This window comes from Nonomuraea sp. NPDC048881 (genome assembly GCF_040649795.1).
In the GTDB taxonomy this organism is placed as follows: Bacteria; Actinomycetota; Actinomycetes; order Streptosporangiales; family Streptosporangiaceae; genus Nonomuraea.
This window is the reverse complement of sequence record NZ_JBEZGC010000003.1, coordinates 56490-111882: the sequence shown is the minus strand read 5'-3', so window position 1 is coordinate 111882 and position 55393 is coordinate 56490. Positions and strand designations below refer to the sequence as shown.

At 73.5% G+C, this 55393-nt stretch carries 53 protein-coding genes and 1 pseudogene (2 of these 54 only partly in view); 23 read left to right on the top strand and 31 right to left on the bottom strand.

Annotation, left to right across the window (positions count from 1 at the left end; translation table 11 throughout):
* The 6 genes in view from AB0C33_RS11395 to AB0C33_RS11370 are tightly spaced (at most 28 nt apart) and all read right to left on the bottom strand, a layout consistent with a single transcriptional unit that may run on beyond the window.
* A protein-coding gene (locus AB0C33_RS11395) for a M20 family metallopeptidase (RefSeq protein ID WP_358286198.1) crosses the window boundary here: on the bottom strand, positions 1-854 show its 5' portion. The gene continues 328 nt to the left of window position 1, outside the view; the window shows 854 of its 1182 coding nt (coding positions 1-854); its start codon is at positions 852-854; the stop codon falls past the left edge of the window.
* The gene (locus AB0C33_RS11390; RefSeq protein ID WP_358286196.1) at positions 851-1627 is read right to left on the bottom strand and encodes an ATP-binding cassette domain-containing protein; all 777 of its coding nucleotides are present in this window, start codon (positions 1625-1627) and stop codon (positions 851-853) included. Before AB0C33_RS11390 ends, AB0C33_RS11395 begins: the two co-directional genes overlap by 4 nt.
* Before the next feature lie 28 nt (positions 1628-1655).
* Positions 1656-2570: an ABC transporter ATP-binding protein gene (locus tag AB0C33_RS11385; RefSeq protein WP_358286194.1), complete on the bottom strand. Its 915-nt coding sequence runs from the start codon at positions 2568-2570 to the stop codon at positions 1656-1658.
* Positions 2557-3390 (bottom strand): ABC transporter permease, encoded by an 834-nt coding sequence (locus AB0C33_RS11380; protein ID WP_358286192.1) that lies wholly within the window; start codon positions 3388-3390, stop codon positions 2557-2559. Before AB0C33_RS11380 ends, AB0C33_RS11385 begins: the two co-directional genes overlap by 14 nt.
* The gene (locus AB0C33_RS11375; RefSeq protein WP_358286190.1) at positions 3387-4325 is read right to left on the bottom strand and encodes an ABC transporter permease; all 939 of its coding nucleotides are present in this window, start codon (positions 4323-4325) and stop codon (positions 3387-3389) included. The genes AB0C33_RS11380 and AB0C33_RS11375 overlap by 4 nt, the downstream gene beginning before the upstream one ends.
* On the bottom strand, positions 4322-5821 hold the full coding sequence (locus AB0C33_RS11370) for an ABC transporter substrate-binding protein (protein WP_358286188.1): 1500 nt from the start codon (positions 5819-5821) through the stop codon (positions 4322-4324). Before AB0C33_RS11370 ends, AB0C33_RS11375 begins: the two co-directional genes overlap by 4 nt.
* Positions 5822-5910: 89 nt before the next feature.
* On the opposite strand from AB0C33_RS11370, the gene AB0C33_RS11365 reads away from it, so the two are divergent.
* The 6 genes from AB0C33_RS11365 to AB0C33_RS11340 all read left to right on the top strand — a co-directional run bounded on the left by AB0C33_RS11365 (position 5911) and on the right by AB0C33_RS11340 (position 13364).
* Positions 5911-6720: a GntR family transcriptional regulator gene (locus AB0C33_RS11365; RefSeq protein WP_358286186.1), complete on the top strand. Its 810-nt coding sequence runs from the start codon at positions 5911-5913 to the stop codon at positions 6718-6720.
* A 29-nt stretch (positions 6721-6749) separates the two neighbouring features.
* Positions 6750-7733, top strand: coding sequence for an adenylate/guanylate cyclase domain-containing protein (locus AB0C33_RS11360; protein ID WP_358286184.1), 984 nt, complete (start codon positions 6750-6752; stop codon positions 7731-7733).
* Positions 7730-8488, top strand: coding sequence for an aminotransferase class IV (locus AB0C33_RS11355; RefSeq protein ID WP_358286182.1), 759 nt, complete (start codon positions 7730-7732; stop codon positions 8486-8488). Before AB0C33_RS11360 ends, AB0C33_RS11355 begins: the two co-directional genes overlap by 4 nt.
* Positions 8489-8517: 29 nt before the next feature.
* Positions 8518-9489, top strand: coding sequence for an LLM class flavin-dependent oxidoreductase (locus AB0C33_RS11350; protein ID WP_358286180.1), 972 nt, complete (start codon positions 8518-8520; stop codon positions 9487-9489).
* A gap of 119 nt (positions 9490-9608) precedes the next feature.
* The gene (locus AB0C33_RS11345) at positions 9609-11765 is read left to right on the top strand and encodes a choice-of-anchor J domain-containing protein (RefSeq protein ID WP_358286178.1); all 2157 of its coding nucleotides are present in this window, start codon (positions 9609-9611) and stop codon (positions 11763-11765) included.
* Between the two features lie 87 nt (positions 11766-11852).
* Positions 11853-13364, top strand: a complete 1512-nt coding sequence (locus tag AB0C33_RS11340) for an acyl-CoA synthetase (RefSeq protein ID WP_358286176.1) — start codon at positions 11853-11855, stop codon at positions 13362-13364.
* 13 nt (positions 13365-13377) lie between these two features.
* Here the strand turns inward: AB0C33_RS11340 and AB0C33_RS11335 are convergent, their stop codons facing one another.
* A complete protein-coding gene (locus AB0C33_RS11335; RefSeq protein ID WP_358286174.1) occupies positions 13378-14991 on the bottom strand; it encodes a benzoate-CoA ligase family protein in 1614 nt (537 codons plus the stop codon).
* A gap of 65 nt (positions 14992-15056) precedes the next feature.
* Positions 15057-16016 (bottom strand): LysR substrate-binding domain-containing protein, encoded by a 960-nt coding sequence (locus tag AB0C33_RS11330; RefSeq protein WP_358286172.1) that lies wholly within the window; start codon positions 16014-16016, stop codon positions 15057-15059.
* A gap of 64 nt (positions 16017-16080) precedes the next feature.
* Here AB0C33_RS11330 and AB0C33_RS11325 point away from each other — a divergent pair, with 64 nt between their 5' ends.
* On the top strand, positions 16081-17277 hold the full coding sequence (locus AB0C33_RS11325; RefSeq protein WP_358286170.1) for an MFS transporter: 1197 nt from the start codon (positions 16081-16083) through the stop codon (positions 17275-17277).
* A 37-nt stretch (positions 17278-17314) separates the two neighbouring features.
* A complete protein-coding gene (locus AB0C33_RS11320; RefSeq protein ID WP_358286168.1) occupies positions 17315-18508 on the top strand; it encodes a S8 family serine peptidase in 1194 nt (397 codons plus the stop codon).
* Between the two features lie 59 nt (positions 18509-18567).
* Here the strand turns inward: AB0C33_RS11320 and AB0C33_RS11315 are convergent, their stop codons facing one another.
* Genes AB0C33_RS11315 through AB0C33_RS11295 form a run of 5 tightly spaced genes read right to left on the bottom strand, consistent with a single transcriptional unit; the run spans position 18568 to position 24008 of the window.
* Positions 18568-19527, bottom strand: coding sequence for an aldo/keto reductase (locus AB0C33_RS11315; RefSeq protein ID WP_358286166.1), 960 nt, complete (start codon positions 19525-19527; stop codon positions 18568-18570).
* On the bottom strand, positions 19524-20396 hold the full coding sequence (locus AB0C33_RS11310) for a branched-chain amino acid ABC transporter permease (RefSeq protein ID WP_357707625.1): 873 nt from the start codon (positions 20394-20396) through the stop codon (positions 19524-19526). Before AB0C33_RS11310 ends, AB0C33_RS11315 begins: the two co-directional genes overlap by 4 nt.
* The gene (locus tag AB0C33_RS11305) at positions 20396-21547 is read right to left on the bottom strand and encodes an ABC transporter substrate-binding protein (RefSeq protein ID WP_358286164.1); all 1152 of its coding nucleotides are present in this window, start codon (positions 21545-21547) and stop codon (positions 20396-20398) included. The genes AB0C33_RS11310 and AB0C33_RS11305 overlap by 1 nt, the downstream gene beginning before the upstream one ends.
* Complete coding sequence (locus AB0C33_RS11300) at positions 21544-23262, bottom strand: ATP-binding cassette domain-containing protein (RefSeq protein ID WP_358286162.1); 1719 nt, start codon at positions 23260-23262, stop codon at positions 21544-21546. Before AB0C33_RS11300 ends, AB0C33_RS11305 begins: the two co-directional genes overlap by 4 nt.
* Positions 23262-24008, bottom strand: a complete 747-nt coding sequence (locus AB0C33_RS11295; RefSeq protein WP_358286160.1) for an ABC transporter ATP-binding protein — start codon at positions 24006-24008, stop codon at positions 23262-23264. The genes AB0C33_RS11300 and AB0C33_RS11295 overlap by 1 nt, the downstream gene beginning before the upstream one ends.
* A gap of 185 nt (positions 24009-24193) precedes the next feature.
* Here AB0C33_RS11295 and AB0C33_RS11290 point away from each other — a divergent pair, with 185 nt between their 5' ends.
* Positions 24194-25543, top strand: a complete 1350-nt coding sequence (locus tag AB0C33_RS11290) for an amidohydrolase family protein (RefSeq protein ID WP_358286158.1) — start codon at positions 24194-24196, stop codon at positions 25541-25543.
* Between the two features lie 19 nt (positions 25544-25562).
* Here the strand turns inward: AB0C33_RS11290 and AB0C33_RS11285 are convergent, their stop codons facing one another.
* The gene (locus AB0C33_RS11285; RefSeq protein WP_358286156.1) at positions 25563-26399 is read right to left on the bottom strand and encodes an aldo/keto reductase; all 837 of its coding nucleotides are present in this window, start codon (positions 26397-26399) and stop codon (positions 25563-25565) included.
* A gap of 115 nt (positions 26400-26514) precedes the next feature.
* Between AB0C33_RS11285 and AB0C33_RS11280 the strand changes: the two genes are divergently transcribed.
* On the top strand, positions 26515-27342 hold the full coding sequence (locus AB0C33_RS11280; RefSeq protein WP_358287545.1) for a metallophosphoesterase: 828 nt from the start codon (positions 26515-26517) through the stop codon (positions 27340-27342).
* Positions 27343-27362: 20 nt separating this feature from the next.
* Here AB0C33_RS11280 and AB0C33_RS11275 read toward each other — a convergent pair whose 3' ends face one another.
* Genes AB0C33_RS11275 through AB0C33_RS11260 form a run of 4 tightly spaced genes read right to left on the bottom strand, consistent with a single transcriptional unit; the run spans position 27363 to position 30914 of the window.
* Positions 27363-28007: a response regulator transcription factor gene (locus AB0C33_RS11275; RefSeq protein WP_358286154.1), complete on the bottom strand. Its 645-nt coding sequence runs from the start codon at positions 28005-28007 to the stop codon at positions 27363-27365.
* Entirely contained in the window at positions 27998-29185 is a 1188-nt protein-coding gene (locus AB0C33_RS11270) for a histidine kinase (protein ID WP_358286152.1), read from the bottom strand. Before AB0C33_RS11270 ends, AB0C33_RS11275 begins: the two co-directional genes overlap by 10 nt.
* An 11-nt stretch (positions 29186-29196) precedes the next feature.
* Complete coding sequence (locus AB0C33_RS11265; protein WP_358286150.1) at positions 29197-30003, bottom strand: ABC transporter permease; 807 nt, start codon at positions 30001-30003, stop codon at positions 29197-29199.
* The gene (locus tag AB0C33_RS11260; RefSeq protein ID WP_358286148.1) at positions 30000-30914 is read right to left on the bottom strand and encodes an ATP-binding cassette domain-containing protein; all 915 of its coding nucleotides are present in this window, start codon (positions 30912-30914) and stop codon (positions 30000-30002) included. The genes AB0C33_RS11265 and AB0C33_RS11260 overlap by 4 nt, the downstream gene beginning before the upstream one ends.
* A gap of 174 nt (positions 30915-31088) precedes the next feature.
* Here AB0C33_RS11260 and AB0C33_RS11255 point away from each other — a divergent pair, with 174 nt between their 5' ends.
* From AB0C33_RS11255 to AB0C33_RS11240, 4 genes are all read left to right on the top strand, one after another.
* Positions 31089-31265, top strand: coding sequence for a hypothetical protein (locus tag AB0C33_RS11255; protein WP_358286146.1), 177 nt, complete (start codon positions 31089-31091; stop codon positions 31263-31265).
* A 100-nt stretch (positions 31266-31365) separates the two neighbouring features.
* Positions 31366-31821 (top strand): hypothetical protein, encoded by a 456-nt coding sequence (locus tag AB0C33_RS11250; protein WP_358286144.1) that lies wholly within the window; start codon positions 31366-31368, stop codon positions 31819-31821.
* A gap of 10 nt (positions 31822-31831) precedes the next feature.
* The gene (locus AB0C33_RS11245; protein WP_358286142.1) at positions 31832-32494 is read left to right on the top strand and encodes a hypothetical protein; all 663 of its coding nucleotides are present in this window, start codon (positions 31832-31834) and stop codon (positions 32492-32494) included.
* A gap of 6 nt (positions 32495-32500) precedes the next feature.
* On the top strand, positions 32501-33100 hold the full coding sequence (locus AB0C33_RS11240; protein WP_358286140.1) for a class I SAM-dependent methyltransferase: 600 nt from the start codon (positions 32501-32503) through the stop codon (positions 33098-33100).
* On the opposite strand, the gene AB0C33_RS11235 is transcribed toward AB0C33_RS11240, so the two are convergent.
* A complete protein-coding gene (locus AB0C33_RS11235) occupies positions 33092-34207 on the bottom strand; it encodes a cupin domain-containing protein (protein WP_358286138.1) in 1116 nt (371 codons plus the stop codon). The genes AB0C33_RS11240 and AB0C33_RS11235 overlap by 9 nt on opposite strands.
* Positions 34208-34295: 88 nt before the next feature.
* Positions 34296-35744: an argininosuccinate synthase gene (gene argG / locus AB0C33_RS11230; protein WP_358286136.1), complete on the bottom strand. Its 1449-nt coding sequence runs from the start codon at positions 35742-35744 to the stop codon at positions 34296-34298.
* A gap of 153 nt (positions 35745-35897) precedes the next feature.
* Between argG and AB0C33_RS11225 the strand changes: the two are divergent.
* Together AB0C33_RS11225 and AB0C33_RS11220 are read left to right on the top strand one after the other, a co-directional pair.
* Positions 35898-36161 (top strand): annotated as a pseudogene (locus AB0C33_RS11225) (acyl-CoA dehydrogenase family protein); the annotation flags it as partial.
* Between the two features lie 124 nt (positions 36162-36285).
* Positions 36286-37065, top strand: a complete 780-nt coding sequence (locus AB0C33_RS11220; protein WP_358286134.1) for an acyl-CoA dehydrogenase family protein — start codon at positions 36286-36288, stop codon at positions 37063-37065.
* A 134-nt stretch (positions 37066-37199) separates the two neighbouring features.
* Here the strand turns inward: AB0C33_RS11220 and AB0C33_RS11215 are convergent, their stop codons facing one another.
* The 8 genes from AB0C33_RS11215 to AB0C33_RS11180 form a co-directional block, all read right to left on the bottom strand.
* Complete coding sequence (locus tag AB0C33_RS11215; RefSeq protein ID WP_352351279.1) at positions 37200-37892, bottom strand: GntR family transcriptional regulator; 693 nt, start codon at positions 37890-37892, stop codon at positions 37200-37202.
* Between the two features lie 139 nt (positions 37893-38031).
* On the bottom strand, positions 38032-38892 hold the full coding sequence (gene hpaD / locus AB0C33_RS11210) for a 3,4-dihydroxyphenylacetate 2,3-dioxygenase (protein WP_352351281.1): 861 nt from the start codon (positions 38890-38892) through the stop codon (positions 38032-38034).
* Entirely contained in the window at positions 38892-40328 is a 1437-nt protein-coding gene (locus AB0C33_RS11205; RefSeq protein ID WP_358286131.1) for an aldehyde dehydrogenase family protein, read from the bottom strand. The genes hpaD and AB0C33_RS11205 overlap by 1 nt, the downstream gene beginning before the upstream one ends.
* Positions 40325-41812 carry a GMC family oxidoreductase N-terminal domain-containing protein gene (locus AB0C33_RS11200; protein WP_358286129.1) on the bottom strand — a complete coding sequence of 496 codons (1488 nt, stop codon included), beginning with the start codon at positions 41810-41812 and terminating at the stop codon, positions 40325-40327. The genes AB0C33_RS11205 and AB0C33_RS11200 overlap by 4 nt, the downstream gene beginning before the upstream one ends.
* Positions 41799-42485, bottom strand: a complete 687-nt coding sequence (locus tag AB0C33_RS11195; RefSeq protein WP_358286127.1) for an ATP-binding cassette domain-containing protein — start codon at positions 42483-42485, stop codon at positions 41799-41801. Before AB0C33_RS11195 ends, AB0C33_RS11200 begins: the two co-directional genes overlap by 14 nt.
* Entirely contained in the window at positions 42482-43171 is a 690-nt protein-coding gene (locus AB0C33_RS11190) for an ATP-binding cassette domain-containing protein (protein WP_358286125.1), read from the bottom strand. The genes AB0C33_RS11195 and AB0C33_RS11190 overlap by 4 nt, the downstream gene beginning before the upstream one ends.
* Complete coding sequence (locus tag AB0C33_RS11185) at positions 43168-45054, bottom strand: ABC transporter permease (protein WP_358286124.1); 1887 nt, start codon at positions 45052-45054, stop codon at positions 43168-43170. Before AB0C33_RS11185 ends, AB0C33_RS11190 begins: the two co-directional genes overlap by 4 nt.
* Positions 45054-46313, bottom strand: coding sequence for an ABC transporter substrate-binding protein (locus AB0C33_RS11180; RefSeq protein WP_358286122.1), 1260 nt, complete (start codon positions 46311-46313; stop codon positions 45054-45056). The genes AB0C33_RS11185 and AB0C33_RS11180 overlap by 1 nt, the downstream gene beginning before the upstream one ends.
* 277 nt (positions 46314-46590) lie before the next feature.
* Here AB0C33_RS11180 and hpaE point away from each other — a divergent pair, with 277 nt between their 5' ends.
* The gene (gene hpaE / locus AB0C33_RS11175) at positions 46591-48057 is read left to right on the top strand and encodes a 5-carboxymethyl-2-hydroxymuconate semialdehyde dehydrogenase (protein WP_358286120.1); all 1467 of its coding nucleotides are present in this window, start codon (positions 46591-46593) and stop codon (positions 48055-48057) included.
* An 84-nt stretch (positions 48058-48141) separates the two neighbouring features.
* Positions 48142-49236, top strand: coding sequence for a glycerophosphodiester phosphodiesterase (locus AB0C33_RS11170; protein ID WP_358286118.1), 1095 nt, complete (start codon positions 48142-48144; stop codon positions 49234-49236).
* Positions 49237-49305: 69 nt separating this feature from the next.
* Here AB0C33_RS11170 and AB0C33_RS11165 read toward each other — a convergent pair whose 3' ends face one another.
* Positions 49306-50145: a DUF1206 domain-containing protein gene (locus AB0C33_RS11165; RefSeq protein ID WP_358286116.1), complete on the bottom strand. Its 840-nt coding sequence runs from the start codon at positions 50143-50145 to the stop codon at positions 49306-49308.
* Positions 50146-50212: 67 nt separating this feature from the next.
* Entirely contained in the window at positions 50213-51001 is a 789-nt protein-coding gene (locus AB0C33_RS11160; RefSeq protein WP_352351301.1) for an SDR family NAD(P)-dependent oxidoreductase, read from the bottom strand.
* Positions 51002-51067: 66 nt separating this feature from the next.
* Here AB0C33_RS11160 and AB0C33_RS11155 point away from each other — a divergent pair, with 66 nt between their 5' ends.
* The gene (locus AB0C33_RS11155; RefSeq protein ID WP_358286114.1) at positions 51068-51838 is read left to right on the top strand and encodes a MoaF C-terminal domain-containing protein; all 771 of its coding nucleotides are present in this window, start codon (positions 51068-51070) and stop codon (positions 51836-51838) included.
* A 12-nt stretch (positions 51839-51850) separates the two neighbouring features.
* Positions 51851-52243 carry a nuclear transport factor 2 family protein gene (locus AB0C33_RS11150; protein ID WP_358286112.1) on the top strand — a complete coding sequence of 131 codons (393 nt, stop codon included), beginning with the start codon at positions 51851-51853 and terminating at the stop codon, positions 52241-52243.
* 41 nt (positions 52244-52284) lie between these two features.
* Here the strand turns inward: AB0C33_RS11150 and AB0C33_RS11145 are convergent, their stop codons facing one another.
* A complete protein-coding gene (locus tag AB0C33_RS11145) occupies positions 52285-53220 on the bottom strand; it encodes a TIGR03619 family F420-dependent LLM class oxidoreductase (RefSeq protein WP_358286110.1) in 936 nt (311 codons plus the stop codon).
* A 96-nt stretch (positions 53221-53316) separates the two neighbouring features.
* On the opposite strand from AB0C33_RS11145, the gene AB0C33_RS11140 reads away from it, so the two are divergent.
* The 3 genes in view from AB0C33_RS11140 to AB0C33_RS11130 are tightly spaced (each overlapping or abutting the next) and all read left to right on the top strand, a layout consistent with a single transcriptional unit that may run on beyond the window.
* On the top strand, positions 53317-54510 hold the full coding sequence (locus AB0C33_RS11140; RefSeq protein WP_358286108.1) for an ABC transporter substrate-binding protein: 1194 nt from the start codon (positions 53317-53319) through the stop codon (positions 54508-54510).
* Positions 54510-55367: a branched-chain amino acid ABC transporter permease gene (locus AB0C33_RS11135; protein ID WP_358286106.1), complete on the top strand. Its 858-nt coding sequence runs from the start codon at positions 54510-54512 to the stop codon at positions 55365-55367. The genes AB0C33_RS11140 and AB0C33_RS11135 overlap by 1 nt, the downstream gene beginning before the upstream one ends.
* Positions 55354-55393: the beginning of an ATP-binding cassette domain-containing protein gene (locus AB0C33_RS11130; RefSeq protein ID WP_358286104.1), read on the top strand. 1718 nt of this gene lie beyond the right edge of the window; 40 of the gene's 1758 nt are visible here — the first part of the coding sequence; its start codon is at positions 55354-55356; its stop codon lies off the right edge, out of view. The genes AB0C33_RS11135 and AB0C33_RS11130 overlap by 14 nt, the downstream gene beginning before the upstream one ends.

Genomic DNA, 55393 nt, shown 5'->3' with positions numbered 1-55393 from the left:
AGGGCGGCCACCCGGTCGGCCACGACCTTGTGCTCCAGCCCGGGGATCGTGCGCACGTCGACGAAGACGGACGCCGTGGCGGGGATGACGTTGACCTGCTCCTCGCTGCCCGCCCGGACCACGGTCGGGGTGACGTACACCTCGCCGAGGTGCTCGTGGGCCGGATGCCGTTCCTGGAGCTCCCGCTGGAGGCCGCTCAGGGCGACCAGCAGCGTGCCGACCGCCTGGACGGGGTTGCGGCCGTGCTGCGGCATCGCGCCGTGGGCCATCTTGCCGGTGAGGTCGACGCGCAGCCGCAGCGCGCCCTTGGCCACCGCGCAGATCTCCCCGGCCTCGGGCTCGGCGACGATCGCGCCGTCCACGCCGTCGGCCAGGCCGGAGGCGACGAAGTGGTGGGCGCCGATCATCAGGCCCTCCTCGTCGGCCAGCGCGCACACCTTGATCCGGCCGGGGAACGGGCCGGCGAGCTGGAGTGCGCGGGTGGCGTAGAGGGTGGCGGCCAGGCCGGACTTCATGTCGGCGCTGCCCCGGCCCCACAGCCGCCCGTCGCGGATCTCGCCGCCGAACGGGTCGACGGTCCAGGTGGACAGGTCGCCCTCGGTCACGACGTCGGTGTGGCCCTCGAACATCAGCGTCGGCCCGTCGCCGCCGCCGCCCTCGACCACCGCGACGACGTTGGGCCGCCCGGCGGCGGCCTCGCTCACGACCGGGTCCCAGCCCCACTCCCGCATCCTGGCCTCGACCAGCTCGGCGGCGGGCCGCTCGGTGCGCCCGCGCGCGGGGTCGTTGGTGCTGGGGATGCGCACCAGGGCCTGCGTGAACTCCACGACTCCCCGCTCGTCGACCTCGATCACAACAATCCCTCCAGGGTCGGTACGGCCTGCAGCAGGTCACGCGTGTACGGGTGGCGCGGCGCGGCCCAGACGTCGTCCACCGGGCCGGTCTCGACGATCTCGCCGCCGCTCATGACGGCCACGGTCTCGCACACGTGCCGGACCACCGACAGGTCGTGCGAGACGAACACGAGCGTGAGGCCCAGCTCGTCCACCAGGTCGGCGAGCAGGTTGAGGATCTGGCCGCGGACGGACACGTCGAGGGCGCTGACGGGCTCGTCGGCGACCAGCACCTTCGGCCGGGGCGCGAGCGCGCGGGCGATGGCGATGCGCTGCCGCTGGCCGCCGGAGAACTGGTGAGGGTAGCGGTCGGCGGCCGAGGCGGGCAGGCCGACCTCCTCCAGCAGCTCGGCCACCCGGCCGCCGACCGGCAGGCCGAGCGCGACCAGCGGCTCGGCCACCAGGTCCCGCACGCGCATGCGCGGGTCGAGCGAGCTCATCGGGTCCTGGAAGACGATCTGCAGGTTCTCCCGCAGGAAGCGCAGCCGCCGCTCCGGCAGGCCGGTGATCTCCCGCCCGTCGAAGACGACGGACCCGCCGGTGGGCCGGTCCAGGCCGCACAGCAGGCGCAGCAGCGTGGACTTGCCGGAGCCGGACTCGCCGACGATGCCGAACCGCTCGCCGCGGCGGACGGTCAGCGACACCTCCCGCAGGGCGTGGACGGGCGCGCCCGGCCTGGTGAGCGAGGTGCGCGGGCGGTGGTAGACGCGGCTGAGCCGGCGCGCCTCGATCAACGGCCCACCCGGTGGGTCACCCAGTGGCTCATTCTGCGGGGTGCCAGCATGCGTGGGCATGGCCGTCTCCTGTCAGCGCCGGCGGGGTCTCGCACCGCGGGGTGGCGTGCGGGCAGCGGTTGCGGAACACGCAGCCCTCGGGGAAGGCGCCCGCGGGCGGCACGCTGCCCTTGATGGTCGGGAGCCTGGTGCCGCGCGGCGTGAGCCGGGAGGCGGCCAGCAGGCCCTCGGTGTATCGGTGGCGGGGGCGGGTGAAGACCTCGCGGACGGTCCCGGTCTCGACGACGCGGCCGCCGTACATGACGATCACCCGCTCGCAGACGGAGGCCACCACCGCCAGGTCGTGGGTGATGAACAGCAGCGCGGGGGCGACCTCGGCGATCAGCTCCAGCATCTGCTTCTGCACGGTGACGTCGAGCGCGGTGGTCGGCTCGTCGCAGACGAGCAGCCCCGGCTCGTTGGCCAGGGCGATGGCGAGCATGACGCGCTGCCGCTGGCCGCCGGAGAGCTGATGGGGGTAGGCGCGGGCGATCTGCCCGGGTTCGGGGAGCCGGACGCGGTCCAGCAGCGCGAGCGCGCGCCGCCCGGCCTCGGCGCGGGGGACGCCGTGCAGGGTCAGGGCCTCGGCGACCTGCGCGCCGACGCGCATGAGCGGGTTGAGCGCGGTCATCGGCTCCTGGAAGACCATGGACAACTCGCGCCCGCGCAGGTCCTTCAGCCGCTTCTCGGGCACGCCGAGCAGGTCGCGCTCCCCCAGCCTGGCCGTGCCGGACGCGGTGACGCCCTCGGGCAGCAGGCCCATGAGCGACAGCGCGGTCAGCGACTTGCCGGACCCGGACTCGCCGATCAGCCCGACCCGCTCGCCGGGCCCGATCGCGAACGACACGTCGTGCACGAGCCCCACCGCGCCGGCCCGTACGGAAAGCCCCTCAACCGTCAGCACGGACCCTCCTGAGCTTCGGATCGAGGTGGTCGCGCAGCCCGTCGCCGAGCAGGTTGAACCCGAGGACGGCGAGCGCGATCGCCAGGCCCGGCCACAGCGCCAGGCGCGGGGTGGAGAACAGCAGCTCCTGCGACTCCTGCAACATCCGCCCCCAGGACGGGGTCGGCGGCCGGGTGCCGAACCCGAGGAACGACAGCGCCGCCTCGGCCAGGATCGCGATCGCGAACGACACCGACGCCTGCACGATCAGCACGGACCCGATGTTCGGCAGCACGTGCCGCACGGCGATCGCGCCCCGGCGGCGGCCGGCGGCGCGCGCGGCCAGGATGTAGTCGGTCACCATGACCTGGAGCGTCGCGGCGCGGGCCACCCGCGCGAACGCGGGCACGGTGGCCACGCCGATCGCGATCATCGCGGTGAGCGTGCCGGCTCCGTAGACCGCGCCCAGCATGACGGCCAGCAGCAGCGCGGGGAAGGCGAACACCAGGTCGTTGACCCGCATGATCAGCTCCGACAGCCAGCCGCGCGGCGTCATCCCGGCGACCACGCCGAGCGGCACGCCGAGGACGGCGGCGATCCCGACGGCCACCACGCCGACGTAGAGGGTGGTGCGCGCGCCGACCATGAGCTGGCTGAGGGTGTCGCGGCCGAACTTGTCGGCGCCGAGCAGGTAGCCGCCGCCGGGGTCGCGCAGCTTGCGGGCGGCGTCGACGAGGGTCGGGTCGTGCGGCGTCCAGACGAACGAGAGCAGCGCGGCCAGCGTCACCAGCCCGACCAGCGCGCCGCCGGTCAGCAGCGCGGCGTTCGCGCGGCCCTTCATCGCAGCCTCGGGTCGAGCAGGCGGTAGGCGACGTCCACCACGAAGTTGATCAGCAGGACCGCGGCCACCAGCACCATCACCACACCCTGGACGAGCAGCAGGTCGCGCCCGGCGACGCCGTTGAGCAGCAGGTCGCCGAGCCCGGGCAGCACGAAGACCCGCTCGACCACGACCGCCCCGACCAGCAGGGTGGCCAGTTGCAGGCCGAGCACGGTGACCACGGGGATCGAGGCGTTGCGCAGGCCGTGCCGCCACAGGGCGCCGGCGCTGCCGCGGCCCTTGGCGCGGGCGGTGCGCAGGTAGTCCTCGCGCATGACGTCGAGGACGGCGCTGCGCACGTAGCGGGTGAGCACGGCGCCCTGGACGAGCCCGAGCGACAACCACGGCAGCAGCATCGAGCGCAGCCACTCCTGCGGGCTGTCGGCGATCGGGACGTACCCGCCGGAGGGCAGGGCCTGGGCCTTCACCGCGAACACGAACACCAGCAGGATGCCCGCCAGGAAGGCGGGGACGGCGATGCCGAGCTGGCCGGCCGCGCTGATCGCCGCGCCGAGCGGGTTGCGGTGGTGCACGGCGGCGAACGTGCCGAGCGGCACCGCGACGGCCAGCGCCAGCACCATGCCGCCCAGCACCAGCACGGCCGTCACGCCGAGCCGCTCGCCGATCTGCGGGCCGATGGGCGAGCTGGTGACGTAGGAGACGCCGAAGTCGCCGTGGGCCAGCCCGCCGATCCAGTCGAGGAACTGCACGGCCGGCGGGCGGTCGGTGCCGAACTGGCGGCGCAGCGCGGCGACCGCGTCGGGGGTGGCGTTGACGCCGAGCGCGATCTCGGCCGGGTCGCCGGGCAGCAGCGCCATGAACGCGAACACCGCGACGGCGGCGACGGCGGCGCTCACGATCAGCACCGCCAGCCGTTTGAGCAGGTAGAGCGTCACTGCTTGGCGAGACCGGTGAAGTCGAAGGACTCCGCGATGGCGTTCTTCGGCAGCCCGGTGACGCCCTTCTTCGCCACGATCAGGTTGGGGAACAGGAACAGCCAGTCGGCGGCGGCGTCGTCGGAGAGCAGCTTGGCGGCCTTCTTCAGGTCGTCGGTCTGCTGCTGCTCGGTGCCGGCGTCGGCGGAGGCGAGGAGTTTGCCGAACTCGGGGTTGTCATAGTGGAAGTAATACGATTTATCGGCAAAAATCCCCATGTCGCGGGGCTCGACGTGGTTGATGATGGACAGGTCGTAGTCGCCCTGCTTGAACACCACGTCCAGCCAGCGGGCCGGGAACTCCAGCGGCTCGATGTCGGCCGTGATGCCCACCTGGGCCAGCTGCGACTTCACGACCTGCGCGCTCGCCACCGCGTACGGCAGGTTGGGGATGCGCATCTTGACCGTCAGCGTCCTGCCGCCCAGCAGTTCCTTGGCCTTGGCCGGGTCGTGGGGGTAGTCGCCGGTGCGGTCTTCGTACCAGGGGTCGGTGGGCGGCACCATCGAGCCGATGAGCTGGCCGCGCCCGGCCCACGCGGTGTCCAGCAGCGCCTTGTGGTCGATGGCGTACCGGACGGCCTGGCGGGCCTTGACGTCGTCGAACGGCGGCCGGGCGTTGTTCATGGACAGCACGACCTCGCCGTTGGTGGTGCCCTCGACCGTCTGGAACCGGTTCGGATCGGCGAACTGCTGCAGCGACTCGGGGGCCTGCACGGCGGAGATGACGTCGATGCCGCCGGTCAGCAGCGCGTTGTTCATCGCCGTGGCGTCCTTGAAGTACTTCAGCGTGATCGCCGACAGCGCCGGCTTGGCGCCCCAGTAGGAGGGGTTGGCGGCGAGCTGGATCGACTCGCCGCGCTTCCACGCCCCGAGCGTGTACGGCCCGGTGCCGACGGGCTTGTTGGCCAGGTCGGCCACGCCGGTGCGGCTGAACATGGCGCCGAGGCGGGTGGCCAGGGCGTAGAGGAAGCCGTTGCTCGGCCGCTTGAGGGTGACGACGGCGGTGGCGTCGTCGGTCTTGGTCACCTTGTCGATGACGTCGAGCTGGGCCTTGATCTTGAGCTTCCAGTCGCTTCTGACCCGGTCGAGCGAGAACACCACGTCGTCGGCCGTGAACGGCGCCCCGCTGCTGAACGTGACGCCCTTGCGCAGGGTGAAGGTGTAGGTCTTCCGGTCGTCGGAGACCGACCACTTCTCGGCCAGCAGCGGCTTGATCGAGCCGTCCTGGTCGAGCTTGACCAGGCCCTCGTAGACGTTGACCAGCAACGCCTGCGGGATGGCCGCGCCCTCGGTGGCGGTGAAGTCGAGGTTGGCCGGCTCGGCCACGAACCCTACGGACAGGGACTGGGCCTTGGGGGTGCCCGCGGTGCCGGAACCGCCCGAGCCGGAACCGCCGCCACAGGCGGCTGTGACCAGCAGGAGACCGCCCACGGCGATCCAGATTCCGATTCGCCTCATGTCTTACAGCCTCCTGGCTAGTGCACTGGTCTGACCAGTAGGCTACGCACATTGCCAGTCCGTGACGGCTCGGGTCAAGGGGGCTTCCGATGGGTGCACGGTTCGAGCCGGTGCGGGCCGTACGCGCTTACGAGCGGGTCGTGGAACAGGTCGAGGAGGCCATCGAGAGCGGGGCCCTCGGGCCGGGGGCTCGGTTGCCGAGCGAGCGCGAGCTGATGGTGCAGTTCTCGGTCGGGCGCTCCACGGTGCGGGAGGCGCTGCGCGTGCTCCAGGCGCGCGGCCTGGTGCGGTCCCGGCCGGGCGATCCCAACGGCGCGGAGGTGCTGCCGTTCTCCCCCGCCGCCTTACACAAGTCGATGACCACGCTGGCGCGGGTGGCCGAGCTGTCGCTGGCCGAGCTGGTGCAGTTCAGGATGGTGCTCGACTCCTCGGCCGTGCTGCTGGCCGCGCGGCTGCGCACCGAGGAGCAGCTCGCCGCGATGGAGGCGGCCATCGCCGACATGCGCGCCGCCATGCGCGCCGCCGCGCCCGCCGCCACCGCCACCGCCACCGCCTCCCCCTCCGCGTCCGCGTCCACGTCCGACCACGACGCCTTCAGCGCCGCCGACGTGGCCTTCCACGACGTCGTCGTGGCGGCCAGCGGCAACACGCTGATCCAGGTCTGCACCGACGTGGTCCGCTCGGTCGTGCTGGGGCTGATCGCCGGGAAGATCGCCGACGCGCCCGACCGCGAGTCGCTGATGCGGCGCAGCATCCGGCACCACGAGGAGGTGCTGGCCGCCGTGCGCGCCGGCGACGGGGCCTCGGCCGCGCGCCTGCTGCGCCGGTCCATGTACGACTACTACGCCGTCCACCTGCCCGACGCCGAGCGGCCCGCCCTGCGCGCCCTCCTGGAGTGACGCCCGCCACAGGGTGTTATGTTGCACGCGTGTCACGCGAGGACGGGGACGGGGTGGCGGAGGCGTTCCTGCGCGCGCCGCGCCGCTACACCAGCCACCAGGTGGCCCACATGGCCGGGGTCCCGGTCTACCGGGCGCGCCGGTTGTGGCGGGCGCTGGGGTTCGCCAACGTGGCCGACGACGCGGTCGAGTTCACCGACTCCGACGTCGAGGCGCTGCGCACCATGCTCTCGATGGTCAGCTCCGGCGCCTACGACGAGGAGCACATGCTGCTGATGGCCCGCTCGATCGGGCGGGCGACGGCCCGGCTCGCCGAGTCGCAGGCCGAGCTGGGCGCCGAGGCGCTCGACCAGGCGGGCGTGCCGCTGGCAGAACGCCCGCGGGCCTGGCGGCGGCGGGCCGAGCGGGTGGTGCCCGACCTGGCGCGGCTGCTGGTCTACGCCTGGCAGCGGCAGCTCGCCGCCGCCGCCGGCCGGCTGGCCGACCAGGACATGAGCGCCGTGCGCATGGCGGTGGGGTTCGCCGACCTGGTGGCCTTCACCCGGCTCAGCCGGCAGATCACGGCGACCGAGCTGGCCCGGCTGGTCGACAGGTTCGAGGGCCGCTCGGCCGACGTGGTCACGTCCTCGGGCGGGCGGGTGGTCAAGACGCTCGGCGACTCGGTGCTGTTCGTGGCCGACAAGTCGCACGTGGCGGCCGAGATCGCGCTGCGCCTGGTGGAGACCCACCGCGGCAGGGACATGCCCGAGCTGCGGGTGGGCCTGGCCGCCGGGCCGGTGATCTGGCGCATGGGCGACGTGTTCGGCACCACCGTCAACCTGGCCAGCCGGCTCACCGCGCTCTCCCTGCCGGGAACGATCCTGGCCGACCCCGAGATGGCCGAGGAGCTGGAGGGCGACCGGGCCTTCCTGCTGCGCGCGGTCGACCGGCTGTCGGTGCGCGGGCTCGGCGAGCTGGCGCCCTTCACGATCATGCGCGCGGGGGCCGGCGGACAGGACATGCTGGACGCATGATCGTACGAGCGGTGGTCGAGGGCAGGCCGGTGGACGCCGACGCGCGCTTCGCGCTGGAGGCCCGCTACGGGCACTTCACCGCCATGCAGGTCAGAGACCGGCGCACCCGCGGCCTGGCCCTGCATCTGGAACGGCTGGCGGCGGCCAACCTGGAGCTGTTCGGCGCCCGGCTCGACCCGGCGGCGGTGCTCGGCGCGATCCGGGCCGTGCTCGGCGACGACCTGCGCGACGCGGGCGTGCGGGTCTACGTCGTCGAGCACGACGGCCGCCCGCGCGTCGTGGCCACCGCCGCCCCGCCCACCGAGGTCGCCACCCGCCCGCAGCGCGTCACGGCGGTCGTCTACCAGCGTTACCTGCCGCACATCAAGAAGGCGGCCGGCTTCGCCCAGGCGCACCTGCGGCGGACCGTCGCGCCCCTGGGCTTCGACGAGGCGCTGCTGACCACGGCCGACGGCCTGATCAGCGAGGGCGCGATCACGAACGTCGGCTGCTGGTCCGGCGGGCGCCTGGTGTGGCCGGACGCGCCGATGCTGCGCGGCACCGCCATGGGCCTGCTGGAAGGCATCGACGTGCCCCAGGAGCGCCGCCCGCTGCGGGTCGCCGACCTGCCGGGCTTCGACCTGGTGTTCCTGTGCAACTCCCACGGCGTGGTCCCGGTCGGCGAGGTCGACGGCGTCCCGCTGCGGCAGGACGGCCCGACGCTGGCCCGGCTCCTCTCCTGCTACGACGCCGTCCCGTGGGACCCGCTGGATTGATCCCAGGGCGTGCGGCGTTGCACGCAGGCGTGACGCTTTACTCGATTCTCGACCGTTCGCTCCTGCGCCGGGGCTCCGACGCGGCCACCGCGCTGCGGGACACCGTCGCGTTCGCCCGGCAGGCCGAGGAGCTGGGCTACCACCGGTTCTGGGTGGCCGAGCACCACAGCGTGCCCGGCGTGGCGGGGGCGGCGCCGACCGTGCTGGCCGCGGCCGTCGCGGCGGCGACCGGGCGGATCCGGGTGGGCACCGGCGGCGTGATGCTGCCCAACCACCGGCCGCTGGTGGTGGCCGAGCAGTTCGGCGTGCTGGAGTCGCTGCACCCGGGGCGGATCGACATGGGGCTCGGGCGCTCGGTGGGGTTCACGGGCGGCGTCCGGCGGGCGCTCGGCCACGGCAAGGAGGCCGCGGACGGGTTCGGCGACCAGGTCGGCGAGTTGCTGGGGTACTTCACCGGCGGGCAGCGGGCGCATCCGGGTGTGCACGCCGTTCCGGCCGAGGGGCTGCGTCCGCAGGTGTTCGTGCTGGCCATGGGGTCGGGGGCGGATCTGGCGGCGGAGCTCGGGCTGCCCATGGTGATCGGGGCCGGGCCGCGGGCGGTGGAGGCGGCGGCGCGCTACCGGGCGGGGTTCCGGCCCTCGGAGTGGGCGGCGCGGCCGTACGTGATGGCGGCGGTCAGCGTCGCGGTCGGGGCGACCCGCGAGGAGGCGGCGCAGCTCCAGCTGCCGGAGGCGTGGTCCACGGCGCGCTCGCGCACCAGCGGCGCGTTCCCGCCCCTGGTGCCGGCCGAGGAGATCGCCCGGCTGGAGCTGACCGGGCGGGAGCGGGCGCTGCTGGCGGAGGCGCTGAAGGGGCAGATCCACGGCACCGCGCCGGAGGTGGCGGTCGCGCTGGGCTCACTGGTGGCGGCCACCGGCGCCGACGAGGTGCTGGTCACGATGAACACCTACGACCTGGAGCGGCGGCTAAATTCGTACCGGCGGCTGGCCGTTCTGGTTTGATCGCCAATTCCACCGCATTTTGTTGGCAAATGCCCCCATTGCGCGCGCCAATTCGGTTCCGGTAATTACCGGATGTCACCCCTGTTCCATCCGGGCAACACCCATACCTAGGGGGTTCAATGGCGCGCACCCGAATCATCGGAATCGCTGCCGCACTTCTCTTACTGCCCACGCTGACCGCGATACCCGCGTCGGCCGAGTCCCCGCAGGCGGCCGCCACGGCCGCGCCGCCGAGCGACGTCAAGGAGCTCACCCGCAAGGACTTCACCCTCGACGGCAAGCCCGTCAAGGTCCCGGCGAAGTACGAGGCCCGCGCCAAGGCCAAGGCCGCCGCCGAGACGCCGCCGGTCGGCACCGTACGGCAGTGGCTGGCCACGGACGACTACAACGGCCGCCTGTACCGCAAGGACTACACGCTGCGCGGCGTCGGCGACAAGATCGAGGTCTGGGTCGCCAACGACCTGGCCTTCCCGGCCGGCGACTGCCGGATGCAGGTGCCCGGGACGACGGAGATCACCGACGCCCAGGTCACGAACCTGGTGCAGCAGTTCGACACGAACATGTACCCGAAGGAGACCGCGACCTTCAGCACGCCGCCGGACCGGGACGGCACGAACGCCGTGCTCGGCCCCGACGCCAACGGCAACGGTGGCGTCTACACCGGTGCCGGCGACCGCACGGTGACGCTGATCGACAACGTCCGGGACGACAACTACTACACCTTCCCGGCCGCGACCACGTACATCGCGGGCTTCTTCTCCTCCCAGTACAACGAGCTGCTCGACCGCAACGTGATGACGATCGACGCGTTCGACTGGCTGCACAGGACCGGCGCGAACCCGCCGGACAACCCGACCTCCGACGTGTGCACCTCGCGCTCGGCCCGGCCCTTCCAGTACGAGGGCGTCTTCGCCCACGAGTGGCAGCACCTGCTGCACTACTACACCGACCCGCTTGAGACCACCTGGATGAACGAGGGCCTGTCGGACTTCGCGATCTCGGTGACGGGTTACGGCAACCCCAAGGCGACGGTGTTCGAGAAGGGCTTCGACAACCACATCAACTGCTTCCAGGGCTTCGGCATCGTCCAGACGCCGTACAACCCGAACCCGCGCAACTGCGGCGGCCCGCAGAACTCGCTCAACCTGTGGGGCGACGGCGGCAACCCGGACGCGGTGCTGGCCGACTACGGCAACGCGTACTCGTTCATGCTGTTCCTGTACGACCGGTACGGCGCGGACTTCCTGTCCAAGCTGCACCGTGACGGCTCCCTGCAGGGCCTGGCCAGCGTCAAGGCGGCGCTCGGCAGCACGGACCTGTACCAGGTGCTGCACGACTACCAGACGATGGTGCTGGTGGACAAGGTCGTGGGCAGCCGCGGCGTGGTGCTGGGCGTGCCGAAGAAGCGGGTGACGACCGCGAGCCTGAACTCCACGGTCAACCTCGCCAACCCGGCCGCGTACAACACTCCGGGGGCGGCCCCGAACGGCGCCGACTACGTGCAGATCCGCAAGCCGGGCGGCGCGGCGCCGACCTCGCTGTCCTTCCAGGGCGCCAAGACGCTGCCGCCGATCCCGCTGGCCTGGACCGTCGTCTCCGACGACCCCGACCGCGCGGGCAACCCGGTGCTGTGGTCGGGCAACGCCAGCAACCTCAACGTCGCCGCGGTGACCAAGGTGACGGTCCCGGCCGCCGACCCGACGCTGCGCTTCCTCGCCAAGTACGGCGCGGAGTCCGGCTTCGACTACGGCTACGTGATCGTCTCCGCGGACGGCGGCAAGACCTACACCGCGATCCCCGGTGACAAGACGGTGGCCGGCCCGCTCGGCCCGGCCGTCAACGGCACCACCACCGGGTTCCAGCCGCACAGCTACAGCCTGTCCGCCTACGCGGGCAAGGAGATCCTCGTCGGCTTCCAGTACGTCAGCGACGGCGGGGTCAACGAGGGCGGCTGGAAGATCGACGACGTCACGGTGGGCGCGACGGCGGTGAGCGACGGGGCCGGCCTGGAGCCGTTCGACTCCCCGACCGAGATCTCGCCGACGCCGGTCAGCAACTGGAACGTGCGTCTGGTCGGCCTGGACGAGCGGCACTCGGTGGTGCTGCAGGCCCAGTTCGACGGCAAGGGCTCGATCAGCCTCAACCGGCTGCAGCTCGCGCCGTTCGCGGTCTTCCCGTCGGTGGTCGCGATCGTGGCCTATGACGAGCCGACCGAGCAGGTCCAGCAGTACGCGCCGTACACGCTGAAGGTCAACGGCGTCACCCAGCCAGGGTGAGCCCGAGGAGGCGTCCGCCGGGGGTCGGCGGGCGCCTCCTTCGTCGGGTACGATCGCCGAACATCATTCGGCATGGGGGTGCCCAGCATGACCACGCGCCAGCACACGATCGGCGACCTCCTGCGGCGCTCGGCCGCCAGGTTCCCCGCCAAGACCGCCGTGATCTACGGCAACGTCCGCCAGAGCTACGCCGATCTCGACCTTGAGGTCAACCGCACGGCCAACGCGCTGGCGGCGCGGGGCGTGGCCAAGGGCGACCGGTTCGCCCTGTTCAGCCATAACAACCATGCCTTCGTGGTGGCCTACTTCGCGCTGGCCCGGCTGGGCGCGATCTCCGTGCCGATCAACTTCATGCTCGGGCCGCGCGAGGTGGCCTACATCCTGGAGCACTCCGGCGCGACGGGGATGCTGGCGGAGGAGGCGCTGCTGCCGGTGGCCGAGGCCGCGGCCGGGCCCGCCGTGCGGGTGCGCGGCGTGATCGGCGCGGCCGAGGGCTGGGAGTCCTTCTCCACCTGGCGCGGCGACGACGCCGAGCCGCAGGTGGAGATCGCCGCCGACGACCCGATCCAGCTCATGTACACCAGCGGCACCGAGTCCCGGCCCAAGGGCGCCACGCTGTCCAGCGGGAGCCTGCTGGCCCAGTACGTGAGCTGCGTCGTCGACGGCGAGATGAGCTCCGACGACGTCGAGGTGCACGCGCTGCCCCTCTACCACTGCGCCCAGCTCCACTGTTTCCTGACGCCCGGCATCTACCTGGGCGCCACCAACCTCATCCTGCCGGGCGCCGACCCGGCCTCGATCCTGGCCACCATCGAGGGCGAGCGCGCGACCAAGCTGTTCTGCCCGCCCACGGTGTGGATCGCCCTGCTGCGCCACCCCGACTTCGACCGCCGTGACCTGTCCTCGCTGCGCAAGGGCTACTACGGCGCCTCGATCATGCCGGTCGAGGTGCTGAAGGAGATCTCGGCCCGGCTGCCGGACGTGCGCCTGTTCAACTTCTACGGCCAGACCGAGATGGCGCCGCTGGCCACCATCCTGCGGCCCGAAGAGCAGCTGACCCGGCTGGGCTCGGCCGGGCGGCCCGCGCTCAACGTCGAGACCAGGATCGTCGACGACGAGGACCGGCCGGTGGCGCCGGGCGTGGTCGGCGAGATCGTCCACCGCAGCCCGCACGCCATGCTCGGCTACTGGAACGACCCCGACAAGACGGCAGAGGCGTTCCGCGGCGGCTGGTTCCACAGCGGCGACCTCGGCGTCATGGACGCCGACGGCTACCTGTCGGTGGTCGACCGGAAGAAGGACATGATCAAGTCCGGCGGCGAGAACGTGGCGAGCCGCGAGGTGGAAGAGGTCATCTACCAGCATCCGGCGGTCGCCGAGGCGGCCGTGTTCGGCGTCCCGGACGAGCGGTGGATCGAGGCGGTGACGGCCGCCGTGGTGCTGCGCGAGGGCGCGGGGCTGACCGCGGCCGAGCTGAACGCGTTCCTGCGCGAGCGGCTGGCCTCCTTCAAGACGCCCAAGAACGTGGTGTTCGTGGACGCGCTGCCGAAGAACGCCTCCGGCAAGGTGCTCAAACGCGAACTGCGCGACGCCTTCTGAGAGCCCGCGCCGGTCACTTGCCGAGCAGGTCGGCGGCCAGTTGCCGGAGCACCGCGCGCTGGACCGCGCCCGTCGCCGTCCTCGGCAGCTCGTCCAGGACCAGCACCTCGTGCGGGAGCAGGACGGCGGCCAGGCCCTCGCGGCAGAACGCGATGAGCTCGCCCGCGTCGATCGGGCGGCCCGGCCTGGGCACCACGCAGGCGACCGGCCGGTCCGGCCCGTCGGCGCCGGCGTGGGCGACCACCGCGCACTCGGCGACCGCGGGGTGCTCCAGCAGCCGGGCCTCGGCCTCCAGGGGTGACGTCCAGGCGCCGCCCGTCCTGATCAGGTCGCCGGAGCGGCCCAGGAAGCGGTAGGAGCCGTCGGCGTCGCGGGCGCAGGTGTCGCCGGTGCGCAGCCACTCGCCCTGGAACGCCTGGCGGGTGGCGGCGGTGCGGCACCAGTAGCCGGTGGCGATCGAGTCGCCGCGCACGTACAGGTGGCCGGGCTCGCCGTCGGGGACGGGCGCGCCGGAGTCGTCCAGCAGGCGCACCTCGTAGCCGGGCACGACGGCGCCCGAGCCGGCGGGGCGCGCCTGGCCCGGACGGCCGGAGAGGAAGACGTGCAGCGACTCGGCGGAGCCCAGGCCGTCGATGAGGTCCACGCCGAAGCGGCCGGTGAAACGGCGGTGGAGCTCGGCGGGCAGCGCCTCGCCCGCGGAGACGGCCAGGCGGACCGAGGCGAAGGCGTCCTTGGGGGCCTCGGCGGCCAGCAGCGCGGCGTAGAACGACGGGCCGGCGAAGAACAGGGTGGGGCGCTCGGCCAGCAGGCGTTCGACGACGCCGCCCGGGGTGGGCGCGGCGGGGTCGAGGATCGTGGTCGCGCCCGCGGCGAGCGGGAGGATCAGGGAGTTGCCGAGCCCGTAGGCGGAGAACAGCCGGGCCGCCGAGAGGCACCGGTCCTCGGGGCGCACGCCGAGCACCTGCCGCCCGTACGCCTCGTGGACGTCGCGCAGCGCGCCGTGGCGGTGCATGGCCGCCTTGGGCGCGCCGGTGGTGCCGGCGGTGTAGAGCCACAGCGCGGGCGAGTCGGGCCAGGTGTCGTACGCGCCGGTCGCGCCCCGGCCGGCCTCCAGCACGTCCGACCACAGGCAGACCGGCACGCCGGGCTCGACCGCCGCCGACGGGCCCGCTCCGGTCGCGGTGGCGATGCGCGCCACGTGGCCGGGGGCCTGGCCCGCGTCGGTGAGCACGAGCGCCACGACCTCGGGCGCCGACAGCAGCGCCTCCTGCACGGCCGGCTCGAACTCGGGCGCGGAGACCACCACCCGCGCCCTGGAGTCGCGGATCAGCGCGCCCAGCTCGGCCCCGTCGTACAGGGCGGGCACCGGGACGGCGACCGCGCCCATCCGCAGCACGGCCAGGATCGTGATCAGCGTCTCGGGCCGGTCGGGCAGGACGAGCAGCACGCGCTCCTCCGGCCGCACGCCCATCACCCGCAGCCCGCCGGCCAGCTCGGCGACGTGCGTGGCGAGCTGGGCGTACGTCATGGCGCCCAGCGGCCCGGCGACGGCGACGCGGTCGCCGTGCCCGGCCTCGACCAGGCGGTCGGTGAGATGGACGCCGGCGTTGAACGACTCGGCAGGCATGGTCGTCCCCATCCGCAGAAGGGCTTTGCAGCTGAAGTCTCCATACAGAATCGATGAGCCGTCAACTACTTCTGCGAGGACGGGTGTCGGCTGGGCCGCAACCCCGGGCCGACGTCGGCGGCGCCGGAGCGCACGTGGTCCAGGAAGGCGCGCACGGCGGGCGTGAGCCGGGCCCCGGCGGGCCAGCACGCCCCGATCGTCCGGAACACCGGAGGCGACAGCGGGATCTGCACGACGCCCTCGGCGGGCGTCAGACGGGGCAGCACGGCCACGCCGAGCCCGGCCGCCACCAGGCCGCGCACGGTCTCCGACTCCTGCCCCTCGAAGGCGATCCTGGGCGTGAACCCGGCCGCCGCGCACAGGTCGTCGGTGATCTGGCGGACGCCGTAGCCGTGTTCGAGCGTCACCAGCTCCTCCCCGGCCAGCTCGGCGGGCCGCACCCGGGCACGTCCGGCGAACCGGTGGCCGGGCGGCACGGACAACACCAGCTCCTGGTCGGCGAGCGGGTGCCCGGACAGGCCCGGGTCGCCGTCGGGCAGGGGCGCGACGAACACCAGGTCGATCTCGCCCTCGGCGAGCGCGCGCAGCATGTCCTGGCGCGAGCCCTGCGCCAGGCTGAACCGCACGCCCGGGTGGCGCTCGCGGAAGCCCCGGATCAGCGAGGGGACGAGCGTGCGGCCCAGCAGGTGCAGGAACCCGAGCACGATCCGGCCGCTGCCGGGGTCGATCTCCTCGCGCACCTCGCGGGCGGCCGACTCCATGGTGGCCAGCGCCCTGCCGGAGGCGGCGGCCAGGACGCGCCCGGCCCTGGTCAGGCGGATGCCCCGCCCGTACGGGACGACGAGTGGCGCTCCGACCAGGTCGGCCAGCGCGGCCAGGCGGCGGCTGGCGGTGGGCTGCGGCATGCCGAGCAGCTCGGCCGCCCGCGTGACGTGCCCGGTCTCCCCCACGGCGGCCAGCAGGGCGAGCGTGGGAGCCAGCCCGGCGGCCAGCCGCTCGTCCACGAGCTGGTATTCATCCACCACAGCATGAATTATGGCCTATTTCCGCATTGGACGTATTTATTAGCCTTGCTTAGCGTTTCCAGGCGTGGCGGTCATCGAAGCTCAACGAGTCGGCACCCGGCGGGCCGGTCCGGCCGTGGCGGCGGCCGGCGTCTCCTCCTTCGCCCTGCTGTACGCGCCGCAGCCCGTCCTGCCGCAGCTGGCCGCCGACTTCCGGCTCGACCCCGGCGGCGCGTCGCTGGCCGTCGGCGTGGCCACGGCGGCGCTGGCGGTGGCGGTGCTGCCGCTGGCCGCGCTGGCGGAGGTCGTCGGGCGGCGGCGGATGATCGTGTGGTCCGTGCTGGCCTCGGCGCTGATCGGGCTGGCGCTGCCGCTGGCGCCGACGTTCCCGGTGCTGGTGGCGATGCGGGCGGCGCAGGGGGTGGCGGTCGCCGGGTTCGCCGGGGTCGGGGCGGCGTACCTGGCCGATCTGGTGGGGGCGACGAGGCTGGCCGGGGCGGTGGGCGTGATGATCGCCGGGAACTCGGTGGGCGGGATGCTGGGCCGGCTGGGCGCCGGGTTCGCCGCCGGGCCGTGGGGGTGGCGGGGCGCGCTGCTGGTGGTGGCCGGCGTGTCGCTGCTCTGCTCGGCGTACGCGGCCCGCACGCTGCCCGCCCCGCCGCCCTTCGTCCGTGCCCCGCACACCGGGGGCGGCGGCCGGATCGGGACGGCGCTGCTGGCGCCGTACACGGTGGGGGCGCTGGGCGTCGGCGCGTTCGTCGCCCTCTACAACGCCGCCTCCTTCCGCCTGTCCGCGCCGCCGCTGTCGCTCTCCCCCGCCGTGGCCTCCCTGGTGTTCCTCTCCTACGCCCTCGGCACCGCCTCCTCGGCCGCCGCCGGCCGGCTGGCGGACCGCCTGGGACGCCGGGCGGCCCTGGTCACCGCCCTGGCCGTGACGGCCGCCGGCGCGGCGCTGACCGCGCTCGGCCCCCTGGCCGCGGTCGTGACCGGGTTCGCCGTGCTGACCGCCGGGTTCTTCGCCGCGCACGCCGTGGCCAACGCGTGGGTCGCCGCGCAGGCCCCGCCGGCCGCCCGCGGGCGCGCCGCCGGGATCTACACCCTGTGCTACTACCTGGGCAGCGGCGCCGGCGGCACGGCGGGCAGCGCCGTCTACGGCCACGCCGGATGGATCTGGCTGATCGTCCTGACCTCGGCCTGGCTGCTGCTGGCGATCGTGGCCGTGCTCGTCGCGGGCCGGCAGCCGCGGGCTGTTGTCAGGCGACCCCGGCAGGAGTACGCCTGACATCACAGGGGTGGGCTACTTCCAGGAGGGGAAGACGATGGCCGACCAGTTCATCGTGTTGCGCGATCTGAGCAGGACCCGCATGGCCGCGCCGTTCGAGCGGGCCGCCGCCGTGGCCGAGACGCCGAGCGAGCCGCACGTCGAGGTCACCGGGCTCGGCAAGCGCGAGGTGGCCGACCTCGCGCGGGACCCGTCGGTGGCCGCGGTCGCCCGGCCGATGCCGACCACCGTGCCGGGCGCGCCCGAGGACGCCGAGGCCCCGCCGCCGGCGGCGGAGGCGGGCGCGCAGGTCACGTGGGGGGTGCGGGCGCTGGGCGCCGACGCCTCCACCCGTACGGGGGCGGGGACGGTGGTCGCCGTCCTCGACACCGGCATCGACGCCACGCATCCGGCCTTCGCCGGGATGACGCTGGTGGAGGAGGACTTCACCGGGTCGGGCCGCGGCGACAAGGTCGGCCACGGCACCCACTGCGCCGGCACCGTCTTCGGCCGCCCGGTCGACGGCATGCGCATCGGCGTCGCCCCCGGCGTCGAACGGGCGCTGATCGGCAAGGTGCTCGGCGACGACGGCAAGGGCTCGACCGCCGCGACGGTCAAGGGCCTGCTCTGGGCGCTCGGGAACGACGCCGACGTCATCACCATGTCGCTCGGCATCGACTTCCCGGCCGCCATGCGGCAGCTGGAGGAGCGCGGGCTGCCGCAGTTCCTGGCCACGTCGATCGCGCTGGAGTCGTACCGGGCCACGTTGCGGCTCTACGACTCGCTGATGCGGATGATCGCGGCCAGGGCGGCGTTCGGCGCCGGCACGATCGTCGTCGCGGCCACGGGCAACGCCAGCCACCGGGAGCTGCGGCCGGACTTCGAGGTCGGGCCGGAGCTGCCGTCGGCCGCCGAGGGCATGATGGCCGTGGGCGCGGTGCAGCGGCTGCCGTCCGGGCGGCTGGCGGTCGCGCGGTTCTCCAACACCTTCCCGCAGGTGTGCGCGCCGGGCGTGGACGTGGTCTCGGCCCGTACCGGAGGCGGGCTGACCAGCAAGAGCGGCACCAGCATGGCCGCGCCGCACGTGGCCGGGGCGGCGGCGCTGTGGTGGCAGGAGCTGCGGGCGGGCAGCGACGGCGCGCGGGCCGCGGCGGTCACCGGCCGGTTGCTGCTGACCGCCGCGACGGACGTGTTCGTCCCGGACGCCGACACCGAGGACCTGGGCGCGGGGCTGGTCCAGGCGCCCCGCTGAGCCGGCAGGCAGCCCGCATGCAGCCGCACGGTGTCCCGGCCGCGGTGGCCGGGACACCGTCAGGGGCCTTCGGGGTCCACCGTGTCGGCGTCGGCCCAGAACGGCGCGGCCAGCTCGCGCAGCCGCGCCGCGCCGACCCGGTCGAGCAGGGCGAGCGCGCCCGCGTTGTCGGCGAGCTGGGCCGTGCTCGTGACGCCGAACAGCACACTGGCCACCGCCGGATGGGTGAGGCAGAAAGCCACGCACACCTGCGCGGGCGTCGCCTCCAGCGCGGCCGCCACCTCGGCCAGCCCGGCGGCGGCCGTCGCGGCCCGCGCGCGCACGCCGCCGGGGTCGGGGAAGACCGGCCGGGCGGGCCTCTCCTTGCCGGCCAGCAGCCCGCCTTCGAGCACGTCGCTGGCCTGCAGCGAGACGCCGGCGTCGAACACCTCGGAGAACGGCACCCCTTCCGGGATCGAGCGGCGGCACGGGTTGTACTTGAGCTGGGCCAGTTGCGGCCCCGGCGAGCCGAGGTCGCGGGCGTGGTTGCGGATGGTCAGGATCGAGGTGGCCGACCAGTTGTTGACGCCCCAGCAGCCGAGCAGCCCCTCGGCCTCCAGCGCGGCCAGCTCGCGGGCCAGGCGGCGCAGGTCGAGGTCGTCCCGGTGCACGTCGCCGACCACGGCCAGGTCGGCGTGGTCGGTGCCGGCCCGCAGCAGCGCGCGTTCGAGCTGGTCGCGCAGCGGACGCCCGGGGTGGTCGTCGAGCCAGAGCTTGACCGAGAGCAGGTAGTCCTCGCGGGCCAGGCCGGCGGCCCTGACCATGGCCGAGAAGAGCACGTCGGTGAAGACCGGCCGCTGTCCGGGCAGGCCGTAGACGCCCACGTCGAACAGGGTGACGCCGATCTCCACGGCGTGCCGCAGCAGCTCGACGGCAGCGCCGAAGTCCATCCGGTCGTAGGTGTGCCAGGACCCCAGCGACAGCACCGACGCCTCGGGGCCGTGCGCGCCGATCTGGCGCTGGGGGACCTTGACCGTCATACGTTCGCCTCCGAGTCCCAGACCTGGTGACGGCTACGCCACCACAACAACGCCACCATCACCAGGAAGGGCAGCACCCCGCGGTACTGCTGGACCGCCTCCAGCGACGCCGTCACCCCTTCCAGGCAGCCCAGCAGCAGCCCGCCGGCCAGCGTCAGCCACAGGCTGCTGAACGCCCCCACCATGGCCACCGCCAGCGCGGTCGTGACCAGGTTGCCCAGCGTGGAGAAGTCGCCGCCGAGCCGCGGCGCGACCAGGACGATCACCAGCGTGCTGACCGCGCCGATCGCCACCCAGACGGCCAGCGCGAGCCGGGGCGCGGGGATGCCGACGACCTGCGCGGTGGCCGGTCGTTCCGACAGCGCCTGGAGCCGCAGCCCCACCCGGGTGCGCCCGAGCAGCAGCCCCACGCCGACCGTGATGAGCACCGCGAACGACAGCGACACCAGCACCGCCTGCGGCACGACCACCTCGCCCACGGTGAAGGCGGGCGCGTCGAACGGCTGCGGGAAGCGCCGCGCGCCGCTGGTGTTGTTGCCGAACAGCCGCAGCCCGACCGACATCAGCGCGACGAACACCGCCACGGTGACGGCCGCCTTGGTGCGCAGGTCGTGCTCGCCGAACCAGCGCACCAGGCCGAGGCCGAGCAGCGCCGAGACCAGCCCGCCGGCCAGCGCCCCGAGCGGGAGCGCGAGCCAGACGTTCAGGCCGGCGTCGGTGAGGGTGACCATGACGAAGGCGCCCATCGCGCCCACGGCCGCCATCGCGAAGTTCACCACCGCGACGAGCCGGTAGGTCAGGACGACGCAGAGCCCGAGCAGCGCGTACACGCCGCCGCTGGTCAGGCCCGCGACCACGGAGTCGAGCATCAGCCGTTCCGCTTCGGGACGATGAAGCCCTCGGGCAGCACCGTCCACTTGCCGTTCTCGGCCTTGACGAAGCGGCTGCCCTCGATGGGGTTGTGCGTCTGGCCGGGGCCGAACACCCAGGGCGTGCCGACCATGGGGTAGGTGATGGGCTGCATCGACTTGAACGCCTTGGTCACCGACTCCCGGGTGACGTCCCCCTTGATCGTCTTGAGGACCTGGACGAACACGTCGGCCGCCATCACCCCGCCCTGGCTGAACGCGGTCTTCTGGATCTTGTTGTCGTTGACGATCTTCGCCCATCGCTCGTTGCCCGGCAGCGTCTCGTCGGTGTACGGCTGCCACTCGGTGCCCGCCTGGGCCTTCATGCCGGCCGGGATGAGGGCGGCGTTGGCGTCGGTGTAGGCGTTGGCCATGAGGATGAAGTCGACGTCCTGCATGCCCTGGGTCTTGGCCTGGGCGAACCAGGGCCCGACCTGGGCGTTGTAGACGACCGCCTGGCAGCCGCCGCTCTTGAGCTTGACCAGGTACGGCGTCGGGTCGCCCTGCCCGACCGAGGTGTCCTTGACCGCCAGCGTCTTGCCGGTGATGTCGCTCCACTCCTTGACGGCCGCGTCGATGCCGCCGCCGCTGCCCGGCAGCACGGTGAAGGCCAGGCACACCTTGTCGTGCTTGAGCGTCTCGGAGGCGTAGTAGAGCATCGCGGTCAGCAGCTTGAACGGGCCGGGGTTGACCGGGGCGATGTTCGGGCTGGTGAAGCAGGCCGGGTCCACGCCCACCGCCGGGATCGAGACGATCTGCGCCTTGCTGTAGGTGGCCCGGTTGAGCCCGCAGTCCACGGCGCTGGAGGAGCCGACGAACGCGACGACCTCCTCGGAGTCGATCAGCTCGCGCGCCGCCTCCGTGGAGCGCTGCGGGTTCATCGCGTCGTCCTTGCTGATCAGCTCGATCTTGCGGCCGTTGATCCCGCCGGCCTTGTTGACCTCCTCGAAGACGGCCTTGACCGCCTGCGGCACCTCGGGGGTCTGGAACAGGCCGGTGACTCCGTTGACGGCGCCGACCTTGATGGGCCCGTCGGTGCCCGAGCCGCCGGAGCAGGCCGTCAGAGCGGTCAGCAGGCCGAGGACGGGCAGGGCCATGAGTACGCGTTTCACGATGTCTCCTCCAAGACGGTGCCGAGGTAGGCGGCCCTGACGGCCGGTGCGTCCAAGACGTCGAGCGTCGGCCCCGAGGCGATCACGTGCCCGAAGTCCAGCACCGTGACCTGGCCGCAGGCGGCTCGTACGAGATCCATGTCGTGCTCCACCAGCAGGATCGACACGCCGAAGCGGGCCGGGACCTGGGCCAGGCGGTGGCCGAGCCGCAGCGACTCGGCGGCGGACTGGCCGGCGGCCGGCTCGTCGAGCAGCGCGACCTTCGGCCTGGCGGCGATCGCGGCGGCGACGTCGAGCAGCCTTCTGGTGCCCGCGTCGAGGATCGAGACCGGCACCTCGCCGGGCGGGCAGCCGAAGAAGCGCAGCACCTCCGCCGCCTCCTGCCTGGGCAGGCGCCGCCCGGCGACGATCGCCAGGTACTCCTCCTGCGTCAGCTCCGGAGCGATGGCGGTGGTCTGGAACGTGCGGCGCAGCCCGCGCCGGGCCCTGACGCTCGGGCTGAGCCGGTCGAGTGGCTGCCCGGCGAGCACGACCGAGCCCTCGTAGCGGGCGGCGAAGCCGGTGACCGCGGAGATCAGCGTGGACTTGCCGGCGCCGTTCGGGCCGATCAGGCCGCAGACGCCGAGGGCGGGCACGGTCAGGTCCACGCCGTCCAGGGCGACGACCTGGCCGAACCGCACGCTCAGCCCGCGGATCTCCAGCACGTTCCCCTCGCCCGCCGCCGGAGGAACCGGGGCGGGCTCCTCGGCGGACGCGGCGGACGCGGCCTCCAGCAGCGGACGGGCGGCCCGTTCGCGCCTGCGGGCGCGGGTGAAGTCGGTCTGGCTGACCCCGCTGCGCAGGGCGAAGATCGCCATGACGCCGAACAGGATGCCGCCGAGGTCCTGCGGCAGGCGCAGCTTCTCCAGGACCGTGGCCATGACCGCGCCGAAGATGCCGCCCAGGACGGCGCCCTCGGTGTTGTGCGGCCCGATGAGCACGGCGACCGCGAACAGCGCCAGCGACTGCATCATCGCGAAATTTCCGGATACGACGAGGCCGAGCTGCCCCGCCATCAGCCCGCCCCCGATGCCGGCGATGAACGCGCTGATGGCGAAGGCCGTGAGCTTGCTGCGGGCCACGGAGATGCCGTGCGCCGCCGCCGCCCGCTCGGAGTGCCGCAGCTCCAGCCACGACCGCCCGATCCTGGTCCGGTTGACCAGCGCCAGGCCGATCGCGATCAGCACGAACACGGCCATGGCCAGCACGAAGTACGCCGCGTCGGAGGCGAACGGCTCCGGCCGGACGAGCGTCTTCAGCTCGGTCGTGCCGGGGAACTGGTTGGCGTTCAGCACGATGTCGGTGGAGACGGCGAAGCCGAGCGTGACGACGGCGAGGTTGACGCCCCGGATGCGCAGCGCGGGCAGCCCGATCGCGACGCCCACCGGCACGGCCGCCAGGCCGCCGAGCACCAGCCACAGCAGGAAGCCGCCGGGCGCGTCGGCCAGGTTCAGCCGCAGCACCACCCAGGCCCCGATCGCCGCGAACGACATCTGGCACAGCGACATGACCCCGGCCCGCCCGACGATCACGCCGTAGCTCTGCATGAGCACGCCGCTGACCACGGCCGCGATCGCCAGGTAGATCCAGTACGGCGGCAGCACCCAGGGCAGCACCGCGCACGCCGCGACGGCCAGCCCCAGCCCGGGACCCCAGGTTCTCAGCAGCACGTTCATCAGCTCCCGCCTTCCGTGCCGGCCGCCCGGGCGAGACCGTCGTCGGTGACGGCGCCGAAGTACAACTCGTGCAGCCGGTCCTGCGCCCCGCGCAGCTCCTCGCACGGACCCTCGAAGACCACCCGGCCCTTGCGCAGCACGTACGCGCGGGCGCCGATCTCCAGCGCCAGGTTGGCGAACTGCTCGACGAGCAGCACCCCGATGCCCCGCTCGGCCAGTTCCCGCACCGAGCCCATCAGGCGGCGGACCACGACCGGCGCGAGCCCGAGCGACATCTCGTCGATGAGGACGACCTTGGGCCCGGCGATCAGCGCCCGGCCGATGACGAGCATCTGCTGCTCGCCGCCGGACAGGTTGGCGGCCGGCAGGGTGCGCCTGCGGTCCAGCTCGGGGAAGATGTCGTAGACCATGGCCGGGTCGCCGTCGCCGGAGACCAGCAGGTTCTGCTCCAGCGTGAGGGTGCGGAACACGGTGCGGGCCTGCTCGGCGTACCCGAGTCCGGCCTGGGCGCGGCGGTAGGTGGGCAGGCCGGTCAGCGGCGTGCCGGCGAGGGCGACCGTGCCGGCGGCGGGGGCCAGGCCCGCGATGCCGTCGAGCAGGGTGGTCTTGCCCGCGCCGTTCGCGCCGAGCAGCACGGTGACCGTGCCGGGCGCGACGCCGAGGCTGACCTCGTGCACGACGGGCACCTCTCCCCTGGAGACGCTGAGGCCCCGTACGTCGAGGACGTCGTCCGCGGGAGCGCCCATCAGCGGCTCCGGCGGCGGTCGTCGGCCGCGGCGGCCGGCGGCGCGTGCGCCGGTCCGCGAGGGGCCCGATCGATGATGCGCCGTGCCTCGAAAGGTAGAGGCATCGTCACCTCCCGGCACGAAATCGTATCTGATTCCATGTACGTTATGCGGATGGAAATGAGAGTGTCCAGAGCGGAGCGGATATGAAATCTGCGGCTGACAACAGGTCGGCGGATCTGGTCATGACCGGCGGCGTCGTCCACACGATGAACGCGGCCGGCCATCTCGCGTCCGGCATCGCGATCAAGGACGGACGCATCGTCAGGGTCGGCACTCCCTTGCAGGTCCAGGCCATGGTGGGCCCGGGGACGCGGGTCGTGCGCCTGCGCGGCAGATCGGTCCTGCCCGGCATCAACGACAGCCACCTGCACGGCGCGTGGCTCGGCCTGCGCTGGCCCGACCTGCTGCTGGACCGCCTGACCGGCGCCGCCGACCTCGTGCCCGACTCCCGGCTGGGCAAGCAGGAGGAGCGGCGGGCGGCGATCCTGCGCGCCGGCGACCTGCTGGCCTCCCTGGGCATCACCAGCTACACCGAGCCCGGCCTCGGCCCCTGCGAGCACGACGGCGGCGGGCGCTTCGGCGTCGAGGTCCTGCGCGAGTACGCCGGGATGGCCGCGCGGGGCGAGCTGAAGGCGCGGGTGAGCGCGTTGCTGCTGTTCGCCGAGGTGGACGGGCGCAGCTCACTGCCCGACCTGGTCGCCGGGCTGCGCGACCTGACGCCGCCCGCCGAGGTGCCGGGCTGGTTCAAGGTGGCCGGGGTGAAGATCTTCGCCGACGGCATCCCGCCGATGCGCACGGCCTGGAGCGACGAGCCGTACGAGGACGGCACGCACGGCGCCCCGCTGGTCGAGGGCGGCTCGGAGGACGAGCGCGAGACCGCCCTGACGACCATGATCAAGACCGCCGCCGCGGCCGGGCACCAGGTCGCGGTGCACGCCACCGGGAGCCGCGCGACCCGGACGGTCACCCGCGCCCTGGCCGGAGCCCCCGGGCGGCGCCACTACCTCGTCCACGGCGACGTCCTGCATCCGGACACCCTCAAGACGATGGCCGCGGCCGGCATCGGCCTGACCACCCAGCCGGGCATCGCCGCCGCCGCCTCCCCCATGCTGCGCGACGCCCTGGGCCAGGCCGCGCTCGGGCACGCCTGGCCGGTGCGGGACGCGCTGGCCGCCGGCGTACGGCTCAGCCTCAGCTCCGACGCCCCCATGCTCACCCCCGACTGGCGGCACGGCGTGGCCGCGGCCGCCACCCGGTGGGCCGTCGAGGGCGCGCGCGACCAGCGGCTCGCCCTGGACCAGGCGCTGCGCGCCTACACCAGCACCCCGGCCTGGCAGGAGGGCGCGGAGTCGTGGAAGGGCTCGCTGGAGCCGGGCAAGGTCGCCGACCTGTGCGTGCTCGACGACAGCCTGCTGGACGCTCACCCGGCCGACCTGCCCGAGGTGCCGGTCGCGATGACGATGGTGGACGGCAGGATCGTCTACGAACGCTGACCGGGGGCGGCTGGTGGAGTCACAGCTCCACGTGGTGGTCGGGGTCGCCGCCGAGGCGGCTGCCGCCGCCGCCCAGGGCCGAGATGCGCGCCATCTCCTCGGCCGACAGCTCGAAGTCGAAGACCTCCAGGTTGTGGCGCATCCGCCCGGGGTCGGCCGACTTGGGGATCGGCACGGCGCCGAGCTGCACGTGCCAGCGGAGCACGACCTGGGCGGGGGTGCGGTCGTGCGCGGCGGCGACCTCGGTGACGGCCGGGTCGTCGAGCAGCTTGCCGCCGGCTCCGAGCGGGCTCCACGACTCGGTCGCCACGCCGTGCCCGGTGAGCCAGGCGAGCAGGCCGGGCTGCGGGAAGCCGGGGTGCAGCTCGACCTGGTTGACCGCGGGCCACACGCCGGTGGCGTCGACCACCCGCTCGATCTGCTCCGGGGTGAAGTTGGACACGCCGATCGAGCGGGCCAGCCCCTCCTCGCGCAGCCGGACGAACGCCTTCCAGGTGTCGACGAACAGGCCGTGGCCGGGCAGCGGCCAGTGGATGAGGTAGAGGTCGACGTGGTCGAGGCCGAGGCGGGACCGGCTCTCCTCGAACCCGCGCAGCGCCAGGTCGTAGCCGTGCTGGGCGCCGCGCAGCTTCGTGGTGACGAACAGCTCCTCGCGCGGCACGCCCGACTCGGCGACCGCCGCGCCCACGCCGCGCTCGTTGCCGTAGCTGGCGGCGGTGTCGATCAGCCGGTAGCCGAGCGTGAGCGCGTGGCCGACGGCCTGGCGGGCCTGGCGGTCGTCCATCGGCCAGGTGCCGAGGCCCAGGCGCGGCATGGCGCGGCCGTCGGAGAGCACGAGGGTCGGCGCGGTCGTCATGGCGGTCCTCTTCCGGGTGCGGGCAGGTGACGTACCTACCCGCCGCCGGGATGATCAACCTGCCGGTGGACCCCGCGCCACGTCGCGGCGCGGGCGGCGTACGATCCGAGACGTGATCACCGCTCCCCGCCTGCTCGCCGTCAGCGACCTGCACGTGCACCATCCCGACAACCGCGCGTTCGTCGAGGAGCTGCGCCCCGGGTCGGACGGCGACTGGCTGCTCGTCGCGGGCGACGTCGGCGAGCTGACGACGGACATCGCCTGGGCGTTGCGGCTGCTGGCCGACCGGTTCGCGCGGGTGGTGTGGGCGCCCGGCAACCACGAGCTGTGGACGCCGGCCCGCGACCCGGTGCGGCTGCGCGGCGAGGAGCGCTACCGGTACCTGGTGGAGCTCTGCCGCGATCTCGGCGTGCTCACGCCGGAGGACCCGTACGCGGTGTGGGAGGGGGCGCGCGGCCCGGTCACCGTGGCGCCGCTGTTCGTCCTGTACGACTACACCTGGCGTCCGGAGGGCGCGACGACCAAGGAGGAGGCCCTGCGCACGGCCTACGACGCGGGGATCGTCTGCACCGACGAGGTCATGCTCCACCCCGACCCCCACCCCGGCAGGGACGCCTGGTGCGCGGCCAGGGTCGAGTACACCGAGGCGCGGCTGGCCGCCCGGCCGCCGGGGCTGCCGACCGTGCTGGTCAACCACTATCCGCTGGTCCGCGAGCCGACGCGGGTGCTCACCCACCCGGAGTTCGCGCAGTGGTGCGGCACCGAACGCACCGCCCGCTGGCACCTCGACCACGACGCCGCCGCCGTCGTGTACGGCCACCTGCACATCCCGCGCCTGACCCACCACGACGGCGTGCCGTTCATGGAGGTCTCGCTCGGCTATCCGCGCGAGTGGCGGCCGCGGCCGAACCCGCCGGCGCTGCCCCGCGTGATCGACGTGTGACCGCCGGCCCGGTCTGCGGGTCAGCCCTCCAGGTAGCGCAGGATCGCCAGCACCCGCCTGCTGTAGCCGGTGTCGCGCGGCAGGTCGAGCTTTTCCATGATGGCGTTGACGTGCTTCTCCACGGTGGACGCCGAGACGTGCAGGCGCTCGGCGATGGCCGCGTTGACCAGCCCCTGGGCCAGGTGGGCCAGCACCTCGGACTCGCGCGGGCTGAGCCGGCTCAGCGGGTCGGCGTGGCTGGTGCGGGCCAGCAGCCGCCGCACCACCTCGGGGTCGAAGGCCGTGCCGCCGGCGCGTACGCGGTCGAGGGAGTCGAGGAAGTCGGCCACCTCCGAGACCCGGTCCTTCAGCAGGTAGCCGAGCCCCTCGGCGGGCCCGGCCAGCAGGGTGGCGGCGTAGTGGGGCTCGACGTACTGGGACAGGACGAGCACGCCCACCTCGGGCCACCGCGCGCGGATCTCCAGGGCCGCCCGCAGCCCCTCGTCCTTGTGGCCGGGCGGCATGCGCACGTCGATCACCGCCACGTCGGGCCGGTCATCGGCGACGGCGGCCAGCAGCGCGGGCGCGTCGCCCACGGCCGCGACGACCTCGTGCCCGGCCTCGGCGAGCAGCCGGGTCAGGCCCTCGCGCAGCAGCACGGAGTCGTCGGCCAGGATCAGCCGCACGGCGGCTCCTTGGGCAGCGTGGCGACGATCTTCGTGGGGCCGCCGGGCGGGCTGTCCACGGTGAACGCGCCGTCGAGCGCCAGGACCCGGCGGGCCAGCCCGGACAGGCCGCCGCCCGCGGGGTCGGCGCCGCCTCCGCCGTCGTCGGAGATCGCCACGCTCACCGTCCGTTCGTCCTCGCCCACCACGACCAGGATGTCATGGGCGCGGGCGTGCTTGACCGCGTTGGTGATCGCCTCCCTGGTCACGAAGTACAGGGCGGTCTCGATCTCCGTGGCGGGCCGGGCCGACAGCCCGTAGTGGACGGTGACCGGCACGACGGAGCGTTCGGCGACGCCGGCCAGCGCGGCCTCGATCCCCAGCTCGTCCAGGGCGGTGGGGTAGATGCGCCAGGCGACGCTGCGCAGCTCGTCCAGGAGGCGGCGGGACTCGGCGTAGGCCTGGTCGACCAGCTCGGCGGTCCGGTCGTGGTCGCGGCCGTGCCGGGCCCGGCCGAGCAGCATGGCCAGGGCCACGCCGCGCTGCTGGACGCCGTCGTGCAGGTCGCGTTCGATCCGGCGGCGCTCGTCGTCCACGGCCCGGACGATGCCCGAGCGGGTCGCGGTCAGCTCGGCGATGCGGCGGCGCATGAGCTCCCGGCCGCCGGGGCCGAGGAAGTGGGCGGCCAGGCGGCGTTCGAGCACGCCGGCGGCCAGGGCGAGCAGCGCGGTCACCGTCAGCAGGGCCACGCCGCCGGTCAGGCCGAGCATGCCGCCGGTGGTGACGATCCGCACGCCCGGCAGCTCGACGGGGACGGGGTCCGAGCCGCCGGTGATCAGGTCCCACGCCCCGCCGCCCAGCAGCAGGCCGCCGACGAACAGGGCGACGGCGCAGCCGTACCCGCCGAGCACGCCCAGGGCGGCGCGGGCGGCGAGGTAGGCGTAACCGCCGTCGCGGGTGGGGGCGGGGTGGCCGAACCACCGGGTCAGCCGGGCGCGTTCGAGCGCCATGAGCCGCGCCGCGCCGCGCCGGGCCAGGGGGCGCGCGGCCGGGACCAGCCAGGCGGGCCAGGCCGCGCAGAGGAAAGCCAGCTCGACCGCGCCGAGCGCCATGCCGGCCAGCACCCCCACCAGCGCCTTCACCGCCCGGCTGCCGGTGTTATCCCGGTTGTCCGGCATGGGCCCGAAGTTGTCCGACACGGGCCCGAAGTCTAGGCGTCGCGGCGGCGCAGCACGGCGTAGCCCGCCGCCAGCGCCGCCGCCGCCCAGGCCAGCAGCCAGGCCAGGCCCTCCCCCGCCGAGTACGGGACGGGCCCGCCGGTCAGGTTGTCCACGCTGCCCATGAACGCCAGCCCGGCGAACGTCGGCATGCGCAGCGAGGCGTCCAGCGCCGCCTGGCTCCCGGTCATCAGCAGCACCAGCGGCAGGCCCAGGAGCAGCATGAACACCACGGTCAGCGTGCCCGCCGCGCTGCGCATCGCGGCCCCGGCGCCCAGCGTCGTCACCGCCACCAGGGCGAAGAACACGCCCGCGCCCGTCACGTCCCGCACGGCCTCCCCGAACGGCAGCGCGACCAGCCCGCCGAACGCGTCGGCCTGCAGCACCACGTAGACCGCCGCCGTCGCCACCGCCCCCGACAGCGCCCCGGCGGCGAACATCACCGGCGCCACCACCAGCGCCTTGGCGGCCAGCACGAGCCCGCGCACCGGCGTGGCCTGCAGCGTGACCCTGATGCCGCCCGAGGAGTACTCCGACGTGATCGCCAGCATGGCCAGGGCGACCAGCGCGAACTGCACGAACGACGTGGCCGACACCACGGACTCACTCGCCGTCACCCGCGCGCCGGGCACCCCCTCTCGCACCCCCTCTCGCACCGCGTCGGTGGCCGCGGCGGCGGCCAGGGCCACGGCGGTCAGCACCATGAGCGCCGCCGCGCCGGCCAGGCACCACCACGTGGACCGGACCGACCACAACTTGCCCCACTCGGCCCGTGCCGCCTGCCACAACGCCGCCGTCACGCGCCCGCCTCCGTCGTCCCGTACTCCACGCTGCTCTCCGTCAGCTCCTGATAGGCCTGCTCCAGGGACGCCTCCCGGGTGCGCAGGCCGTGCAGCCTGATCCCGGCCTCGTAGGCCAGGTCGCCCACCCGCTCGACGGGCGCGCCGATGGCGACGACCTCGTTCTCGGCGACGCGCTCGGCGGCGATCCCGGCGGCGCGCAGGCGTCCGGCCAGTTCCCCGGCGTGCGGGGTGCGGGCCAGCACGGCCGTCAGCGAGCTGCGCCCGATGACCTCGGCCAGGGGCGCGTCGGCGATCAGCCGGCCCTTGCCGATCACCACCAGGTGGTCGGCCGTGAGCTGCATCTCGCTCATCAGATGGCTGGAGACGAACACCGTGCGGCCCTCCGCGGCCAGCGACCGCATGAGCCGGCGCACCCACCGCACGCCGTCGGGGTCGAGCCCGTTGACGGGCTCGTCGAACAGCAGCACCGCCGGGTCGCCGAGCAGCGCGGCGGCGATGCCGAGCCGCTGGCTCATGCCGAGCGAGAGCGCCCCGGCCCGGCGGTTCGCCGCGCCGGCCATGCCGACGCTCTCCAGCACCTCGGCCACCCGCCGCACGGGGATGCCGTTGCTGCGGGCCAGCGCGGTCAGGTGCGCCCGGCCGCTGCGCCCGGGGTGCAGCGCCCGCGCGTCGAGCAGCGCGCCGACCGTCCGCAGCGGGTTCCTGATCCGGTGGTACGGCACGCCGCCGACCAGCGCCGTGCCCGCCGAGGGCCGGTCGAGCCCGAGGACGAGCCGCATCGTGGTGGACTTCCCCGCGCCGTTGGGACCGAGGAACCCGGTCACCGCGCCGGGTCTGAGCTCCAGCGACAGGTCGTCCACCGCCGTCCGGTCGCCGTACCGCTTGGTCAAACCCTTCAGACTGATCACGAGGGTCAACGCTAGGCAGCCGGGGGACGGGCCACCATGGGGTCCGGCCGCCGACCTCGATGGCGGAAAACCGGAACAGACCAGGTCGCGACGCCGTCCGGCCGGGGCGAGCGCGCCCAAACAAGACGGTGCCGTTGCCCCGCGTTGACGTGCGGCTCACTACGGTTGCCGAGCATGACCGAAGACAAGAGCCGGAACCGGCGGCGGATCAGCATCGACGAAGTGGGCCTGGAGAAGCGCAGGTCCGCGATCCAGGCGCTCATGGAGCAGCCGCCGTCACCGGCGTCCGAGCAGGTGGGCGTCTTCGCCGAGGCGAACGCGCCGGGCGCGGCACAGGGCGACCTCGGCTGAGCCCGCCCGGCGCGGCCCCGGGTTCGGCAAAGCGGCGGCGCGGCGCGCCGCCGCTCCCGGGTCCGGGATGTCACGCTCGCCGGGAACGAGGAGTACCGCCATGAGCAAAGCCGTGCAAGGGCCCGAGCCGCATCCCCTCCTGGTCAAGCTGCTCCAGGAGGGTTCCCCGGACACCATGACGTTCTGGGGCTACGTGGGCCCGCCGTACCAGGACGGATTCGTCACGCTGTATCCCAGCCTGGAGGATCTGAACTCGGCCCTCGACATCCCGCAGAGCGACGTCCTGCACATCGAGGACGTGCCCGAGGACATCCTGCTCTTCGGCGCGAAGGTGTTGTGGGTACGCCGGGACGCCAAGGTCGTCCGCCGGCAGGCCGGCACGGCGGAGACATCGCTGACCTCGGAGGCCGCCGAGGCCGCCGGGGAGATCCGGACGGGCCGGCTGCACCTGCGGGTCAAGACCGAGCGCGCCGACTGCCACAGCCCCTGCATGACCTGCCGCGACTGCAGCAGCGTGTGCCTCTCGTCCTGCCGCAGGAAGTCGTCGCCGGAGTAGGGGAACCGCCATGATCACCGACACCCCGCTCGCCGCGCTCGACCACCAGGCGCCCTACCTGCTCGAACGGCTCGTCAAGGAGCGCGTCGCCGCGACGGAGGAGGAGGCCGGGGAGCTGTTCGCCGAGGCGAAGAAGTACCTGGTGCTCACGCAGGTCGACCGGTCGCGGATCTGGACGATGCACTCGACGCGCGTCGACGACGCCTGGCATCACTTCATCCTCTTCACCGGCCTGTACACCGAGTTCTGCCGCACCTACTTCGGCCGGTACGTCCACCACAGCCCGAGCAACGACCCCGGCACGCCGGACGAGCCCGCCGAGGAGACCCCGGCGGGCACGTTCGCCGAGTTCCGCGACCGCTACGAGGAGCTCTTCGGCTGCCCGCTCCCCGACGTCTGGTACGACCATCGCACCGTCACGCTGACCCGCCGCGTGGTGAACGAGCGCGCCGGGCTGCTCACCACCCGCCGCGACGGGAACCAGGTCGAGTTGCTCTCCCCGTCGGGCGAACCGCTGGTGGCCGCCAACATGATCGCCTCGCCCGCGCTGGAGTTCGTGGCCCGCACCGGCGCCTTCTACGTGCGGGAGCTGCCCGGCGGCCTGACCGGGGAGGAGCGGGTCGCCCTGGCCGGGGTGCTGGTCGAGCAGCGGATCCTCAAGGTGAGCGGCTAGCGGGGCGTGACCTACGCCTCCCTGCGGGCGGGGCGGGGACCCAACGCCCTCGTCGTCGAGGCGCTGGGCGTGCTCGGCGGCGTCCGCGGGCGGGCGCTGGACCTCGGCGCGGGCCCGCTCAACGACACCCGTTTCCTGCTGGAGCTGGGCTTCTCGGTCGAGGCCGTGGACACCGACCCCTGCACCCTCGCGCTGGCGGCGGCATGGCGGCACCCGCGGCTGCGGGTCGTGCACGCCGACGTCCGTGACGTGCCGGTCGCGGCGGGGGCCTACTCGTTCATGGTCGCGATCCACGTCCTGCCCTTCCTGCCCGAGGCCGACGTCCGCCGGGTGGCGGCCGCGATGGCCGGCGGCCTGGCCGCGGGCGGCGTGCTGTGCTGCACGTTCTTCGGTCCGGAGGACGCCTGGGCGGGGCGGCCGGGGCGCACGTTCCTGCGCGCCCCCGAGGCCGGCGCGCTGTTCCCCCGGCTGGAGCCGGTCGTCCTGCGCGAGGACCGCTACGACGGCGTCGACGCCAGGGACGAGCCCAAACGCTGGCACGTGGTGCGCTGCGTCTTCCGCAGGCCCACTGCCCCCGGCACAGGTGGCGCCGCCGGGTCAGCCTGACGTCGCGAGGGTCAGGAAGCCCTCCTCGACCAGGCGGCGTACCAGGGCGAGGCCGTCCTCCCCCGGCAGGCCGGCCGCGGTGAAGGGTTCGCCGTCCGCCATGCACAGGAAGGCCGCCTCGTGCCGGGCCGGGAGGCTGAGCCGTTTGCCGTGGAAGGCGAGGACCAGCGTGCCGGCGTCCCGTCTGCTCTCCCAGCGCAGGCCGGGGCGGAGCCGGACGGCGGTGCCGGCGTCGAGGCCGGCCAGGCCCGCGAGGTCGAGCAGATGGCCGCCCAGCCGGTCGCCCTCGGCGAGCAACGCCATGTCCACCGCGTCGTCGGCCAGCCTCTCGGGGGTGAGGACGGTCATCAGGCGGGCGGTCAGCTCGCGGATGCGCTCCCGTGCGGCGGCCCGGCCGCCGCTCGTACGGGCGAAGCCGAAGGGCAGCGGCTCCTGGCAGTCGGGGTCGGCGGAGACGGCCGCCTCGCACCCGGCCAGCAGCACGTCGGCCCAGGTCAGGGGATGGACGCCGACGCTCAGGTGCAGGGACGCGCCCTGCGCCGAGGCGGCCTCGTGCGGCAGGCCACGCGGCAGGTAGAGCAGGTCCCCTTCGCACAGGTCGAACTCGTGGCGGGCGTCCTCGTGGATCCGCCAGCGTTTGGTCCCGGCCACCTGCAGCACGAACACGTCGTGGGAGTCGTGGTGGACGCCGAAGCCGCGCGCCCGCGGCGGGGTGAGGTAGGCGTTGACCCGGCACTCCGCGCTGAACTCGCCCGCCAGCCGCCGGCACAGCTCCCGCAGCGGCGGCCACCGTTCGTGCACCGAGGGCATGATCAGGGTCGAGCCGTCGCGGTAGCGGGCGTAGAGGTCCTCCAGCCCGGCCGCGCCGCCGTCGGCGTGGCCGTCGCGGACCACGCGCACGGCCCCGGCGTGCAGGCCGGAGCCGGACAGCAGCTCGTCGAAGCGGGCCAGCGAGAACAGCTCGCGGTAGTGGCCGGGCGACCGCCTGCGCAGCAGGAGATGCCGCCGCCCCTGGTGGTCCCGCAGGAACTCCTCGCGGGACACCGGGCCGAGCAGCCAGTCGATGGCGGGCGTGACGTCCGCGCCGTCCCGCTCGTCGATCATCATCTCCGGTCCGTACCCGTGGCGTCCGCGCGCCACGCCCCGGGCCGCGCGGGGCCGCCCAGGGGCGGCCCGGGAGGCCCGGGGGGCCCGGTCAGTCGGTGCCGAACTCCATCGCGGCGCGGTCGAGCAGCTCGTCGTCCTCGGCGACCTCGCCGCGGGAGGCGATGGCCTCCGCGCCGCCCTGCGGCATCGCGCCGATGAGGCCGGTCGAGGCCGCCTGGGCGGCGCCGATGAGCGCCGGGTGGGTGGTGCCGACCATGCCGAGCGTGGCGTACTGCTCCAGCTTGGCGCGCGAGTCGGCGATGTCCAGGTTACGCATGGTGAGCTGGCCGATGCGGTCGACCGGGCCGAACGCGGAGTCCTCGGTGCGCTCCATCGACAGCTTGTCGGGGTGGTAGCTGAAGGCCGGGCCGGTGGTGTCGAGGATCGAGTAGTCCTCGCCGCGGCGCAGCCTCAGGGTGACCTCGCCGGTGACCGCCGTGCCGACCCAGCGCTGCAGCGACTCGCGCAGCATGAGCGCCTGCGGGTCGAGCCAGCGGCCCTCGTACATGAGCCGGCCGAGCCGCCGGCCCTCGTTGTGGTACGTGGCCAGGGTGTCCTCGTTGTGGATGGCGTTGACCAAGCGCTCGTAGGCGGCATGCAGCAGCGCCATGCCGGGGGCCTCATAGATGCCGCGGCTCTTGGCCTCGATGATGCGGTTCTCGATCTGGTCGGACATGCCCAGGCCGTGCCGGCCGCCGATCGCGTTGGCCTCCATGACCAGGTCGACCGGGGAGCCGAACTCCTTGCCGTTGATCGTGACCGGGCGGCCCTGGTCGAAGCCGATGGTGACGTCCTCGGGGAGGACCTCGACCTCGGGGTCCCAGAAGCGCACGCCCATGATCGGCTCGACGGTCTCGATACCGGTGTCGAGGTGTTCGAGGGTCTTGGCCTCGTGGGTGGCGCCCCAGATGTTGGCGTCGGTCGAGTACGCCTTCTCGGTGCTGTCGCGGTAGGGCAGCCCGTGGGCGAGCAGCCACTCCGACATCTCCTTGCGCCCGCCGAGCTCGGAGACGAAGTCCGCGTCGAGCCAGGGCTTGTAGATGCGCAGGTGGGGGTTGGCCAGCAGGCCGTAGCGGTAGAACCGCTCGATGTCGTTGCCCTTGAACGTGGAGCCGTCGCCCCAGATCTGCACCTCGTCCTCGAGCATGGCCCGCACCAGCAGGGTCCCGGTGACGGCGCGGCCGAGCGGCGTGGTGTTGAAGTAGGCCCGGCCGCCCGAGCGGATGTGGAACGCGCCGCAGGTGAGCGCGGCCAGGCCCTCCTCGACCAGCGCGGCGCGGCAGTCGACCAGGCGCGCGAGCTCGGCCCCGTAGGCCAGCGCGCGGCTGGGCACCGAGGCGATGTCGGGCTCGTCGTACTGGCCGATGTCGGCGGTGTAGGTGCACGGGACGGCGCCCTTGTCGCGCATCCACGCGACGGCCACCGAGGTGTCGAGACCGCCGGAGAAGGCGATGCCGACCCGCTCGCCGGTGGGCAGGGAGGTGAGAACCTTGGACATAGAAGAAGATTATGCATTGCAACGCATGTTCATGCAAAGCCAGCGTCTTTTCCGGGTGCGGGCCGGGATCTCCGGCGGAGGGTGGACAACCGGTCGGGGACGTGATCTGACGGAGGAAGGACCGCCGACGATCACGAACAGGAGCACCGGGACATGAGCGACACGCCGCGACTGCACTCAGCCGGCCCCACCCACCTGGACCGTGCCCGCGACCTGCGCCCGCTGATCGAGAGCGAGGCGGCCGAGGCCGAGGCGCTGGGCAGGCTGACCGAGCCCGTCGTGGCCGCCCTGCACGAGGCCGGGCTGTTCGGCGTCTGGCTGCCCGCCCCGCTGGGCGGCGCGGAGTTGTCGCCGTCGGAGCTGCTCGACCTCTTCGAGGAGCTGACCTACGCCGACGCCTCGACCGGCTGGGTGGTCATGGCCACCACCCTGGAGAACGGCACGGCGGGCGCCTACCTGGGCGACGACGCCGTCGAGCACATCTTCGGCGGCCCCCGCACGCCGCTGTTCGCGGGCCAGGGCACCCGGCCGGGCACCGCCGTTGCGCGAGGACGGCGGCTTCCGGCTGACCGGCCGCTGGAGCTTCGCCTCGGCCATGCCGCACGCCCGGTACGTGCACAGCCTCGGCGTCGTCGAGGGCACCGGCGAGGAGCGCATCTTCATCACCCCGGTCGAGGACGCCGAACCGCTCGGCAACTGGGACGTCCTGGGCCTGCGCGCCACCGGCAGCCTCGACTACGCCATCGACGGCGCCTTCGTGCCGGAGTCGCGCACGCACCTGTTCGCGCAGCGGGAGCCGCTGCGCGGCGGCGCGATCTACCGGCTGGGCCTGCTGGACCAGGCGCTGATCGCCCACTCCGGCTGGGCGCTCGGCCTGGGCCGGCGCCTGCTGGACGAGCTGGGCCGGCACGTCGCGGCCCGCGCCGGACGTCCGGGTCAGCTCGCCGTCAGCGACGCCTTCCACACCGGCTTCGCCCGCGCCGAGGCGGCCCTGCGGGCGGCGCGCGCCCTGGTCCGCGAGACGTGGGAGGCCGCCGAACGCACCCTGGACGCGGGCGGCACGCTGTCCACCCGCCAGGAGACGATGGTGCGGCTCGCGCTCAACCACGCCACCTCGACGCTCACCGGGGCGGCCGGGTTCGCCTACGCCTCGGGCGGCACGACGGCGCTGCGCGACGGCCTGCTCCAGCGCCTGTTCCGGGACGCGCACGCCGGCGCCCAGCACATCACCTCGGGCCCGCAGGCGCTGCGGGAGTGCGGCCGCGAGCTGGCAGGGCTGGCCCAGGGCGAGGAATGGACACTCTTCACCCTGCAACCCTGACCCGAAGCCCCACCCCGAAGCCCTGACCCACCCCGAAGCCCTGACCCGAAGCGCCACCCTGAACCCCTGCCCCGGAGCCCTGAGCATCGCCGCAGGACGTTGAGCGCCGCCGGGAGGTCAGTGTTGCCGGGAGGTCAGTGTTGCCGGGAGACCTGGGCGGTGTGCAGGGCGTCGGCGGTGGCGATCTTGTGGTTGCGGGCCGCCTGCTCGATCACCTCGGCCTCGGCGGCGCCCTCGATCAGGCTCAGCAGGTGGTCGTGCTCCTCCACCGACCTGCGCGCCCGCCCCGGCACGTACGTGAAGCTGGAGCGGCGCATGTGGTCGAGCCGCGCCCACTCCGACTCCAGCAGGGCGTTGAGGTGCTCGTCGGGGCAGTGGCGGTAGAGCGAGAAGTGGAACTCGCGGTTGAGCGCGGTGAAGGAGGTCGGGTCGAACTCCTCCAGCGCCTCCTTCATCCGCTCGTTGATCTCCCGCGACTCCTGGATCTTGGCCGCGTCCATGTGCGGCGCGCAGATGGCCGTGGCGTAGCCCTCCAGCCGGGCCAGCACGTTGAGGGTGTGCTCGACCTGCACCGAGTCGAAGACCGCGACCCGGGCGCCGATGTTGCGGACGACCTCGACCAGCCCGTCGGACTGCAACCTGCGCACGGCCTCGCGCAGCGGGATCGTGCTGACGCCGGTCTCCCGGGCGAGCTGGTCCATGACCAGCCGGTAGCCGGGGCCGTACGTGCCGTCGAGGATGCGGGCCCGCAGCAGGTCGTAGCTGATCTCGGCCTTGGAGCCCTTGGGCCGCTTGGCCTGGGCCGGTTTTCTCGTGCTGCTCACCATCACCTCTGCAGGACCTTCATGATGGCGTCGCGGAAGCCCGCGCCCACTGTCATCCCCTCATCTTGCCCGACCACGAGCCCGCGCGACGCCTGGACCCCCGCCATCCAGAACCTCCGTCTGTCCTATTTCACATATGATTTCAGATCTTATCGTACGCGGGCACGGGGAAGTCCACGACCACCTGCCCAGTTCCGGTCGAGCCGAAGTACGGGCACAACTGCTCCCCCCGCCCCTTGTACGACCGCCACCCCAGCAGCCCGAACAACATCGCCGTGTCGGCCATCGCGCCCTCCCCCGCGCAGCGCACGTTGTAGTCGGGCAACATGTCCAGGAACTCACCGATGCGCCCTTCGGCCCACATGTCCAGCACGGCCATGTCGATCTTCCGGTTGAGCGGGCTGCTGACCTCGTTGAGCAGCGACTCGGCGGTCTCGTTGGAGGGGAAGGCGTGCGAGAGCGAGCCGCTGGCCAGGAAGGCGACCCGGCGGTCGCTCTGCCGGATGCCGCGCAGCAGCGCCTCGCCGATGCGCCGGTTCTCGTCGATTGAGGAGTAGACGTTGCAGCCGATCGGCAACACCCGCACGGCGGAGTCCTCGTTCATGAAGTGCATCGGGACCAGCGTCGCGTACTCCAGGCCCAGGTCGCGGTAGGTGTGCACGAGCGCCTTCTGCCCGCCGGCGGCGATCTCGGCGCGGATCAGCTCGGCCAGCTCGGGGTCGCCCGGGTAGTCGTAGTCCAGGTCGTGGATGAAGTGCGGAAGCTCGTGGCTGGCGTAGGAGTCGCGGTGGCGCTCCTTGCCGTTGAGGTGGAAGCCGATGCTGTTCATCCAGTGGGTGTCGGCGATCAGGTACGTGTCCACCCCCAGCTCCCGCGCCCGCCTGCCGACCTCGGTGAGAGCCAGCTCGGCGGGCCGGCGGATGCCGAAGTGCCTGCCCGGCTGGATCGACAGCCAGATCGACGGCACATGCGTGATCTTGGCTGCCAGGACGAGCTCTCCCATCACACCCTCCCCAGGTGCGTCCAGACGCCCTTGACCTCGGTGTAGGCGTCGATGGCGTACGGGCCCATCTCCCTCCCCCACCCGCTGGCCTTGTAGCCCCCCCACGTGGTGGCGGCGTCGGGCACATGGATCATGTTGATGAACACGGCTCCCGCCCGGATCCGGGCGGCCAGGCGGTGGGCGGTCGACAGGTCGTTGGTCCAGATGGAGGCGGCCAGGCCGTACTCCAGTCCGTTGGCGCGGCCGGCGATCTCGTCGGGGTCGTCGTAGGCCAGCACCGGGATGACGGGCCCGAACACCTCCTCGCGGGCCACGGCCATGGCGTCGGTCACCTCGGCGAACACGGTCGGGCGGTAGAAGAAGCCGGGGCCCTCGGCGCGCCTGCCGCCGGTGACGAGTTGCGCGCCATCGTACAGCGCGCTGCGGACGTGGGCGTCCACGGCCATCAGGTGGTCCTCGCTGATCAGCGGGCCGAGGTCGGTGGCCGGGTCGAGGCCGGGTCCGACCTTGAGCGCGTCGGCCGCGGCGGCCATCTTCGAGGTGAACTCGTCGGCGCGCTTGCGGTCGACGTAGAAGCGCGAGTACGCGGCGCAGACCTGGCCGCTGTTGAACAGCGCGCCCTGGACGTTGCCCGCCACCGCGGCGTCGATGTCGGCGTCGGCCGCGATGATGCTCGGGGTCTTGCCGCCGAGCTCCAGCGTCAGGCGCTTGAGGTTGTCCGCGCTGGCGTGCACGAGCGAGCGGCCGACCGACGTCGAGCCGGTGAAGGAGATCTTGTCCACGCCCGCGTGCCCGGCCAGCGCCGCGCCGGTCTCCGGGCCGCCGGTCAGCAGGTTGACCACGCCGGGCGGGAAGCCGGCCAGCGCCATCAGCTCCACCAGCCGCACCGTGGTCAGCGGGGTCTGCTCGGCGGGCTTGACGATCACCGTGTTCCCGCAGGCCAGGGCGGGGGCGAGCTTCCAGGCGGCGATCATCAGCGGGAAGTTCCACGGGGTGATGAGCGCGCACACGCCGACCGGCTCGCGCCGGGTGTAGTGCAGGGTGTCGGGGTACGAGACGGGCAACACCGAGCCCTCGATTTTCGTACACCATCCTGCGAAATATCGGAAATGTTCGGCGGTGCCGGGGACGGTCACGTTCCGCGCCACCGCCAGCGGCTGGCCGTTGTCCCTGGTCTCCAGCTCGGCCAGCTCGTCGGCGTGCTCCTCCACCAGGTCGGCCACCTTCCACAGCAGCCTCGCGCGGGCGGCGGCGGGCAGCTCGGCCCAGGCCGGGTCGTCCAGCGCGGCCCTGGCCGCCGCCACCGCGCGGTCCACGTCGGCGGGGCCCGCCTCGGCGCACTCGGTGATGACGGTGGCCTCGGCCGGGTCCAGCGTGGCGAACGTCGCGCCGTCCGCGGCCGGGCCCCAGGCGCCGCCGATGTACAGGCCGGTCATGAGCCGATCTCCTCTCGCACCATGTCCGCGCACCGCTCGCCGATCATGATGGCGGGCGCGTTCGTGTTCCCTGACGTGACGGCGGGCATCACCGAGGCGTCGGCGACGCGCAGCCCGTCGATGCCGTGGACTCTGAGCCGCTGGTCCACGACGGTTCCCATGGCGCAGGTCCCGACCTGATGGTGGTAGGTCACCAAGGTCCTCTCTATGTGCTCGGACAGTTCACGGTCACCGGGATGGAGCTCCGCGCCCGCCCATTCCCGCAGGGCGGCGGCGTGGACCAGCTCCCGGCACAGCTCGACGGCCGCGCGCATGCACGCGCGGTCGGCGGCCGCCTCCAGGTAGGCGGGGTCGATGTGCAGCGGGGCGTCGGGGTCGGCCGAGGTCAGCGCCAGGTGGCCCCTGCTCTCCGGCCGGACGATCCCGGCCATGAGGGTGAAGGCGTCCGGCGGGCCGGTCATGCCCTCGTCGTACAGGGGGATGTGGAAGAACAGCGGCTGCACGTCGGGGCCGGGCAGTCCGGGGCGGCTGCGCCAGAAGAGCTGGCTGTGCATCGGCTGCAGGCCGGGCATCGCGGGCGGCACGGGCCGGCGGGCGGCCACGATCACCGGGACGAGCGCGTGGTCGTGCAGGTTTCGCCCGACGCCGGGCAGGTCCTCCACCGCCTTGATGCCGTGCCGGCGCAGCTCGGCCGCGTCGCCGAGGCCGCTCAGCAGGAGCAGGCGCGGCGACTCGACGGTCCCGGCGCTGAGCACGACCTGGGCGGCGGCCCCGACCTGGTGCAGGCGGCCGCCCTGGCGGTACTCCACGCCCACGCACCGCCGCCCGCGCAGGAGCAGCCGGCGGGCGCGGGCCCCGGTGCGGATCTCCAGAACCGGCCGGTCGCAGCGCGGGCGCAGGTAGGCGTCGGCCGTGCTGTGCCTGCGGCCGTGCCGGATCGTGAGCTGGCAGAACCCGGCGCCGTCGGGACGCTCGCCGTTGCAGTCGGGGTTGAACGGCAGGCCCTGCTCCACGGCGGCCGCCACGATCGCCGCGTTGACCTGGTGCGGCGCGTAGTCGGCGATCACCCGTACCGGCCCGCCGGCGCCGTGGTAGTCGCCGGGCCCGCGGTCGAAGTCCTCCAGCCGCTTGAAGTACGGCAACACCTCGGGGTACGACCAGCCGGGCCCCCAGGCGTCGTAGTCGGCCGGCGCGCCCCTGACGAAGATCATGCCGTTGAGCGAGGACGAGCCGCCCAGCACCTTCCCGCGCGGCCAGTGCGGACGCCGCCCGCCCAGCCGCCGCTGCGGCGCCACCCGGTAGTCGTAGTCCTCGGGGCCGCCCCACAGCCGGAACACCCCGCCGGGGTCGTGGATGTCGGGGTTGACGTCGGGGCCGCCCGCCTCCAGCAGCAGCACGCGCAGCGCCTCGTCGTCGGCCAGCCGGCGGGCCACCGCGGCGCCCGCCGAGCCCGCGCCGACCACGACGACGTCAAAGGTCTCCATCGCCCGCTCCCAGATAGGCCGAACGCAGCCGGCCGCGCAGTTCGTCCGGCGTGCCGCGCAGCACGACCCGGCCCCGGTCCAGCACGTGCACGCGGGTGGCCAGCTCCAGGGCGAGCCGGGTGTACTGCTCGATGAGCAGCACCCCGGCCCCGGCCTCCGCGAGCGCGGCCAGGGCGGGGACGAGCCTGGACACCACGGCGGGGGCCAGGCCGAAGGACAGCTCGTCCACCAGCAGGTATCGCGGCCCGCCGGTGACGGCCTGGGCCAGGGCGAGCATCTGCTGCTGGCCGCCGGACAGCGTGCCGGCCCGCCGGTCGCGCAGCCCGGCCAGCTCGGGGAAGGCGGCCAGGGCCGGTGCCGGGTCGGGCCCGGCCACGCGCAGGTTGTCGGCCACGCTCAGCGAGCGCAGCACCCGGTGGCCCTCGGGCACGGCGGCCACGCCCAGCGCCCGGACGCGTTCGGGGCGCAGCCCGGTCAGCTCGTCGCCGTCGGCGCTGACCGCGCCCGTCTCGACCGGCAGCAGCCCGGCCACGGCGAGCACGAGCGTGCTCTTGCCCGCGCCGTTCGCGCCGAGCAGCGCGGTGATCTCGCCGGGCGGCACGTCGAGCGTCACGTCGTGCAGCACCTCGCGCCCGCCTCTGCGCACGCGCAGGTCGCGCACCTCCAGGCTCACGGCGCCTCCCCCAGGTAGGCGGCGCGCACCCGCTCGTCGGCCAGCACCGCGGCGGTCGGGCCGGCGGCGACCAGCCGGCCGAAGTCCAGCACGGCCGTGGTGGCGCAGACCTCGCCGACCAGGGCCACGTCGTGCTCGATGAGCACCACGAGCGCTCCGAACCGGTCCGGCACGGCCGTCACCACCTCGGCCAGCGAGCGCGACTCCGCCTCCGACAGCCCGGCGGCCGGCTCATCGAGCAGCACGATCCTGGGCGTGCCGACCAGGGCGCGGGCCAGTTCGAGCCGCCGCCGTTCCGGCAGCGTCAGCTCGCCCGCCGGGCGTCCGGGGTCGCTCAGGCCGCAGAACGCGAGCAGGCCCTCGTCCTGGCCGCCCAGGTGGTCGGCGGCCAGGCGCAGGTTGCCGGCCACGCTCAGCTCGGCGACCACCTGTTCCTGCTGGAACGTGCGGCGCAGCCCCCACCTGGCCCGCCGGTGCGGCGCGAGCGCCAGCAGGTCGGCGCCGCCGGCCGTGACCCGCCCGGAGACCGGCCGGACGAAGCCGGACAGCACGTCGAACAGGGTGGTCTTGCCCGCGCCGTTGGGCCCGATGAGCCCGCACAGGCCCGAGTCGAAGGTCAGGGTGACGCCGTCCAGCGGGCGCACGCCGCCGAAGCGCACCCGCAGGTCCTCGATCTCCAGCCTCATGCGGGCCGCCGCAGGTCCTCTAGCTGCCCGCCGATGCCGCGCGGCGCGGTGACCAGGGCGTGCACGGTGCCCGCGCCGAAGACGACGAGCATGAGGTTGCCGTCGAGCCCGGCGGCGTCGAGGGCGGCGGGCACGACCTGGCCGACCACGCCGGACAGCACCACGCCGGTCAGCCCGTACGCGCCGCCGACCAGGACGACGGCGAACAGCAGCACCGAGTCCGAGGCCCGGAACGAGATCGGGTCCAGCCGCCCGGTGTTGGCCGCCAGCAGCGCCCCGGCGGTCCCGGTGACGAACGCCGCCAGCGCGAACGCCCACACCTTGTACCTGGTCAGGGCCACGCCGACGGCCAGCGCGCCGGCCTCGCCGCTCCTGATCGCCGCCCACGCCCGGCCCGGCCGCCCGCGCTGGTGCAGCACGACCAGGACGAGCGCGAGCACCGCGCACAGGACGGCGAACCGGAAGAACCCGGCGTCGGAGGAGGCCATCGAGGGCCGCGGCATGGCCTGCTGCGTCCCGCTGCCCGCCACCCGGCCGAGGAACCCGGGCCCGCCGTCGGGGAACCCGGTCGCCGAGAACGCCACCTGGAACGCCCCGCCGGCCATGAGCGTCACCAGGGCCAGGTCCACGCCGGACAGGCGCAGCGCGGGCAGCCCGTACACGATGCCGACCAGGCAGGTGATCGCCCCGGCCGCCAGTACGACCAGCGGGAACGGCCATCCGGTGGCGAACGCCAGCCGCAGCGCCACCCAGCCGCCGACGCCGAGCAGCGCCACCTGGCCGAGCGAGACCAGCCCGAGCCGGGCGTACAGCAGGGCGATGCCCGCGGCGGGGATGACGAAGATGACCGCGGAGGTGAGCACCCGCACCCAGTAGCCGTCCACGGCCAGGGGCACGAGCACCGCCAGCGCCGCGGCCCCGGCGGCCAGCCCGAGCACCACGCGCAGCACCGAGCGGGCGTCGCCGGGCGGCAGCGGCCGGGTCCGCGACGGCAGCGCGGGCTCGGCCGGGCGCACCTCGACCGTGCCGCCGCGCCTGGCCCGCGCCCCTGTGCGCTGCAGCCACAGGATCGCCGCGACGGCCACCGCGAACGGCGCGACCGACCGGTACGGCGCGGTCTGCTCCCACGCCCCGCCCAGAGCCTCGGCCAGCCCGATCGCCAGCCCGGCCGCCAGCGTGACCGGCAGCGACCTGAAGCGGCCGACCACGCCCGCCGCCAGCGAGGCGATCACCAGGAAGGTCAGGGTGCCCGCCTCCAGCCGGGTCAGCGAGCCGAGCACCAGCCCGGTCAGCCCGGCCACCGCGCCGCCCGCGGCCCAGGTGACGGTCTCGACCCGCCGGATGGGCACGCCGAGCAGCGCGCTGATCTCGCGGTCGTCGGCCAGCGCGCGCATGGCGGTGCCGAAGCCGGTCCGGCGCAGCAGCACGGCGGTCCCGGCGGTCAGCGCCACGGCCAGCGCCAGCGCGAGCGCCTGGGTGAGCGTGACCCGCGCGCCGCCCACGTCGAACCCGGCCGTGTCGGTCGGCAGGGTGAGCGTGCGCGGGTCGTCGCTCCACGTCCAGTAGCACAGGCCGAGCAGCACGAGCGCGAGACCGAGCGTGCACACCGCCTTGACCAGCGGGTCGCGGGCGGCGACGAGCGGGCCGACCAGTCCGCCGTACAGGCCGGACAGCAGCGCCGACAGCAGCGGCGCGGCCGCCAGCGCGGGCGCGACCGGCCAGCCGTCCTGCAGGAGCTGCCAGGACAGCAGCGCGCCGATCGCGCCGAGCGCGCCGTAGGCCAGGTTGAGCACGCCCGTGGCGCGGTAGAGCACGACGATGCCCACGCCCGACAGCGCGTAGACGGCGCCGAGGGCGAGCCCGCTGATGACGAACGGCAGCATCAGCCGGTCAGCCCCAACTGCTTCTCCTCCCGCAGCAGCGGCGCGAGGTCGGGGTCCTGGGTCGGCGTGCAGTCCTTGATCTTCGACCAGCCGCCGCCCTTCATCGTGACGTAGCGGGTGTCGTGGTTGGCGTTGTGACGGGCGGCGCGGCCGAAGTACCAGGGGGCGCAGAGCAGGTCGCTGCGGAAGCCCTTGACCTGCGACAGGGCCCGGCTCACCGAGGCGCGGTCGATCGTCCCGCCGGTCCTGGTCAGGGTGTCGACGAAGATCTTGGCGGCCAGGAAGCCGCCCTGGGAGAAGGAGTCGCGGGGGGCCTTGTCGTCGGCGTACTCGTCCATGACGCGGCGCCAGAGCTTGTTGTCGGGGGTGCCGGCGTCGAGCATGGTGAACTCGGAGTTGGACACGAAGCCCTCCCAGTAGCCGCCGACCTGGCCGGGGAAGGTGGTGTCGTAGCAGGGCGTCAGGCAGACGAAGGTGACCTTGTCCTTGAGGCCCTGCGCCTGGGCGGCCTTGAGGATGGCGGCGTCGTCGGGGGCGGGGTCCTGGAGGATGATCGCGTCCGGGCGGCCCCGCATGGCTTCGAGGAGCACGGCGGTGGCGTCCTTGACGCCGGGGTCGTGCAGCACGTCGCCGGCCGAGGTCAGGCCCTTGGTCCTGAGGTAGGCGCGCACGCCGTCCTGGGTCCAGTCGCCGACGCCGGGCACCCGGTTGCTGATCTGGGCGACCCTTCTGGCGCCCTTGACCTCGACGGCGTACTGGGCGGCGGCCACGGCGCTGACCCTGGGGCCGGCGTTGACCGGGGCGATGCGCGGCGACTCGAAGCACGCCCTCGGCACGCCGACCGCGAGCACGTCGAACAGCCCGTTCTGCTCCCAGATCGGGCCCGAGACGCCGCAGGCGACGAAGCTGGAGCCGCCGACCAGGGCGACCAGGTCGCGGTTGCCGGCCAGCTTGGTGGCCAGGGCGGAGGCCTTCTGCGGGTTGAGGCCGTCGTCCTCGACCAGGTACTCGACCGGACGTCCGCCGATGCCGCCGCCGGCGTTGACGCAGTCGAAGTACGCCTTGGCCGCCTTGGTGGCCGAGCTGAAGTCGATGCCGCCGCTCGCGGTGACGATCGCGCCGACGGTGATCGGGGTCCCGGTGGCGGGCTTCCCCGTGCCGCAGGCCGTTCTGGCGGCGCCGCCGTCCTGGGCGGTCCCGCAGGCGGAGACCACCAGGGCGATCGCGGCCCACCACACCAGGCGTCGTGGACATCGCATACGCATCCTCCTCGAAGCGCCGTGCGTCCAGCCCCGATGGACAAATCATGTACGACATCAGATATTTCTGTCCATAGGTTCCCCATGTATCATCGACGATGTCCTATACGATTTGACGGGGTTGCGAGGGGCCTTCCGCTGGGCCTTCCACCTGGGCAATCATCGTGGCGGGGCGGAGGAGGAGTGCCATGACAGGGCGGTCCGGCCGCACGTCCGACAGGGGATCGATCGCACCCGTGGCCGGGGGGCCGCCGTCCCAGTGCAAGGAGATCGCCCGTTGAACCTGGAGCACTACATCGACGGGGCCCATGTGCCCAGCGTGTCCGGCCAGACGTTCACCTCGCTGGAACCCGCGACCAACCGCCCCGCGCTGACCGTCGCCTCCGGGGACGCCGAGGACGTCGACCTCGCCGTGCGCGCCGCGCTCACGGCGTTCACCGACGGGCCGTGGCCGCGGATGCCGGGCGAGGAGCGGGCGGCGGTGCTGCGCGGCATCGCGGCGGCCATCGAGGCGCGCGACGAGCGCATCGCCGAGCTGGAGTGCGGCGACACCGGCCTGCCCATCACCCAGGCCAGGGGCCAGGCCCGGCGGGCGGCGCACAACTTCCGCTTCTTCGCCGACGTCATCAGCAGCCTGGGCGAGGACGTCTACCGCGTCGGCTCGGCCCAGCTCAACTACGTCGTGCGCAAGCCGGTCGGCGTGGCCGGGCTGATCACGCCGTGGAACACGCCGTTCATGCTGGAGACCTGGAAGCTCGCGCCCGCCCTGGCGGCCGGCTGCCCGGTGGTGCTCAAGCCGGCCGAGTGGTCGCCGCTCTCGGCCAGCCTGCTGCCGGAGATCATGGAGGAGGCCGGGCTGCCCGAGGGCGTGTTCAACCTCGTCCACGGCATCGGCGAGCGGGCCGGGGCGGCGCTGGTGGCCCACCCCGACGTGCCGGTGATCTCCTTCACCGGCGAGACCACCACCGGCCAGACGATCATGCGCGACGCCGCCACCGGCCTCAAGACGTTGTCGATGGAGCTGGGCGGCAAGTCCCCGCTGCTCGTCTTCGACGACGCCGACCTGGAACGGGCGCTCGACGCGGCCGTCTTCGGCGTCTTCTCGCTCAACGGCGAGCGCTGCACCGCCAGCTCGCGGGTGCTCGTCCAGGACACCGTCTACGAGGAGTTCGTGGCCCGGCTCGCCGAGCGCGCCGCGCGGGTGCGCGTCGGCCCGCCGCACGACCTGGCGACCGAGCTGGGCGCGCTCATCCACCCCGAGCACTACGAGCGGGTGATGTCCTACGTACGGGCCGGCGTCGAGGAGGGGGCCCGCCTGGTGGCCGGCGGCGGCCGCCCGGACGGCCTGCCCGAGGGCAACTTCCTGGCCGCCACGGTCTTCGCCGACGTGACGCCCGCGATGCGCATCTTCCAGGAGGAGATCTTCGGCCCGGTCGTCTGCGTCACCCCCTTCGCCACCGAGAAGGAGGCCCTGGAGCTGGCCAACGCCACCCGGTACGGCCTGGCCGCCTACGTGTGGACCAGCGACCTGCGCCGCGCCCACCGCCTGGCCCAGTCCGTCGAGGCCGGCATGCTCTGGATCAACTCCCAGAACATCCGCGACCTGCGCACGCCCTTCGGCGGCGTGAAGGCCAGCGGCCTGGGCAGGGAGGGCGGCCGGCACAGCATCGACGTCTACACCGAGGCGCACATCGTGCACGTCGCCACCGAGGACCTGCCGATCCCCCGCTTCGGCCTCGGCTGAACCCGTCCCGCCACGTCCTTCACCGTTCTGCACTGTGCGCCCGGGCGTAACGTCCGGGCCACCTCGGCGGTCTACCGTGCCCGCATGACGACGCGCAGGTTGTTCGCGAGCGTGCTGGCCGCCGTCCTGGCCGGCGGTACGGTCGCTGTCGTGCTGACCCAGACGCCATCCGCCACGGCCGAGCGCCGCGGCCAGGCACCCGTCGTGATCGGTCACCGGGGCGCGAGCGCCCACCGGCCCGAGCACACGCTGCTGTCCTACGAGGCGGCCATCGCCATGGGCGCCGACTACATCGAGCCCGACCTGGTCTCCACCAAGGACCACGTGCTGGTCGCCCGGCACGAGAACGAGATCTCCGGCACGACCGACGTGGCCGCCCACCCCGAGTTCGCCGATCGGCGGGCCACCAAGGCCGTGGACGGCCGGCCGGTCACCGGCTGGTTCACCGAGGACTTCACGCTGGCCGAGCTGAAGACGCTGCGGGCCAAGGAACGCGTGCCCGACCTGCGGCCGGACAACACCACCTTCGACGGACTGGCCGAGATCCCCACGTTCGAGGAGGTCGTCCAGCTGGCGCAGCGGCACGGCGTCGGGGTCTATCCCGAGACCAAGCACCCGACGTACTTCGACTCGATCGGCCTGTCGCTGGAGGAGCCGCTGCTGGAGGTGCTGAACCGGTACCACGTGCGCAAGGCGTACATCCAGTCCTTCGAGACGGCGAACCTGCGCGAGCTGCGCGGACGGACGCGGCTGCCGCTCATCCAGCTCATCACCTCGGGGGGCGCGCCCTACGACTGGGTCGCCGCCGGCAGCACCCGCACCTACGACGACATGGTGACCCCCGACGGGCTGCGCGAGGTGGCCCGGTACGCCGCCGGGATCGGCGTGGACACCCGCCGGGTGGTCCCGGTGGACACCGCGGGCGCGACGCTGCCCCCGACCACGCTGGTCCAGGACGCCCACCGCAGGCGGCTGGAGGTGCACGTGTGGACGATCCGCAACGAGAACTCCCAGCTGCCCGCCGACCACCGCAGGGGGAACCCGGCCAGCCCGGTCTACGGGCGGGCCACCGGCGACGTGGCCGGCTGGCTGGCCAGGCTCATCGAGCTGGGCATCGACGGCGCGTTCTGCGACGACCCGGCGATGGGCCGCGCGGTGGTCGCCGGGCGCCCCTCCTGACCGGGCGCACACACGAAGCGGCGGGTCCCCGTGCCGGGGACCCGCCGCCAGTTCGCCGCCGGGACGGCCTCAGGTGCGGCGCCAGCGGGACTCGCCGAAGCAGTAACCCGCGAACAGCAGCAGCCCGAGGGCCACCACCGCGAGCAGCCACGGCCCCACCGGCGTGTCGGCGAAGCGCCGCAGGGTGGCGTCGATGCCGCCCGCCTTGTCGGGGTCGAAGGTGACCGCCGCGTAGCCGACGAAGACGCCGGCGCCGCCGGTGATCACGCCGCGGGCGATGTAGCCGGCCTGGCCCAGCCGTTCCATCACCTTGCGGGACTTGGGCGACATGCGGCCGAGGTCGAGCTCGCGCTCGAACTTCTTGGTGACGCCCTCGTGGATCCAGTAGACGCCGAGGGCGACGATGCCGAGCCCGATCAGGCCGACGATGATCTGGCCGCCGGGCAGGTCGAGCAGCTTGCTCGTCAGGTTCTGCGACTGCTTGTCGTCGGACTTGGCCTGACCGGCCAGCAGCACGCTCAGCAGGGTCACGCAGATCAGGACGTACACGCCGGTGCGGAAGGCCGACTGCGCGCGGTCACTCGCCTTGCGGTGACTGAACAGCGCCTCCGACGCCTGCCACAAGGCCAGCCCGGCGAAGCCGACCGTCATGATCCACAGCAGCACCTGGCCGAAGGGCAGTCCGGCGATGGTGGTGATGGCTCCGGACTTGTCGGCCTGGCGGGAGCCGTCGCCGAAGGCGATCTGCAACGCCAGCACTCCGATCAGCGCGTACAGCACGCCGCGGCAGGCCAGCCCGATGCGGGCCAGCGTGGTCATCGCCGGGCTGTCCGCTGCTCTGCGGGCCGCGTTCTTGGCCTCGCGGCCCGCGTCCATGGCTTCGCGGCCCGCGCTCTGTGCGGTGCTCACCGTTCCTCCTGGGGGTTTGCGGAAGAACTCCCCTTTGCCCGGGAAACGGGGTCCTAGGCGTCGGCGATCAGTCGAAGGCGAGGGTGGGCAGGTCAACGGCGGTGGCGCCGCCGTCGGCCACGACCACGCTGCCGGTCATGACGGCGCTGTCCGGCGAGGCGAGGAACAGGCAGATCGCGGCGATCTCGTCGGCGGTGGCCGGGCGGCGCAGCGGCACGTCCTTGGTGACCAGCTCGTACGCCGCGTCGCGGGTGATGCCGTCACGGCCGACCAGCACGTCCATCTCCTCGTCGGCCATCGGCGTGCGCACCCAGCCGGGGCACAGGCAGTTGGCCCGGACGCCCTGGGGCCCGTAGTCGCGGGCGATCGAGCGGGTCAGGCCGATGAGCGCGTGTTTCGTCGTGACATATCCGGATACGGCCGGGCCGGCGGCCAGGCCTGCGATCGACGACACGACCACGATCGCCCCCTTCGACCGCACCAGCGCCGGCAGCGCCTCCCGGCAGGTCACGAAGCAGGTGTTGAGGTTGGCGTCGAGGCTGAGCCGCCAGGACGCGTCGTCGGTCTCGCCGACCGGCCCGCCCCCGTGGCCGCCCGCGTTGGCCACCACCACGTCGAGCCCGCCGAAGCGGCCCAGGCACGCCTCGACCGCCGCCCGCGCCTGGCCGGTGTCGGACATGTCCGCGCAGGCCACGGCCGCCGCGTCGCCGAGGTCCGCGGCCACCTCGGCCAGCGGCCCGGGACGGCGGCCGGTCAGCATGACCGAGGCGCCCTCGGCGGCGAACCTGCGGGCGGTCGCCGCGCCGATGCCGGTGCCCGCCCCGGTGATCAGCGCGACCTTTCCCTTGAGCCTCATCGCCTACTCCTTTACAACGGGAAGCTATATGATTTCATAGACGAATTCGTGGAGGAAGGAGCGGCCATGACCGATCGCCCTGCCGGTTGGAAGAACATGGACGATTTCGCGCCCGGGATCGCCACGAACCGCCTTCCGGCCACGTACGCGCTCGCGGGCACCCAGGTGGACCTCACCTTCGACGACGGCAGCAAGACGTCCCTGGCCTTCGCCGGTCGTTACAAGCTGCACGCCGACGGCGGCCCCGCCGAGCCGTACGAGGCCGTGGCCATGCGCGAGGACCTGTTCTACGTCGGCCGCGCGCACGCCGAGCGGCCCCGCGAGTACACGGTCACCGTCCTGCACACCAGCACGGGCCGGGCGCTGCGCGTGGTCTCGGTCATCGCGCCCGAGCCGGTCCCGGGGCAGCCGCGGGTGTCGCAGACGTTCACCCCCGGCGTGATCGAGGGCCGGGAGGTCACCGGCGAGCCGCCCGCGCCGACCCGCGAGCTGATCGGCCGCCGGGCCCTGTACCGCTACAGCCCCGAGCACCTCTACGAGCACGTCTACCTCAGCTCCGAGCGCTACGCCTGGCAGTGCCTGGCCGGCGCGCAGCGCGGCCACGGCGACGTCGATCTCGCCGCCGCCTGGAAGATCGCCGACGGCCTGTACGTGTTCGCCTTCCGCGAGTTCCGCATCCCGGTCGCGGCCACCTGGCTCTACGACTGGACGGCCCTGCGCACGGTCGGCACCTTCTTCGGCCTTTCGGGCGAGGGCGAGATCCACCACTCCCCCGGCGGCGCGCACATCGAGCCGCTGGGTCAGGTCACCTATCCGGCCGGTGAGGAACCGGTCTGAGGAGAAACACAGATGAGCGACAATCTCGACGCCGTACGCGCCTCCTACGCGGCCTCGGCGGCCGGCGACGTGAACGGCATCGTGTCCCTGCTGGGCCCGCAGGCCCGGTGGACGGAGATGGCCGGCTTCCCGTACGCGGGCACGTACGTGGGGCCGCAGCAGGTGCTGTCGGAGGTGTTCGCCAAGCTGGGCAGCGAGTGGGACGGCTACCAGGCCGAGCCGGAGGAGTTCGTGGACGGCGGCGACGTGGTCGTCGTGATCGGCCACTACAGCGGCACCTACCGCGCCACCGGCAAGTCGATGAGGGTGCGCTTCACCCACGTCTGGCACCTGGCGGACGGCGTGGCCACCCGGTTCGAGCAGTTCACCGACACGGCCCTGGTCCGGGAGGCGCTCGTCCCATGATCCCGTCGCGCGGCCGGATGAGGGCCGGCCGCGCGACGTTTTCAGCCGGTCAGCTCGCCCACGCGGCGCATGACCTCGCGGCAGAACGCGCCGACGCCGTCCGGGTCGTCGATGAACTGCGACGGCTTGATGCAGAACGTGGTGTACCCCTCGGCCATCCGGGCCGGGATGTGCTCCAGGGCTGGGCCGAGCGGCGCGCAGGAGACGGCGTCGGGGAAGACGGCCCGCGTGCCGCCGGCCAGCTCCAGCTCGCCGATGTCCCGACCGGCCGCCTTCATGCCGTCGGCCAGCGCCTTCATGTCCTCGGCGGGCGGGTAGCCGAGCGGGTTGAACCCGCTGCCCCAGCGGGTCATCCGGCGCAGCAGGTGGCCGCTCGTCCGCGCGCCGCCGAACCACAGCGCGGGCCCGCTCTCCCGGTAGGCCTTCGGCTCGAAGTACACCTCGTCGAACCGGTAGTGCCGGCCGTGGTAGGTGACCGGCGAGTCCCGCCAGAGCAGCTCCCAGATCTCCAGGTGCTCGTCGAGGAGCTCGCCGCGCCGCTCGAAGGGCACGCCGAGCGCGGCGTACTCGTCGCGGCTCCAGCTCACGGTGGGCAGCACGACGAGCCGGCCCTGCGACAGCAGGTCGAGCGTGCCGAGCTCGCGGGCCAGCGCCAGCGGGTGGCGCAGCGGGGCGAGCACCGCGGCGGCAGCCAGGCGCAGCCGGGTGGTGACCGAGGCGACGGCCGCCAGCAGGCCCAGCGAGTACGGCCACGGCGTGAACGGGTCCTGGTTGCCGGGCAGCGCGTACTCGCGGGGGTTGGCCATGCGGCCCCGGGCGCCGGCGTCGGGGCCGAGCACCAGGTGTTCGCTGATCATGACCGAGTCGAACCCGGCGTCCTCGGCCTCACGCGCCCACCGGACCAGCACCGGCAGGTCGCGGGCCGAGGTCATCGTCCAGTTCTCGGACAGCACGAGTTGCATGCGCGGTTGCTTCATCTTGCATTCATACCCGAACGATCTTCAGCAAGCTAGCTCTTGAACCCAATCGTTTGGCACCTTACGATCCCTCCAAAATCCGCAGAGAGGTCGCCCATGATCCCCATGAGGGCACTCGCCGTCCCGCTCGCCGCCCTGCTGCTGGCCGCCGGGTGCGGCCTGTCCGACGACCCGCCGGCCGCCTCGTCCAGGGCCGCCGGCGAGGTCATCAAGGTGGGCGGCGTCAGCTCGCTGAGCGGCGCGGTCACCTTCCCCGACTCCTCGGCCGCCGCCAAGGCCGTCTTCGACCGGGTCAACGAGCAGGGCGGCGTCAACGGCCACAAGATCGAGTACGTCAGCGCCGACGACAAGGGCGACCCGGCCGCCGCCGCCCAGGCCGCCCGGGACGTGGTCACCAACCAGGGCGTGGTGGCGCTGGTCGGCTCGGCCAGCCTGCTCGACTGCGCCGTGAACGCCCCCTTCTACCGGCAGTCGCGGATCGTCTCCGTCCAGGGCACCGGCGTCGACCCGACCTGCTTCGAGTCCCCGGCGATCTCCCCGGTGAACACCGGCCCGTACCTCAACATGGCGATCAACCTCTACTACGCCTCCGAGGTGCTCAAACGGGACAAGGTCTGCATGTTCCTGGCGATCCTCGGCAACACCAACGACGCCTACGGCGGGGCCGTGAAGAGCTGGACCGCGCTCACCGGCAAGAAGCTCACCCTGGACGACCGCACGGTCAAGCCGGACTCCGACCCGACGCCGTTCGTGCTGCGGGCCCGGCGGGAGGGCTGCCAGGCGGTCCTGTACAACGGCACCGAGCCGATGGCGATCTCCTGGATGAAGGTCGTCAAGCAGCAGCGCGTCAGCGGGATCGACTGGCTGATGACCACCGCCCCCTACACCGAGGCCGTCGCCAAGGCCCTGGGCGCCGACGGGGACGGCATGTACGCCAACGCCGAGTTCGAGCCGTTCACCGAGGCCGACTCGCCCGCGCTGAAGGACTGGCGCACGCTCATGACCTCCAAGAACGTGCCGCTGACCTCCTTCGGCCAGGGCGGCTACCTGGCGGCCACGTACTTCGTGGACACGCTGAAGACGATCAAGGGACCGATCACCCGGGAGTCGGTGACGGCGGCCTTCCAGGCGCTCAAGCCCGTCCAGACCCCGATGACCGGCACCCCGTACGAGTTCGGGCAGGCCCCCAGGCACTTCTCCAACCGGGCCGGCAAGATCGTCCAGCTCAGGGGCGGCGCGTGGCACGTGGTCACCCGCGAGTGGGTGCGCTACCCGGGGACGCTCGGCTGATGCTCCAGGGCCTGGTCTCGGGGCTGGCCGCGGGTGGCACGTTCGCCGCCCTCGGCCTCCTGCTCACCGCCATGTACCGGCTGACCGCGACGGTGAACCTGGCCGTCGCGGCGACCGGCGTGGCCGGGGTGTACGTGATGGCCGCGCTCGCCGGGACGGGGTGGCCGTACTGGGCGGCGGCCCTGGCCGGGGTGGCGGCGGGGGCGCTGGTGTCGGCCGGGTGCGGGTTCGTGATGACGCGGTGGTTCGCCGAGAGCGGGCCGCAGACCCGTACCGCGGTGTCGATCGCGCAGCTCATCGGGATCATCGCGCTGGCCTACATCGCCTTCGGCGACGAGCCGCGGGTGCTGCCGAACCCGGCCGCGGGCCGCGTCGCCACGCTGGCCGGGGTGGTGGTGACGCAGGGCGCGGTCGTGCTGCTCGCCCTGGCCGTGGTGATCGGCGCGGGCACCTGGCTGCTGCTCACCCGGACGCCGCTGGGCCTGCGCCTGCGCGCCATGGCCGAGCGGCCGGTGACCACGGAGCTGCTGGGCATCGGCACCCGGGCGCTCACCGTGACCGTGTGGGCCCTGGCCGGCGCGCTGTCGTCGCTGGTGCTGCTGGTGGTGGCGCCCGTGCGGTCGAGCGACATCCTGTCGCTGAGCATGCTCATCGTGCCCGCCTGCGCGGCGGCGCTGCTCGGCGGGCTGCGGCGGCTGGCCGGGGCGCTGGCCGGCGGCCTGGCGCTCGGGCTGCTCGAAGGGGTGCTCGCGGGGTCGGCGGTGGTGCAGCAGTACCGGGACGTGGTGCCGTTCGCGGCCATCCTGCTGATCCTGGTGTGGAGCCGGCGGCGGGAGGTGTGGGATGCGTCCCGCTGACGGGCCGGTGGCGCGGTGGGCGGCCG

Excerpts from the sequence above, each read along its gene's own strand:
- hpaD (WP_352351281.1), bottom strand. The coding sequence starts at position 38,892 with ATGGGAGAGCTCGTCCTGGCAGCCAAGATCACGCATGTGCCGTCGATC.
- AB0C33_RS11380 (WP_358286192.1), bottom strand. The coding sequence starts at position 3,390 with ATGAAGGGCCGCGCGAACGCCGCGCTGCTGACCGGCGGCGCGCTGGTC.
- AB0C33_RS11365 (WP_358286186.1), top strand. The coding sequence starts at position 5,911 with ATGGGTGCACGGTTCGAGCCGGTGCGGGCCGTACGCGCTTACGAGCGG.
- AB0C33_RS11345 (WP_358286178.1), top strand. The coding sequence starts at position 9,609 with ATGGCGCGCACCCGAATCATCGGAATCGCTGCCGCACTTCTCTTACTG.
- AB0C33_RS11340 (WP_358286176.1), top strand. The coding sequence starts at position 11,853 with ATGACCACGCGCCAGCACACGATCGGCGACCTCCTGCGGCGCTCGGCC.
- AB0C33_RS11215 (WP_352351279.1), bottom strand. The coding sequence starts at position 37,892 with ATGGTGAGCAGCACGAGAAAACCGGCCCAGGCCAAGCGGCCCAAGGGC.
- AB0C33_RS11355 (WP_358286182.1), top strand. The coding sequence starts at position 7,730 with ATGATCGTACGAGCGGTGGTCGAGGGCAGGCCGGTGGACGCCGACGCG.
- AB0C33_RS11310 (WP_357707625.1), bottom strand. The coding sequence starts at position 20,396 with ATGCTCGACTCCGTGGTCGCGGGCCTGACCAGCGGCGGCGTGTACGCG.
- AB0C33_RS11370 (WP_358286188.1), bottom strand. The coding sequence starts at position 5,821 with ATGAGGCGAATCGGAATCTGGATCGCCGTGGGCGGTCTCCTGCTGGTC.
- AB0C33_RS11160 (WP_352351301.1), bottom strand. The coding sequence starts at position 51,001 with ATGAGGCTCAAGGGAAAGGTCGCGCTGATCACCGGGGCGGGCACCGGC.
- AB0C33_RS11335 (WP_358286174.1), bottom strand. The coding sequence starts at position 14,991 with ATGCCTGCCGAGTCGTTCAACGCCGGCGTCCATCTCACCGACCGCCTG.
- AB0C33_RS11190 (WP_358286125.1), bottom strand. The coding sequence starts at position 43,171 with ATGAGGCTGGAGATCGAGGACCTGCGGGTGCGCTTCGGCGGCGTGCGC.
- AB0C33_RS11290 (WP_358286158.1), top strand. The coding sequence starts at position 24,194 with ATGAAATCTGCGGCTGACAACAGGTCGGCGGATCTGGTCATGACCGGC.
- AB0C33_RS11235 (WP_358286138.1), bottom strand. The coding sequence starts at position 34,207 with ATGATGATCGACGAGCGGGACGGCGCGGACGTCACGCCCGCCATCGAC.
- AB0C33_RS11155 (WP_358286114.1), top strand. The coding sequence starts at position 51,068 with ATGACCGATCGCCCTGCCGGTTGGAAGAACATGGACGATTTCGCGCCC.
- AB0C33_RS11315 (WP_358286166.1), bottom strand. The coding sequence starts at position 19,527 with ATGACGGTCAAGGTCCCCCAGCGCCAGATCGGCGCGCACGGCCCCGAG.
- AB0C33_RS11170 (WP_358286118.1), top strand. The coding sequence starts at position 48,142 with ATGACGACGCGCAGGTTGTTCGCGAGCGTGCTGGCCGCCGTCCTGGCC.
- AB0C33_RS11250 (WP_358286144.1), top strand. The coding sequence starts at position 31,366 with ATGAGCAAAGCCGTGCAAGGGCCCGAGCCGCATCCCCTCCTGGTCAAG.
- AB0C33_RS11140 (WP_358286108.1), top strand. The coding sequence starts at position 53,317 with ATGATCCCCATGAGGGCACTCGCCGTCCCGCTCGCCGCCCTGCTGCTG.
- argG (WP_358286136.1), bottom strand. The coding sequence starts at position 35,744 with ATGTCCAAGGTTCTCACCTCCCTGCCCACCGGCGAGCGGGTCGGCATC.
- AB0C33_RS11245 (WP_358286142.1), top strand. The coding sequence starts at position 31,832 with ATGATCACCGACACCCCGCTCGCCGCGCTCGACCACCAGGCGCCCTAC.
- AB0C33_RS11145 (WP_358286110.1), bottom strand. The coding sequence starts at position 53,220 with ATGAAGCAACCGCGCATGCAACTCGTGCTGTCCGAGAACTGGACGATG.
- AB0C33_RS11135 (WP_358286106.1), top strand. The coding sequence starts at position 54,510 with ATGCTCCAGGGCCTGGTCTCGGGGCTGGCCGCGGGTGGCACGTTCGCC.
- AB0C33_RS11200 (WP_358286129.1), bottom strand. The coding sequence starts at position 41,812 with ATGGAGACCTTTGACGTCGTCGTGGTCGGCGCGGGCTCGGCGGGCGCC.
- AB0C33_RS11285 (WP_358286156.1), bottom strand. The coding sequence starts at position 26,399 with ATGACGACCGCGCCGACCCTCGTGCTCTCCGACGGCCGCGCCATGCCG.
- AB0C33_RS11185 (WP_358286124.1), bottom strand. The coding sequence starts at position 45,054 with ATGCTGCCGTTCGTCATCAGCGGGCTCGCCCTCGGCGCCGTCTACGCG.
- AB0C33_RS11320 (WP_358286168.1), top strand. The coding sequence starts at position 17,315 with ATGGCCGACCAGTTCATCGTGTTGCGCGATCTGAGCAGGACCCGCATG.
- AB0C33_RS11150 (WP_358286112.1), top strand. The coding sequence starts at position 51,851 with ATGAGCGACAATCTCGACGCCGTACGCGCCTCCTACGCGGCCTCGGCG.
- AB0C33_RS11255 (WP_358286146.1), top strand. The coding sequence starts at position 31,089 with ATGACCGAAGACAAGAGCCGGAACCGGCGGCGGATCAGCATCGACGAA.
- AB0C33_RS11295 (WP_358286160.1), bottom strand. The coding sequence starts at position 24,008 with ATGGGCGCTCCCGCGGACGACGTCCTCGACGTACGGGGCCTCAGCGTC.
- AB0C33_RS11300 (WP_358286162.1), bottom strand. The coding sequence starts at position 23,262 with ATGAACGTGCTGCTGAGAACCTGGGGTCCCGGGCTGGGGCTGGCCGTC.
- AB0C33_RS11205 (WP_358286131.1), bottom strand. The coding sequence starts at position 40,328 with ATGACCGGCCTGTACATCGGCGGCGCCTGGGGCCCGGCCGCGGACGGC.
- AB0C33_RS11180 (WP_358286122.1), bottom strand. The coding sequence starts at position 46,313 with ATGCGATGTCCACGACGCCTGGTGTGGTGGGCCGCGATCGCCCTGGTG.